This window comes from Haloprofundus salinisoli (assembly GCF_020097815.1).
Taxonomy (GTDB): Archaea; Halobacteriota; Halobacteria; order Halobacteriales; family Haloferacaceae; genus Haloprofundus; species Haloprofundus salinisoli.
The window spans coordinates 173015-229035 of the sequence record NZ_CP083664.1 but is presented as its reverse complement, the minus strand read 5'-3'; the positions used below and the strand labels follow the sequence as shown (position 1 = coordinate 229035).

Here is a 56021-nt window from a genome sequence, read left to right as displayed (position 1 = left end):
GGTGGCTCCGCGGTTACGTATCCTCAGTACCTCCGCGAGCGCGGCTACGTCGGCACTGTCGACGTCGCCGGCGGCGGCGCACACGTCAGCCTCCCCACCTGGCAGCGCTCGCTCGACCAGCGCTACCGGCTCGCGGCCGGCCGCTGTCCGAAATGCGAGGCGCTCACGTTCCCGCCGGAGGGCGCGTGCGGAACCTGCCACCGCCGCGTCGAGTTCGAACGCGTCGAACTCTCTCGAACCGGTCTCGTCCGTGCGGTCACCGCTATCGGCTACGGCGGCGCGCCGCCGGAGTTCGCCGAACAGCAGCGACGCGACGGGGCGTACGACGTCGCGCTCGTCGAACTCGAACACGGGGGCGAGTCGGTCACGCTGCCGGCGCAACTGACGGACGTCGACTCCGGAACGGTCGGGGTCGGCGACGAGGTTCGGGCGGTCGTCCGGAAACTGTACGAGCAGGAGGGCGTGCCGCGGTACGGCGCGAAGTTCGCACCTATCGAGGAGTGACCTTCTTGCGAGGGTGTCGGTCCGTCGTCCGAATTCACCGGAGTTCGCGTTACGATTCGACCGCGTAGACGACACGTTCCTCGCCCATCCGCTCGATGCGTCCAGTCGACGCCAACGTCGAGAGGTGTGCGGCCGCCTCACCGGCGCCCATCTTCACGTGGATTCCCTGCATCTCGCCAAACAGGTGGGTGGCAACCTGCCACGGGGTGAGCGGACCGTGTTCCTCGACGCAGTCGTACATCCGCTCCGTCCGCGTCTCGTGATGTGATAGAATCTCGTCGATGCGCGAGACGAGCGATAGTAGGGACCCGTGGCCCGGGTACGCCGTCTCCGGTAGATTCGACGTCTTGGCGTGCTCTCGGAGTCGAATTAACGTCTCTCGGTACGTCTGAAGCGCGTCGTCGACGCGGGTGTCGCTGCCGTCGACGTTCGGAGTGTAGGTGGGCAACACCGCGTCACCGACGAACAGCGAATCGCCGCTGCCTTCCTCACCGTTTGCGACGAATGCGGCGTGACCGAGCGTGTGTCCGGGCGTGTGAACCGTTTCGACCCCCGCGACGGCGTCGCCGTCGGTGAGTGCTTCCACCGGATACTCTTCGGGCATCGGAGACGGTCTATCTCCTTCGACTACCGCGTCGACGGTTTCCTCGGGGACGCCCCATTCGGTCAGTCGCCGCGCGTCTCGCCTCACTCGATTCGCTCTCGCCGTCGCGTAGTCTGCGACGAACGGTGCATCGTCCTCGTGCATGTAGAGCGTCGCGCCGCTCGCCTCACAGAGTCGTGGTGCGAGTCCGGCGTGGTCGGCGTGCCAGTGGGTGACGAGAACGGACGACACGTCCGCGAGTTCGAGGCCGGCCTCACCGATGCCGGAGACGAGACGGTCCCACGCCCCGTCGGCCGGCGGGCCCGGGTCGATGAGAACGCCGCGGTCCGGGAGGACGTAGGCGCTGTTCGTTCCCTCTGGACTTCCTTCGCTTACCTCGATTCGGCGGGTTCGACTCACGTTCGCTCGGCTACGTCCGGTCGGATAAAATGAGTGCCGCACGGACCTCGCGTCCCGTTCGCCGCAGGCACGGAGTCTCCTTCCGGTTCACGCAGAACTAACTGCCAAGAACGCTACCGGTCCCGCATGTCGTTCCGTTCGCTGCGGACGCTCCCCCGAGAGGCGCTCGTCGTCTTGAGTCTGGTGAGCGGGTCGCACGTCATCAACCATATGTATCTCGTGCTCTTTCCGCCGATTCTCGGCGTGTTGGCGACGGAGTTCGACGTGACGCTTGCGACGCTCGGGTTCGCGATGGGTGCGCAAGCGTTCGTCAACACCGTCTTTCAGCTGCCGTTCGGCTATCTCTCGGACACGTACGACCGTACGCTCACGCTGAGTCTCTGTCTCGTTCTCGGCAGTCTCGGGGCGTTCGTTCTCGCGGCCGCACCGACGTTCGAGTGGCTCTTGGTCGGACAAATTCTGCTCGGCGTCGGCGTCGCCGGCCACCATCCCGCACATTACCCGCTTCTCGCGGATGCGACGACGAAGACGAATCGCGGTCGAGTGTTCAGCGTCCACGGATTCGCGGGCAACGTCGGCTTCGCCGCCCCGCCGGTGGTCATCGTCGCGCTCACCTCGATTACGGGCCTGAGTTGGCGGCACGCGTTCGCCGTCATCGGGGGCGTCGGACTGCTGTACGCAATTCTCGCGGTGTTCGTCCTACTTCGATACGTTCCCCGGACCGTCCGTCGCCCGAACGTAGTAAACGATTCAGTCGCAGGGGGAGACGCGACGTCGACGGAGACGCCGTCGCTGGCAGACAGACTGCGTTCGGGGGTCGTCGCGTTGCTCGACTCGCCGAAGATCCTCGCACTCGGACTGTTGGCGCTCGTCGCCTCGACGGCGATGTGGGGAATCACGTCGTTCGTCGTCACGTTGCTCGAGCAGGGATACGGCGTGGAATCGTCGACGGCGAGTCTCACCCTCTCGGTGATGTTCGGCGTCGGAGCAGTGTTCATGCTCGTCGGCGGCGACCTCTCGGACCGCTTTGCGCCCGCTCCGCTCATCCTGGGTAGCTACGTCCTCGTCGCCGCGTTCGTCGTGCTGCTCGCGTCGTTCGTCCTCCCGCCGTCCGCCGCCGTCGTCGCCGCTGTGGTCGGCGGGAGCGTCGGGAGTCTGAGCACACCTGCCCGCGACAAACTGGCGGACGTCCTCTCGGCACGGGCGGACCTCGGGCGGAACTTCGCCGTCGTCACTGTTGGCATCATGGTCGGCAGCACCGTCGCACCGCCGCTTTTCGGCGTCCTCATCGAAGTGTTCGGTTTCCGAGTCGCGTTCGCATCCATCGCCGTCGTCGCGCTCGGCGTCGCTGCGGTCGCCGGCGGCATCGTCGTCAGATGGGGCGACGGCTACAGCCTCAGTGAACCTGCGACTGCGGGAGATTGACGGATTTGAAGGGGAATGGCGGGGTGTGCTCGCGGTGTCTGGAATCGACTACGACTGCGCGAACGCCTCCGAGACGAAGTTGCCGAACGTTGACGTTCCGCGAATTCGCACAGTTTGTAGGGCTGCAAGGTATAGTATCGCGACTGTCGAAGTCAGCAGACGTGAATCCACTTCCCCCTTGACACCAGATTGGGCGAGATCAGGTACACTTCGACAGTCAACTAACGGATAAATTACGGATATCATGAGAGTACTGCTTGTCATTACCGGACCGGCGGTATCTCTCCGAATCGACCGACGGCGAGTGGTCGACTGAAGCTCCGTCATTTATCAATTTCAATAATTGTATGCGAAACACGACTTTACGAGCAACTTTACGTAGGACTCTGGTTCGGTAGCCTATGAACGACCTCAGCGGCTTTCAACGCGACCTGCTGTGGGTAATCGCAGGCAAAGAACAACCGTCGGGCCAAGAAGTGAAAACTGAGTTAGAAGAGTACGTCGAGGGTGAGATCAACCACGGCCGACTGTACCCGAATCTCGACACGCTCGTGAACAAATCGTACGTCGATAAGGGTCCGATAGACCGCCGAACCAACTACTACGCGATAACCGAGAAGGGACGCGAGAGCCTTCGGACGCGACGAGACTGGGAGAACCAGTACGTCTCGCTGGAGTGACGGGCCCGTTCGGAGTTTTTGATAACTCATAGCGTTGTTCTCTCGGCCTCCGACTCCATTTCTCGACGCGACGACCGGTCAGAGAGTCGACTCTGGCGTAGTTACCGCCCCTCAGTGAGGGTTTGATTCGTAGGTCGGGCCGACAGCTACTGAGAGCGTCCGCGGTTTGGAGTAGAGGACAAGCTGTTCGTGATTGCTCACTTCACCGTCGAGACTGAACACGATTGTCTCGCTCGTCCGTCCCTCGACGGTCAGTTGACTCGCGCGGAGGTGGACGACGTGTTCCGTTCCTTTGCCGAACACACGATGGGCAGCGGCCTCGGCGAGAACGTTCTGCGGCGGCATCTCCTCGACGATGACGACGTCGAACAGTCCGTCCTCGCTGTTCGCCTGCCCGCCTTCTTTGGCGAACTGTCGGACGTTGCCGACGAGCGCACAGAGCGCTTCCCCGCTCCACGTCGTCTCCTCGCCCTGCGAGATCGCTTCGACCTCTAACTGCAGGCTCTCGAACTCCATCGACTTCTTGATACCCGTGTAGAGAAACGCGAGCGATCCGAGACGTTCTTTCAGCTCGGTGTTCGTCGCTGTACTGGCTTCGGCGGTCAGTCCGGCGACCGCCGAGACGATAAACGGTTCCTCGCCCGCCATCCCGAGGTCGATTCGCCGCTTCTCGCCGTTTTCGAGGAGATTGAACCCCGATTCCATATCTTCGACGCCGACGTTTCGCGCGAAGATGTTGGCGGTCCCGACGGGAACGATACCGATAGTCACGTCATCGAGCGCGTCGGCTTCGAACAGTCCCGTGACGACTTCGTGAAGGGTTCCATCTCCTCCGGCGACGGCGAGTCGACGAACGTCGTCCTCGACGGCCGCGCGTGCAAGCGTCGTCGCGTCTCCCGGTCCAGTGGTCTCGACGACGTCGTATCCGTACTCGTCGGCCAGCGCGTGAACTGTCTCTATGTGCTCGCCCCCGCCGCTCGTCGGGTTCATGACGACACGCCGGTGTCCGTTCGCGCCGACGAGCCGTGAGGAGTCGTCTCGCGTCCGTGCTGGTCGGGAACCCTCGTCGTTCACGTGCACCATTCGTCGCCCGAGGTGAAAACGGTGTTCCGTCTCCCGTCGTCAACGACACAGACCGATGAGAGGCGAATCTGGAGACCAAACCTTGTCTGTGTGACAGCTCTTTAAACGATGTCAGTGTCGACAGTGGAACTCGTCGGATGATGTCATTCGCGCGTTAGACTCTCCTCTCGCCAGATTTGGTTCAGCTGTCTGAGTATCCGATGTGCTGTAATGTAAGAATATTGATTGTTATGGCGGTCGTTACGCTATCATGGTATCTACTACCATTACACCACGACAGACTCGTCCGTCGACGTCCCCGATGTCACGCCGGACGTTCCTTCGGGCCTCTGGGGGTCTCTTGGCGCTCGGTACACTCGGCGGGACGTCGATAGCATCCGTCACAGCCCAGAACGCCAGCCAGGTGTTCGTCGGGACGCAGTCCACCGACATCGACACCATCGACCCGCTCTCCGGGCAGTCGCTCGGAATCCAGTCGTTCCAGCACTCGGCGACGTTCATAGCCTCTGCACCCGTCTCCGACGGCGTCTCCGTCGAAACGAACCCGTTCAACCTCGTCGCCGGGGCCGACGACAAGAGCGCTCCGGGGGCCGTCGACGTCTGGTCTGCGGCCGTCTCGGAAGTCCCGTTCGACCCGACGATTCCGAACCCGAATCCCGGTCCGCTCTTGTTGCAGTACTGGGAGATTCAGGGTAACCAGCAACTGACCGAGTTCTCCGGAACGCTCGTCAACTCCCATCGCGACAAGGCCGTCGTGCCGAATCTCGTCAACGCACCGACGGTGGTCGCACCGGGAATTCCGCCGCTTCCGTTCCCGAAGGCCATCGCCGAAGGGGCGGTGCTGCAAGGCATCACGGACGGTACATCGGTGACGATGGTCGTTCAGGGGACGACCGTCGACCAGGCGAATCCGTTCATCTCGCGCATCGACGCGACCAGAGTTCAGTAGGCTCTCGTCGCCGATGAACAGCAGTCCGGCGACGACGAGCAGTCCGGTCGCAAGGAGGGCCGCGAAGACGAACAGACTCCACGAGCATATCCGCTCACATACTATTTTCGACGACCGGGCTACACCCTCACGTGCACGCTTAGGAAGCGTTATGAGTGCTGTTCGTCGAAGCCCGCACATGGTCTCGAACGCTTTTTTGGACTCCGACACGGGGATGACGCGCCGCCGAGTTCTCGCGCTCGCGGCGGTAACCGGCGGTGCGTCGTTCGCGGGGTGTCTCGACGAGACGTCGTCGACTCCGGGCGGTGGTGACGGGACGAACGAATCCGTCGGTTCCACCGGTTCCGACGACTCCGAGGGCTCCGATTCGACCGCCGGCGGCGACGCCGCCGATTCGAAGGCCACGGTCGACGAGTGGATGAGTGACGGACGCAACTACGACGGCATCGTCGACGAAACGGGGACCGACCGCGTCACTGTCAGAGTGGGTGCTGACTCCGCGAACGGACCGTACGCCTACGACCCGGCGGCGGTTCGCGTCTCTCCGGGAACGACCGTCGTCTGGGAGTGGGTCGCCGCCAGCGGCGCGCACAATGTCGTCGAACAGGACGGAGCGTTCGAGAGTCAACTGTACTCTACCGGCGACGCGACGTTCGAGTACACCGCCGACGAACCGGGAACGTATCTGTACTACTGTACACCACATCGCGAACTGGGGATGAAAGGTGCCGTCGTCGTCGAGTCGTAACCCTCATAGCGACTGTTCCGGAGTCGACCAATCACTCTCGTCTGGCAGTGACGACGAGCCCGACGCCTACCAGTTCGGGCACCGCCGCCACGATCCGGATGTGCTGTCGAGGATGAACCAACTTCCATCGACGCTGCGCACCAGCGCGTTGCTGATTGCTGCCGCGATTACGAACAGTATCGCCCCGACGCCCGCGCGTCGCTCCTTCGGATTCTCGCTCGGTGTTTGCAATGAGAGTCGCCGAGAGACCGCTCGCTACCGAAGAACCGACTCTCCGTGGACGCGGTCGATTCGGTCGGCCAACGCTCGCGCCACCGGTCGGTCGGCGTCGGGCGCGGTGTCGTTTCGCGCGTGGAACCGACATCTGAACCGGAGTTTCTCCAGTTCGAAGGCGGTGAACGCGAACGTCCCCGCTTCGACCTTCTCGGCGAGGGCGATTTCGACGACCGGCTTCGGAAGTTCCGTGTCATCGCCGCTTGCGACGTCAATATACTCGGTGAGGACGTGGTGGACCACCCACTGCTCTTCGAGGCTCAGTTCGAGTTCGACCGTTGGCGCGTCGTTGGTTATTGAGGGCATCGTTTCGTTCTGTTACGGTAACTGGTTAGCGGTCCTACTACCTAAATCTTTGCTAACGTATGTCATGGGTGGATGACTCACTCGATTCAGACGCAGACACCCGAAAAGGATACGCGGAATCGGTCAGAAGGTTTGCTCGTCGCCCTCGTCGCGCATGGCCGGATCCTTTTGATCGGTCACCGCCTGGTTGAACAGTCCTTCCTCCATCTGGGGGTCGTCGTCCTCGACGGTGTCGTACGTGGAGATACCCATCGAGAGCAACTCCTCCATGGCTTTCTGGCGAGTCAGGAACTCCCCCTGTTCGACGAGCAGATCGATACGGTCGGAGAGATCGTCCGGCAGCGTCAGTTCGACTCTGGACATACGAGGACGATAAGAGGGTTCGAGCATAAAGGTGGCACGCTATCGTTCTGATTTTTTGTTATTCATAAAATATTTCATTACAATCCTGATAACAAGTTTGCCGAGCCACTCTCAGCTCCCGTGGTCTGTCGACACCGTGCAGTAGAATCTCTCACACGGGCCAAGTTGATAACCGACCACTGCGAGCAACGGATAGGAACCATGCCGATAGAGTTGACCGGGGAGTACACCACTGCCCGCGTGATGGTCGACGACGAGAGTCTCGTCGAGGACGGCTGTTTGGAGCAGATACAGACGCTCGTCGATCACCCGGCGTTCACCGAACCAGTGCGCGTGATGCCGGACACCCACTGGGGGGCGGGTGCACCGATCGGATTCACGATGCCGTTGGGCGAGCGAGTCGTCCCGAACATCGTCGGCGTCGACATCGGATGCGGGATGTGTGCGACGAACCTCGGCGACGACCTCCCGCTGTCGGACGCCGAACGCGAGCGGCGCGTCCGCGACGCCGTCCCGATGGGACAGGACGTCCACGACTACGACGACGCGCCGCACCTCGTCGATGAGTTCCCGTTCGAGCGGACGAACGAGCGCTTCGAGCGGTTCGACGCCGCCTACCGCGAGCAGTTCGGCGAGCCGATCGACCCCATCGAGTTCGAGTTCGACGGCTACGACGGGGAGTACTTCAAGTCTCTCTGCCGGCGCGTGCTCGCGGGCCGCCGCCCGTCGATGGGCCACATCATCCAGAGCGCGGGAACGCTCGGCGGCGGCAACCACTTCGTCGAGTTCGCTCACACGCGCGACTCGGGTGAGTACTGGCTCGTCATCCACAGCGGCTCTCGGTACCTCGGACTGGCGGTCGCGCAGTACTGGCAGCGTCGAGCCTCCGAGTATCGCGCCGCCGACGTCATCCGCGAGTCCATCGCCGAGGGCGACGAGCGCTTCCTGAAGTTCGACCCGGAGACGGTGAGCGACGCAGACCTCTTCGAGTGGGTTACCGGCGGGAAAGGAGAGTCGTTCATCCGCAAAGACCGCGTCCGCGAGGCGTTCGACGGGAAGGACATCGAGCACGCGTTCGACAGACTCGCCGGCATCCGACCATCGACCGACGGGGACCGCCCGCAGTCCGACCTCGACTGGCTGGAAGGGAGAGAGGCCCACGGCTACTTCGTCGACATGCTGTTCGCCCAGCAGTACGCCCGGTGGAACCGCGACCGGATGAGCGACGCCGTCTGCGAGGCGCTCGGCGTCGACGCCGTCGACCGCTTCCAGTCGACGCACAACTTCATCGACTTCCGCGACCTGACGATCCGAAAGGGAGCGACCCCGGCGCGGGAGGGGCAGCGACTGGTCGTCCCGTTCAACATGGCCGACGGGTCGATACTCGCCCGCGGGAAAGGCAACGAGGCGTACCACTCGACGGCTCCACACGGCGCGGGCCGGGTGATGAGTCGGACCGCCGCCTTCGAGACGCTCTCGCTCGACGAGTTCGACGAGGCGATGGACGGCATCTACTCGGAGTCGGTCGTCGAGTCGGTACTCGACGAAGCGCCGATGGCGTACAAATCCGCCGATGCCATCGCAGCGGCGCTGGAACCGACGGCCGAAATCGTCGAGCGACTAGACGTCGTGCATAATCTCAAAGCGAAGTAGTCGAGTTCACGACGTTGACTGTGGTCGTTTCGCCTCGACCGGACGATTCCGGCAGGCCCGACAGCCGAACAATAAGTTCACGTACCCCGTCATTCCCCTCACCTCTCCTCTTCGGTCCGCCGACCGCGAACTACCCGGCGAACTCTCGGTTTCCGCGAGTCGCCACAGGAGCCTCACCGCCGAGCGACAATCCGCGGTCGGCCCTTCTCCGGTGACCACTGGTCGACCCATCACGGGCGATTGGACCACCACCGCCTTGGGCATCTCTCAGGAGCGTTAGTCCCGGTCGCCTTTCGCCCCTCCTTTCCACCCTCGCCACTCTCTCTTTCTTTCGTCATCGGCGTCTCGTCGGGTGAACGGCTTTACCCGTCGGTTCTGTCCACACCCCTATGCCCGACAGACGCCACTACAGTTTCGAGGGAGTCGAACCGGAGATCCACGAAGACGCCGACGTGAGCCGCGAGTCGACGCTCGTCGGCGACGTGGTCGTCGACGCCGACGCCAGCGTCTGGCCCGGCGTCGTCCTCCGCGGCGACATCGGACCGGTCAGAATCGGCCGCGAATCACACATCGGCGACAACGCCGTCGTCCACGCGTCGACGGTCGGCGACCGGGTGATGGTCGGCCACGGCGCGGTCATCAACGAGGCGACGGTCGAAGAAGGGTCGCTCGTCGGATTCAACTCGACGGTGAACACCGGCGTCCGCGTCGGCGCGGGGAGCGTCGTCGCCGCGGGTGCGGTGATACCCGAACAGTACGACATCCCCGCCGAGTCGTTCATCCGTGGCGTCCCGGCCCGCGTCACGCCGCTCTCCGAAGAGCAGATCAGCGCCGAGGAGATTTTCTCCACGTACTCTTCCGGCGAGTACGGTAACTTGGTCGACAGACACGACGAACTGTTCGACGAGTAGCGACCGCTGGCCTTCGCGTCCCGACGAATGCGAGGTGAACGAAGATCCATCGCAGGTGTAGCTGTGTATCGACACGTCTCTAACAGTCGCGACGTAAGAGATGTTTCACGGTCGACTTATACCGAGCAGGCCCTCCTTCGAGCTATGGACGGCGGAATCCACGCACAGACCGCAGTGAGCGGTGTCGAAGGGTGTCCCGCCGCGTCTATGAGCGAGAACTTCGAGATCGAGTCCGTCGTCGTCGACCGACGGACGGAGTCCCGAGGCGGTGCCGTCGTGGGCGACGTCACCGTCGACCGGACGGCCGCCGAGGAAGGAACGCTCGAGGACGTAGAGCGGGTGTTCGCCGACGAGACACGGTCGGTGTATCGGTTCGTGAATCGGGCTGGCGACTGTCCCTGCGGTCGCATCCCCGACCACGATTGTCCCGTTCGGGAAGTTCGCGCCGACTCGGGGTCGCTCTCTCTGTCGTTTATCGCGCCAAACGTGCGGACGCTACAGTCGATAGTCACCGACCTTCAGGCCTGCTGCGACACGGTGCGAGTACAACGGCTGACGCAGTCGACCCCGACTGCTCGACGGCGACTCCTGTTCGTGAATCGTCAGGCGTTCACCGACCACCAGTACGAAGTGCTGCAAACGGTCCACGAGATGGGGTACTTCGCCCGTCCGAAACGAGCGGACTCGGCGGCGGTCGCGTCGGAACTGGGAATTTCAGTGGCGACGTTCAGCGAGCATCTCGCCGTCACCCAAGAGAAACTCCTCGACCAGTTGCTGACTACTCACTAAAACGTAGCGCACACCGTGCGGCTCAATCTTGCGGATTAAATAAAAACCCGAGTGTCTTAGCGGGAATCCATATCCGTCCGTCGGACGAAGTGACGACCACTCGATGTCCGAATCCATGTACCGAAGAATCGGTGGGAAAGACGCCGTCGAAGACGTTGTGGACGACCTCTACGACCGTGTACTTGCGGACGATCGACTCGTCGAGTTCTTCGAGGGAATGGAGATGGAACGGCTCCGGGCCCACCAAATCCAGTTCATCAGTTCGGTCGCCGGTGGGCCGGTCGAATACACCGGCGACAACATGCACGAAACGCACGCCCACCTCGACATCGACGAGGCGGAGTTCGACGCCGTCGGCGTCCATCTCGAACGAGCATTGCGCGAAAACGGCGTCGGTGACGACGATATCGAGCGTATCATGGACGAAGTCGTCGCGCTGAAGGACCCGATAGTCGGACGACTCTGACCGTACCGACTGACCGAAGACGCCGAAAATCCTCACCGATTTTTCTCGAATCCGCGTTCCGCGGCGGCGTGTCTCGCCCCCCTCGACATCGGATAGCAAGGGTTTTGTCGACCCGTACATCACCTGCGAATACTACCAATGAATACTCCGATGAACACGTACCTGGTCACGCAGGCGAACTTCTCTGCGGGACGGTCTAGCGAGACGGTGGTCCGCAAAGCAATCGAGGGCGGCGTTGACGTCGTCCAACTGCGGGAGAAACAGACGAGCGCGCGGGAACGGTACCGGCTCGCGCGGGTGCTGCGCAACCTGACGGCCGAAGTGGGAATCCCGTTCGTCGTCAACGACCGCGTCGACATCGCCGTCGCCGCCGACGCCGACGGTGTCCACCTCGGCGACGACGACCTCCCCGTCTCGGCCGCACGGGCACAGCTCGGCGAGAATGCGCTCGTCGGCCGGTCGGTGTCGACCGTCGCAGAGGCGCGGCGAGCGGTCGAAGCGGGGGCGGATTATCTCGGCGTCGGTGCCGTGTTCTCCACGTCTTCGAAAGACGTCTCCGAGGAGGAGTCGAACATCGGCGTCGAGACCGTCGCGGCCATCGCGGACGCCGTTGACGTTCCGTTCGTCGCAATCGGCGGCATCACGGCGGAAAATGCGAGCGACGTCGTCGAAGCCGGTGCGGACGGGGTCGCGGTGATCTCCGAGATAACCGGCGCGTCGGACCCGGCGACGGCGACGCGCCGACTCGCTTCGGCCGTCGAAGCCGGGAGGCAGGCACGATGACCGACGGGTCCCGCTTCGACGTAGCCGAGGCGCTCTCGGCCGTCGAAGCAGACGCACCGCTCATCAACGCGTTGACGAACGAGGTCACGGTCAACGACGTTGCGAACGTTACGCTCCACTGGGGCGGCCTGCCGGTCATGTCCGACGACACGCGGGAGGTCGCCGACATGGTGGCGATCGCCGACGGCTGTCTGTTGAACATGGGAACCGTGAGCGAACGCGGCGAGACGGCGATGCTGACCGCCGGTCGCGCCGCCAACGACGAGGACGTCCCGGTCGTCGTCGACCCCGTCGGTGTCGGTGCGACGCCGACGCGTTCGGCGGTCGCAGACCGTCTCGTCACCGAGCTTGACGTCACGGTCGTCAACGGCAATCACGCCGAAATCACCGCGCTCGCCGGCGAAGACGCAGAGGTGAGAGGCGTCGAGTCGGTCGGCGAGTACGCCGACATCGCGGAGACGGCAATCGCGTGCGCCCGGCGCACCGAGGCGGTCGTCGTCGCCTCGGGCGAAAGGGACGTCGTCGCCGACGCCGAGCGGGCGTACGAAGTCGAGGTCGGAGACCCGATGATGGGCACCGTCGTCGGCACCGGCTGTATGCTCGGCGCGACGCTGGCGGTGTTCGCCGCCGCGATAGCGGACCCGCTCCGAGCGGCGCTCGCGGGAACCGCGGCGTACGGGCTCGCGGGTGAACGGGCAGCTGCAGGGGAGTACGGCGAGTACGAAGGACCGGCAAGTTACAAGATCGCGTTCCTCGATTCGGTCGCCGGGATGGCTGACGACGCCGAATTCGACCCGTCGGACCGCGTTCGGGAGGCGACGACCTGATGGGGGTCGTCGTCACAGGCGGCACCGGCGGCATCGGAAGCGCCGTCGTGGAGACGCTCACGGAGGAGGACGTCGTGTTCTCCTATCTGACCGACGGCGAGGCTGCCGACGCGCTCGTGGACGACGCGCCGGAAGGCTCGGAGCGAAGCGCGTTCCACATGAACGTCACCGACGCCGATTCGGTCGCGTCGTTCTTCGACGCAGCGACCAACCGACTCGACGATATCGACGCCGTCGTCCACACCGTCGGCGTCGTCGACCCGGCGACGATAGAGGACTCGACGGACGCACAGTGGTCTCGCGTCGTCGAGACGAACCTGGTCGGGTCGTACCGCGTCGCACAGGCGGCGGTTCCGCATCTGCGTGTCTCCGCGGGGTCGCTCGTCTTTCTCTCCAGCATCGGCGGCACCGCCGGGACCGTCGACACGAGTTACGCGGCGAGCAAATCGGGACTTCACGGTCTCGTTCGCGCGTTAGCGAGGGAACTGGGTTCCGACGGAGTTCGAGTGAACGCCATCGCTCCCGGCCCGGTCGACACGTCGATGAACGACGTCATCGTCGACTACCTGGAGTCGACCGACTTCCTGGGCCACGAGAACCTCGACACCCACCACCCCGACTACGCGTGCTCGCCCGAGGAGATCGCGCGCGCCGTTCGCTATCTCCTCGACAGTTCCTTCGCGCAGGGCGAGATTCTCAACGTCAACGGAGGGATGCAGTTTCGATGACGTCCACGGAACCCGTCCCGGAGTCACCGACGAAGCGACCGTACGCGCTGACTATCGCCTCCAGCGACTCCGGCGGCGGCGCGGGGATACAGGCCGACCTGAAGACGATGACCCGACTGGGCGTGTACGGGGGGTCCGTCGTCGTCGCGGTTACCGCACAGCACACCCGCGGCGTCGACTCGACGTACGTTCTTCCCGACGAAGAGATTCGTGCGCAGTTCGAGGCGGTCGCAGGCGACTTCGACGTCGGAGCGATCAAACTGGGGATGCTCGCGACGGCGTCGGCGGTGGAAACTGTCGACGACTGCCTTCGTGCGTACGACAGCCCGGTCGTTCTCGACCCAGTGATGGTCGCCACTTCGGGTGACCAACTCCTCGAAGACGACGCCGTCGACGCGTACACCCGCCTGTTCGAGCGAGCGACGCTTCTCACGCCGAACGCCGACGAAGTAGCGCGTCTTACCGGCGTGTATCCGGACGACGAGCGGTCGAGAGCGGAGGCCGCCGAGACGCTGTTCGGCTGGGGTGCCGACGCTGTCCTGTTCAAAGGTGGCCACGTCGATACCGGTGCGGGCACCGTTCGAGATACGCTCGCCACTCCCAACCGGGTCGTCGAGTTCACGAATCCACGCATACGGACCGAACGAACGCACGGGTCCGGATGTACGCTCTCGAGTGCGATCGCGTCTCGGCTCGCGCACGGAGACGAGTTGTCGACGGCCGTCGAACGAGGTATCGCGTTCACCCACGCCGCGATCGCCCGCCCCGCCGACGTCGGGAGCGGACCCGGAAGCGTCGACCACCTCGTCGATTCCACCCATTGGGACTGAAACTCCCGCTGACTCGTTCGCGGTGGGGTGGCATCGTTCGTAAAGTCTAACGATTGACAATATCTAAAGCGGTGCCGGTAGTACGTCAACGTGGTTGTCGGTGCTGTCTCTTACGAGCGGTGGGGGACAGGCGAGGTGGGAGTCGTCTGTCGCGCCGACAACCACGCCGGTAGGGGACCGGCTTGCCCGTCTCTGGGGACGACGGCCGCGGTGACCGCGGCCACCGCGTCCCGTCGTTTACTCGGGTTCGGCGGCGAAACGTAGTCGGACTGCCGAACGAAAATGCTCGAAAGACATTTGTATCGGATGCCTAATTCTGAGGTGTTGGGAACACTCCCTCGATACGCACTCTCTCACTGACACACCACACAACCCGCGTTGCGGAGGTTCCCACACTTCTTACCGACCGACGTGCTCCGGTAGCGGCCGCCACGTCCTCAATCCAGGAGTTCGAAGTACCGATGCAGCGCGGTGTAGCGGTTCCGAAGCCGGATTCCGGCGATTCCGAGGTTCCGATGATTCCGACAGTGCTCTCGATTTGACCCGCCTTCGGACAATTCTACCTCCCCGGACCGGCGTATCGGCGTCCCGTGATGCGAATACTCTTGAATCGAGACGCCCAAACGACGAGAGAATGGTCCACGCGAACGACGACACCGGAACGGTAGTACTCGTCGGGACGGTTCACGTCACCGAAGAGAGCGGCGAGAACGTTCGTCGAGCGATCGAGCGACACGATCCCGACGTCGTCACCGTCGAACTCTGTTCGATGCGCCTGCGGCACCTGTACGCGCCGAACACGACGAGACAGAAACTCCGCAACCTCGCCGAGAGCTACCGCTCGCTCTCGCGTTCGGGATTCGCGCTCAACGTGCTGTTCAAACTCTCCCAGCAGTCGTACAACGACGACACCGGCGTCGACAGAGACGACCGCGATATGTTCGCTGCTATCGATGCCGCCGAGTCGTCGGGACGACGAATCGCGGCTATCGACCGGCCTATCGAAGAGACGCTCGACGAACTCGCGGCGGTGACTCGCTCCGGTGTAAACGACGCCTACGCGTCGACGAGACGCCGACTCGACCAAGCCTTCGAGGGCGAGTGGGGCGAGTTGGCTTCGGGGATCCTCGTCAACGGGACCGAACCGGCTACTGGTCTGGCGCACCTGCTCGGACTCCACTTCTGGTACGGCACGCTGACCGCGGACGGCCCGGCGGCAAAGGCGGCCGTCATGGAACGCCTCTCGCCGAAGCAGGTGGCGTCGTTCCAAGAGGCCCTCGAACGCATCGCCCCCGAGTTCGTCCGCGTGATGATCCGAGAACGCGACGCGTACATGGCCCGCCGTCTCGAATATCTGCGTCAGCAGGGCGACGACGTGGTGGCCGTGGTCGGAAAAGCACACGTCGAGGGAATCCGTCGACACTTCGAAGACGGGACCTTTGCTGCCGACGCCGAGAAACCGCCGTTCGTCAGTTTACGGTGTCCGGGCGACGATGGGTGATCGTTCGCTGAAGACCGAGCAACCGAAGACAGGGGTCGAAGAGGATGATATCCTCCATAGCGACGAAATTCGATGGGTGCAGAACGCGGAGGACGATAGACCGTCGATCTGTCCTCCGGGCGTCGAACCTGAGCGTTTTCTGCCGGGGTTCGGCGGAGAATGACAGAAGAAGGTCTCTCTTTGAATGCTTCGAGTTCCTGAACGATTTTGGCGTAGAGGTTCGCAGCACAGTACCAGACCTCCTCGCCACTCTTCTGAAGGCTTAATTGGATAATCTTCAGCTATGAGGAGAAAGTCACCAGTTTCTAACTCCTCAACTTGCTATGCAGGTGCGGAAAGGGAACGTAGTTCTGCACGGGATTGAACGCGTTACTTCTCGTACTCACGTGTGTACAATGTGGGCCTCTGAGCTGAGAACGAAGGTAGTACCGCCCTGCTCAGAACGGGTACTCTCGCTCCTCGCGCTGAATCGAGACCCACTTCGTCTCGGTCACCTCGTGGAGGATGGTGTCGCTGTTGTACCCACCCATGCCCGACGCCGCGGTACCGCTGAAGGGGACGTGCGCCTCGTCGTTGATCGGTTGGTCGTTGATGTGGACGTGGCCGGTCTCCATGCGGTCGGCGATGTCCATGGCGGTGCCGACATCGCCGGCGTGGACAGCCCCCGAGAGACCGTGTTCGGTGTCGTTGGCGACCTCGACTGCCTCGTCGACGTCCGAGACGGAGATGACTGGCGCGATGGGCCCGAAGTGCTCGTTGCAGGCGGCGGCCATGTCGTTGGTCACGTCGGATAGCACTGTCGGCGCAACGACCAGCGAGTCGTCCACGCCGTCGACTTCGACCGTCTCGCCGCCGGTTTCGAGCGTCGCGCCCGCCTCGACCGTCTCGTCGACGTAGCCGAGCATCTCCTCGCGCTGGGACTCGTCGATGATGGGTCCGACGACCGTCTCGGCGTCGTGGGCGCTGCCCGCCGTGAGTCCCTCGGCGCGCTCGGTGAGCCGTTCGACGTACTCGTCGTAGATGTCCTCGTGGACGACGTGGCGGTTGATGGAGATACAGACCTGTCCCTGGTGGACGAAACTTCCGAAGGCCGCGCTGTCGACGGCGGCGTCGAGGTCGGCGTCGGCGGTGACGACGTGGGCGTTGTTGCCGCCGAGCTCCATCGCCTGGATGGCGAGGTTCTCGGCGGCGGTGGCGGCGACCTGTCGACCGACCGCGGTCGACCCGGTGAACGCGACCACGTCGCTCTCGGGGTGGCCGGCCACTCGGTCGCCGATGTCCGAACCGCGTCCGGTGACGACGTTCAAGACGCCCTCGGGCAGTCCCGCCTCCTCGAACAGTTTGGCGATGAGGAGTCCGCCGGTGACCGGCGTGTTCGTCGCCGGTTTCAGCACGACGGCGTTGCCGGTCGCGATGGCGGGGGCGACCGCTCGAATCGAGAGGTTCAGCGGGAAGTTCCACGGCGAGATAGCGGTCACGACGCCTTTCGGGATGCGTCGGACGATGTTCTCCTTGCCGGGGATGTTGGAGTCGGCGTGCTGGCCCTTCATCCGGTTCGGGAGCGTCGCCGCCTCGCTCACGTGGTCACGAGTGATCTGCAGCGACGTCTGACCCATAATCTCGGTCCCGCCGGCTTCAGTCGCGAGGAGTTCGACGATTTCCTCCTCGTGCTCGTCGAGGGCCCCGAGTACCTTCTGGACGACCTGTTGGCGTCGCGCCGGTGGCTGGTCGGCCCACTCCTCTTGGGCTTCGGCCGCGGCCTCGTAGGCGGCGTTCACGTCGGACTCGACGCCCGCAGGCACCTCCCACACGGTCTCGCGGGTGGATGGGTCTTCGACGTCGATGGTCTCGCCGCCCTCGGAGTCGACCCATTCGCCGTCGATGTAGAGTGCGTTCCAGTCGGCCCTCGTCGAGATTTCGGTGACCATGTCTCTCCGTACGTTCCTAACGGATAAGTCGCCCGAGCAAGCAGCGAGATGTTCGCGTAGCGACAGAGCTAACCCAGACGGCCGATGACATCGACGTTACCGGGTGACACCGTTGCCGTCGAATCACTATATACTGTGACCACGTACGACTCTCCGTGGCTGGCAACGAGCGAGTATGACACTGCGTCGGCGAAGACCAGTGGTCGGCGAATCGGTAGCCCGTTCCCATTCTCCCCGGACTGCATTCCCAGTCGACTCGCTCGATACCACGACGCGGATAACAAACGCGAACTCCCACCTATGGCACAATCGACACGAAACGCGAGTAACTTTGGCGATCTGACACCCAGCGCAAAGTTAGTTCACATGGTACTGCAGCAGGAATCCCCGCTCACACAGGGCGAACTCATAGACCGGACGGAACTGTCCCCTCGGACGGTCCGAAACGCCCTGAATCGACTGGAGTCTGCGAAGTTAGTGAACAAAGATATCTGTCTCGAAGACGCGCGAAAGCGGGTCTACTCGCTGCAGAGCCCTAACTGACGCAACGGCGGTACTCGAACTGAAGCGACCGGACTGTCGTGTCACCGAACTACTGGTAGTACGCTTCGCGCTCGACGACGGTCGCAAAGCCGACGTTCTCAGTCACCTTTTCGATTTCGACGGTTACGCGTTCGTTCACCTCGGTGTCGGGGACGATGACGACGTACCCGCGTTCGACGCGGGCGATGCCGTCGCCCTGTTCGCCGAGTCCTTCGATATCGACCGTTCGCTGCTCGCCGACTTCGACCGGCGGCGACGGCGACTGAGAGTCGGTCTGACTACCGGTACGGTTCGACGACTCGGCGGTGTCTCGAGTCGCGGCGTAGTCGGTGTCGGCGTTCGTTCCGAGAACCGCCACTCGATACGTCTCGCCGACGGTCACGTCACCCAGTTCGATCTCCTGGTCGGGAAGTTCGATGACGTACGATCCGTTCCGCTCCTCCACCGTTGCAGTGCACAGACACAATAAATTTCCAGAGACGTCCATTTTTTGCTCGTTTCTGCCCGTACGAGTACCTCCATTGTTAATATACTGATTATGCACCCTGACACTGACTTCGCGGTACAGTCGATATCGCGTCGGTCGTGTTTGCACTTCGAGATCGTATTCGGAGGGAGTAGACGACGCGGGGACGCACCGTCTCGCTCCGAGCGAGGGGATTTATACTCGCCATTCCCTAGCGGTAGCCGTGGCATCCCCGTTCGATGTTTTAGAGGTCGACCCGGATGCGGACGACGACGAAATCGAGCGTGCGTACCGCCGACGGGTGAAAGAGGCCCATCCCGACCACGGTGGCTCTGCGAGGGAGTTCCAGCTGGTCTACACCGCCTACCGGCAGGTGATGGCGGGCAACACCGACGCCGAACTCGAAGTCGCGTCGACGAACCAATCCGACGAGAGTGAAACGGTCGCCGGGACGGAGTCGGCGGACGGCCCCTCCACGTCCGACCCCGAGGCGGCGGAACCCGAAGAGACGGGGTCGAAAGTCGAGTTTCTCAACTACGAGACGCTCGCAGACCACGGGTGGCAGATCGACGACGACAATCTCTTCGAGAAAGCCTCGGAGGCCGACCTCGACCCGGAGGACCACGGCCGGTTCTTCGTCGGTCCCCGTGAGAACCTTCTCGAAGCCGCCGAGAACCGCGGCTTCTCGTGGCCGTACTCCTGTCGAGGCGGCGCGTGTGCGAACTGCGCTATCGCCGTCGTCGACGGCGCAGTCGAGATGCCGTCGAACCACATTCTGCCGCCGTCGATGACCGACAACGGCATCCAACTCTCCTGTATCAGCAGCCCCGTCACCGACGAGATGAAAGTCGTCTACAACGTCAAGAGCCTCCCCGGCCTCGACGAACTTCGTCTGCCTTCGGACCCGTTCGACAACGCGCAGTTGAACGATTGAGTTTTTCCTCCGGCATCGGCTGGTCTACGTACCGCGCGCAGAACTCCTCGAAGCGGTACTTCGGGTGCGTCGCTCGATAGCTCCGCGCCCGAGTGACGGGACCGTCCGGTCTCGAAAGCGGAGCGTCACCGACGCCGTCGACGACGTTGCGGAACGTGTGTTGGACCCTCGGCGGACCGGTATACCTCTCGCCCCCAGAAACTCGGGTTTATTTGCTCGTTTGAGGGGTACGTGAAGACGATGGTCGACGGAACCCGAATCGCCAGCGTCGAAGACGTTCCCTCTCCGGGGTCGTACCTGTTCACCGCCGAAGACGCGTTCACCAACGAACGCGAAGTGATCCTCGTCCACTGCGAGCGAGACCCCGGTATCGAGGCGTGGATAAACAACTGCACGCATGAGAATCAGCGACTCGACCGAGGGTCGGGCGCTGCGATGCGTAACAGCGAGATAGTCTGTCCGAAACACGGGTCGATGTTCGACACCTGTTCGGGGGCCTGCGACAACGGCGAGGCCGCGGGAACGACGCTCCCGGGAGTCGAAATCGCCATCGTAGACGGCGAAGTGTTTCTCACCGACGACAACTACAGCTACCTCCACGACGGCGGTATCGAGGACGACGAGGGCCCCGACTCGACGTCTCACATCGGATTCTAAACGGCGGTGTCACCGAACGGTGGATCCGGTGAAACGTTGGATAGTCCGCGAGTGTGTGACCAGCGACGGTCATCAAGATACCAGTTGGAAACCCCGCCAGACGATATTTGAGTTGTACTGCATGGGCATCGACGTGGAAACGATACGGCAGGTCGTCTACGAGAATCCGCGGCGCGTACTCGGCGAGGCGTAAGCGGACACTCGCCGTCAACGAAGCGGATGCTCGACGACACACCGTCTTTTAGGCCAACCAAAACTCCGGAACTGTTATTAATGTTTAGGCAAGCCTAAATTCATGAGACGGAACACGGAGGCTCATCGCAGCCCGACCCGCCGCGAATACGTCAAGTACGGCGGTACGGTACTCTTCGGTGGACTCCTCGCGGGGTGTACTGGAGACTCCACATCCGACGCCGAACCGGCGAACGCCGAGAATCAGACACAGACTGCAGGGACGGAACCGGCGGCCACGACCGCCGAAGGCGGTTCGTATACGGTGTCGATGTCGCCGGTCGGCGAAGTCACGTTCGAGTCGCCGCCCGAAACGGTGTTCACTCGGCTCACTCATCACGCGGACATGGCCTTCGCACTCGGCCGTGGCGACGGGGTCACCGCGATGCACGCGCCCGACTACTACGATGCGCTCTGGAACCAGTTCGTCGAGCGACTGCCCGGCGTCTCTCTCGATTGGTCGGGGCTGTACTCCTCGTGGGAGCCGACGAAAGAGAAACTGTACGAACTCGACAACGACGTACATCTCGCCGATCCTGCGTCAGTGTTCCAGCTCGGGAGCTGGAGCATGGCCGACATAGAAGAGATTCGCGATACCATCTCGCCGTGGTTCGGGAACTCGCTGAGCGACCGCCATCAGGACCCACCCACGGAGTGGGCCGACAGGTACCAGTACTACGGACTGTGGGAACAGTTCGAGAAGGTCGCGCAGGCGTTCAAGGAGGAAGCTCGGTTTCGAGCGCTCGACTCGGTTCGCCAAGAGATGTTGAACACGTTTGCGGACGGACTCCCGGCAGCGTCGGAGCGGCCGACGGTCGTAATGGTCGGTGCGAGCGACCTCGAACAGGATATCTACGCGTACACGCTGGACAATCCCGGATTTCTAACCGCCCACACGCGGCCGCTCGGTCCCCACGACGCGTTCGACGGCACCGTCGAATCCGGCTCGACAGTCGACTTCGAGACGCTGCTGGAAGCCGACCCGGATGTGATGCTGTTCCTCGGCGGAATGCAGCCGGGGACGAGTATGCCCGACCTCCGGTCGACGCTCGAATCACACCCCGTCGGGTCCGAAATCACGGCTGTGAAAAACGGCCGTCTCCACCCTCAAGGAGCGCGCTATCAGGGCCCTATCCTAAATCTATTCCAGCTCGAGATGACGGCCAAACAGCTGTATCCGGAGCAGTTCGGTACCTGGCCGACCTACGAAGACGGTCCGTACCCTGAAATCCCCGAAGACGAGCAGTTGTTCGACCGCCAGCGAGTCGCGGACGTTATCAACGGAAACGTCGGCGATGAGTGACACTGAGACGTCGGCGGTCCAGTCCGACGACTGCGACTACGACGTCGTCGTCGTCGGTGGCGGCCCGGCGGGCTGTTCGGCGGGCGTCTTCACCGCTCGCTACGGCCTCGACACGCTCGTGTTCGACCGCGGTCGGTCCTCCTTACAGCGGTGCGCACACCTGGAGAACTATCTCGGGTTTCCCGCGGGCATCGGTATCGAGACGCTGTACAGCCTGATGCACGACCACGTCGAAGAAGCCGGGTGCACGCTCGTTTCTGACCTCGTGGAGTCGGTGACTCGGAGAGACGCCGGCGAAGGGTTCGTCGTCGACCCGCAGGAAGGCAACGCCGTCACCGCGAGACGAGTCGTCGCTGCGACGCGGTACGACGGCTCGTATCTTCGACCACTCGACGACGGCATGTTCGTCGAGAGCGAGCACGGCGGCGAGCCCGACGAGGAGTTCGACCGCTCGTACGCCGACGCCGACGGGTCGACGCCAGTCGCGGGTCTGTACGTCACCTCTCCGTCCGAAGAGTCGGACCGACAGGCGATTATCGCCGCCGGTCGCGGTGCCCGCGTCGCACTGACGTTAATCGAGGACCTCCGGCGTGAGCGCGGTTACTTCGGCGACGTCGCAAAACCGTACGATTGGGTCCGTCGGACCGCCGAACTCACCGACGAGTGGGCCGACCCCGAGCGATGGCGCGAGTATCTGGACGCACAGCGACCCGACGAGCACGACGTCGACGCGTCGCGCTGGACCGAGTTACGCGAAGCCGAAATCGAGCGTCGGCTCGATGCGTACGTCTCCGACGAAACGATTGATACGCGGGACGAACGAAGTCAACGTCGACTTCTCGACCACGTCGACGACGAGTTGATTCTGGAACGCGCCCGCGAACTCGACGCGTCCTAACCGGTTCGTCGCCGGACCGACGCTGCCAGAGCACTGCATCGCTACATCGACCGTCGGAAAGGGCCCGTCGAGAAGCATCCACACCGTACGTTCTTTTGTCTTGGTGATTTCGGAGTACGTATGAATCGACGGATACTCGCCGGCCTCTGTCTGTTCGTCGCCGGTGTCGTCGGCTACATCGTCGGCATCTACGTGACGTACCCGGGTCGTGCGTTCTCTCTCACCGCGGTCATGATAGGTATCGCACTTCTCGCAACCGGACGGGCGTCGACCGGGGCAGAGCACACATGAGTCTGCACGCGATGGTGTACACGGCAGACGGCGTCGAGCGCTACGACGATATCGACTCGGCGCTCTCGGCGACCGGCGAGACGTGGGTTCACGCCGACGGCCTCGAGTCGAGCGAGATACAGGCGCTCAAAGATCGCTTCGGCATCCACCAGCTCGCCGTTGAGGACGTTTTACGCGAGCAGACACGGCCGAAAGTCGCAGAGTACGACACTCACTCGTTCGTCTTACTGAAGACAGCACAACTCAGCCAGCGCGACGACATCCAGTTCCACAAAGAGGTCAGAACCCAGCCCGTCGGGTTCTTCATCGGCCAGGAGTGGTTGGTGACGATGTCGACGTCCGACATCGACGTCGTCGACCTCTCGGCGACGCAGTGGACGAGGAACGGTCGTCGGTTCGCGGACAGGGGGACGGACTTTCTCGCCTACCGAATCGTGGACGCGATCGTCGAGCAGTACTACGGCGTGCTCGACGAGATCGAAGACGACATCGAAGCGGTCGAAGAGCGCGTGTTGGAGACGCCCGACCCGCAGATGCTGGGGGTGTTGAACGACGTCCGCCGCGACCTCCTCGCGTTTCGGAAAGTCACCTGGCCCGCCCGCGAAGCGCTCTCGTCGCTCTCTCGGGGAGACATCCCGGAAGTCGCCGAACGGAACGAGAAGTACTTCCGGGACGTCCACGACCAACTCATCCAGGTGGTCGACCTCATCGAGACCTACCGCGACCTCACGAGCGGCTCCAGAGACATCTATCTCAACGCCGTCTCGCAGTCGACGAACGAGGTGATGCGGACGCTCACCGTCGTCGCCACGATCTTCATCCCGCTCACGTTCGTCGTCGGCGTCTACGGGATGAACTTCGCCGACACGCCGTACGCGATGCCGGAGCTCTACTGGACGTACGGCTATCCGGCGACGATGCTCGGAATGGGGCTCCTCGCCGGCATCATGCTCGTCCACTTCCGTCGCCACGGATGGATCTGAGACGCGAGTACGCTGTCATCGACCCCTAACTCTTCGTAGTCGGCGGTCGTCTGTACGCGTATGTCGGTCACAGCTGCACTCGACGATATCGACGACGTGGTGACGGAGACGTTCGACCTACAGACGCGCCGACAAGCGAAGCAGAAGGAGGGTTCGCGGCGAAACGTCTACGAACGGTCGCTGCGCGAGATGCGGCAGGTGGCGGGCACCGGCGAGATGCGGCAGTTGCAGTCGTGGATCGGCGAGTACATCGCGGAGAAAGAGCGGTTCCCGACGAGTCGAGAAGTCAGAAAGGAGGGGGCGAGGATCTGTCGGGAGAACGGCAGCGAGATTCCGACCGGATCGTGGCTCGGGGCGTAGGGTCGACGAAACCTCGCCCGCCTCGGGCGACGGTTATCGCCCCTTTTCCGCATTTTCGATCGCCCGAAGTCCGCCGCCACAGTTGCCGCACCGATACGAGTCGACCTCGTCGACGAGTTTCGACCGTCGGTATCGGGCGAGCTCGGTTCCGCAGGCGTCACAGCGTATCCACCAGTTCGGTTCGGCGAATCGCTCGCAGTGGACGTGCGTGTCGAGTTCGTCAGCGAGTTCCCGAAATCGGTCGCCGTGGGAGCCGTCGCCCGCTTCGTTGAGTAGATGGACGTGGATGAGTTCGTGGCGAATCGTCTCGGCGGTCGCCTCCCACCCGTGCGTCTCGAAGAACTCCCACGTCAGTGAGACGGACTTCGGTACTCCGTCGCGGTAGGTGACCGCACCCGCTCGCCGCTTCGCCCGCTTGCTCACCGTCCACTCCAGGTCACTGACCGAGGCTGTGAGCCCGTAGTGCTCGACGACTTCGCGGGCGTACAGCTTCGAGACGGCGAGAAACTCCGTTACCGACGCCGTTGCGTCTATCGCGTAGTAGGAGGTATCGATGGCGTCCATCTTGTGCGGGAGTCGACCGTGAGCGACTGGGTCGCCGTCGGCGACGTTCGGCCGTAGCTCGGACTCATCGGATAAATCGTTTGTCTACCGCGTTCGCCGCGCTGACCGACGCTGGCCTCGTCCGAAAGCGAAAGGTCGTCGCTGGCGAAAGTACCGGGCGACTACTCAGCTAACAGTGCTCTCTATAGCAATCTTAGCAAGCGTTATTTTAGCAGTTGTTCGAACATCGGTATGAGCGACGCCTCGGTACGGTTCGGGTTTGTGTGCGTGCAGAACGCCGGTCGAAGTCAGATGTCGGCCGCCTTCGCGGAGCGAGAACGGCGACGACGCAACCTCGAAAAACGCGTCGAAATCCTCACCGGCGGGACGATGCCGGCCGACGAGGTCCACCCGGAAGTCGTCGAGGCGATGCAGGAACTGGATATCGACCTGTCGAGTCGCGTCCCTCAGGAAGTCTCCGACGAGGAACTCAACGAGTGCGACGTTGTCGCCACGATGGGCTGTTCGACGCTCGAACTCGACGCAGACGTCGAAGTTCGAGACTGGGATCTCGATGACCCGCACGGTCAGGACGTCGAACGCGTCCGCGAGATTCGAGACGAAATCGAAGACAGAGTCACCGCGCTCTTCGACGAGTACTTCCCGAACGAATCGACGACCGACGATTGAAGCCGGACACTCGTCAGTGAACTACGACTGAAGTCGTGGGCTTGTCAGTGGACCACCTTCTGCCGTCGAATCGACGAAGGCGTTAAAATCGCCGTTCAGATTTAGCGTCCCGACGTTAGCGTACACTGACAGGGTGCACCTCCACTCGAGGACGGACTCCGTCGCGCCGGTCGTCGAGCCGTTCGGAGGACTCACCCGGACTGTCGACCCCGCCGCACACCCTCCGGAGAGCTAAGACGAAGACGACCGTACGGTACCGATATGACGTTTGATGCCGAGCGGGTGTCGACGGTGACGTTCGACTCGTACAGCACGCTGGTAGACGTCGACGCCGCCGAGCAGGCGTTGGCCGAACGGGTCGACGACCCGGAACCGGTATCGAAACTCTGGCGGTCGCGATCGCTCGAATACACGTTCGTCGCTAACCAGACCGACGCCTACCAGCCGTTCTACGAGATGAACAGGGATGCTCTGCAGTACGCGCTCGACGCCTACGACGCCGACATCGGCACCGACGAGCGCGACGAAATTCTCGCGGTGTACCACGAACTGGATGTGTTCGACGACGTCAGAGACGGTATCGAACGGCTGCGCGACGGCGGCTACGACTGCTACGTCGTCTCGAACGGCAACCCGGAGATGCTCGATTCGATGGTCGCCCACGCCGGCATCGGCGACCTCCTGGAAGACACCATCAGTGCCGACGAGATACGGACGTTCAAACCCGCCGCCGACCTGTACAGACACGCCGCGGGCCGGGCTGGAACGCCGATCGACGAGATCGTCCACGTGACCGCCGGCTGGTTCGACGTCATGGGGGCGAAACACGCCGGGATGCAGAGCGCCTGGGTCGACCGCAAGGGGTCGCCGTGGGAGACGTTCGGCGGAGAACCCGATCTCACTATCGAGACGTTCTTCGAGTTGGCAGACGCACTCGACGTCTGAGCGGTCGAATCCAGTCGTTGCGCCTACGATGAACCGGAGCTTGGAGGGGTAACTCCCTGCTCGTTCGTATCTGTACCCAAGAGAGTAGCGTGCGTGGACTATTGTCACGCTTTTTCTCCTGTCACTGCGTGTCAAACATATGTTCACTCGGCGCATCTCTACCGTCTTCGTCGTCGTACTTCTCGTCGTACTGTCGGGTTGCGTTGGTGGTCAGACGGTTGCGCCCTCGGAACCGCGAACCGAATCGGCGTCCGAGGCGGCCGCCGCGTCACAGTCTATCGCCGCGTCGACGGCGAACGGGACGTTGGAGGTCCACTACATCAACGTCGGACAGTCCACGAGTACGCTCGTCGTCACGCCGGAAAACGAGACGATGCTCATCGACTCGGGTGACTGGCGCGACGACGGTCGCTACGTGCTCGCCTATCTCCAATCGCAGAACGTCACCCGGATAGACCACCTCGTCACCTCCCACGCCGACGCCGACCACATCGGTGGACACGCGACCGTCATCGAGTACTACGAAACGCAAGCCGACGGCGTCGGCGCCGTCTACGACCCGGGTATCGCGTCGAGTTCGCGGACGTACGAAGCGTATCTCGACGCGGTTGAGCAGTACGACGTTCCCCTCTACCGGGTCGTCTCGAACGACACGCTCCCGGTCGCGGGAGCGAACGTCTCCGTGCTCGGACCGCCCTCAGAGCCGCTCGCCGGTGGAGAACGAAACGAGAACAGCATCGTCCTGATGGTGACTCACGGCGAACAGCGCTTCCTGTTCACCGCCGACGCCGAATCCGCCGGTGAGGGGTATCTCGTCGAGACGTACGGCGAACAACTCAACGCGACCGTCCTCCAGGCGGGACACCACGGCAGCAGCTCCAGCACGGGCGACGCGCTCCTCAACGCGAGTTCGCCGCAGGTTGCGGTCGTCTCGAGCGCCTACGAGTCGCAGTACGGGCACCCGCACGAAGAGACGCTCGCACGTCTCGGCGAGCGTTCGATTTCGACCTACTGGACCGCCGTCCACGGACACACCGTTCTCACGAGTGACGGGCGTAATCTGACGGTTGCGACGCAGCGAAACGCGACGACGTCGGCGACGGAGTTGCGCACCGCGCCTCCGCTCGAACCCGGAACCAGCGATCCGGTCGTCGAGCGGGTGACGCTCACGGGCGGCGTCTCGGCCACGCCGATGCCGGTGGCGACCGACGGCGGAGTGAGCACGCCGACGGCGGACGAACCCTCGTCTGACGGGTCCAGTTCGTCCGGCGAGACCGAAGAGACGACCGGCGCTTCCGATTCCACCGCGGAGACGGAGACGACTACAGACACCGACGGAGAAACGACTGCCGAGCTGTCTCTCGTGACGGTCCGAGCGGACGCTCCCGGTAACGACCACCAGAACACGAACGGAGAGTATCTAGTTTTCGAGAACACGGGTGACGAACCGCTCGACGTCACGGGATGGACCGTCGAGGACGACGCCGGTCACACGTACACGTTCCCAGCGGGGTTCACGCTCGCTCCCAATGCTCAAGTGACGTTGTACACGGGTGAGGGGTCCAACACCGACTCCGAACTGTACTGGGGGTCCGGCAGCGCCGTCTGGAACAACGGCGGCGATACGATACGCGTAAGCGACGACGCCGGGACGGTAGTATTAGAGGAGCGTTACTGATGGACGAATCCACACTACTCGTCGTCGACCGCTTCGAGGGGGACGACGCCGTACTGTTGGTCGAAGAAGACGGCGAACTCGTCGACGAACTCGTGTTACCGACGGCGATGCTGCCGACTGACGGCCAACATCAGGATGCGATTTTCTCGCTCGGGCGTCCGGACGATACGCGCGTCGAACTCCGGTACGACGCAGAGATGACCGGCGAACGACGCCAATCTGCACAGAACCGTTTCGACCAACTCTCCCAACGTCTGCCCGAGGAAGACCCTGACGGAGACTCCGACGAATTCTGAATGGGCGAGAGCGGAATCGGTGGCAGGACCGAATTGCGCGAATCGTTACCGTAGAACTTCCGGAAACGGAAACCTTGAGGCTTCCTACGGAAAACCAGAACCTGTGTCTCGTGCTCGTCTCTTCGGCTCTCTGTGTGGCCTCGTCTTTCTGCTCAACCTCGCCAGAATCGTCTTCGCACCGCTATTGGACGTATTTATCGCCGAATTTTCGATTGGAGAGGGGACCGCCGGGCTCATCGTCACGCTCGCGTGGGTCGGAAGCGCGTCGCTCCGACTGCCGACCGGGTGGCTGTTGACCAAAGTTCCGAGACATCACATCGTCGTCGTCTCCGGCGTCATTCTCGCGCTGTCGTCGGCGTTCGCGGCTACCGCGACGACGATTCCGCATCTCATGGTCGGCGCGTTTCTGATGGGCATCGCCTCCGGCGTGTACTTCGTCTCGGCGAACCCGCTGTTGAGCGAACTGTATCCGCAGCGGGTCGGCCGCGTCATCGGCATCCACGGCGTAGCGAGTCAGATTGCGGCGGTGATAGCCGCCCCGCTGGTCGCGCTCACGTTGCTCGTCGACTGGCGACTCTCGCTGTGGGCGATCGCCGCCGGCGCGGCGGTGGTGACCGCCTACACGTGGATTGCCGCGAGTCGCATCGACATGCCGACGGCGGGGCAGGCGGACCGTGACTTCATCGCCGGCGCGCTCTCGGAGTGGCGTATCATCGTCACGTCGCTGGCAATCGTCGGTGCGGCGGTGTTCGTCTGGCAAGGGCTGTTCAACTTCTACGAGTTGTACATGCAGGCGAAGGGCCTCTCGGACGGGGCGGCGGGAGCGATGTTGGCTATCGTGTTCGCCGCGGGCGTACCGGCGTTCTTCGTCGGAGGCGACCTTGCCGACCGATTGCCGCAGATTCCGTATCTGCTCGGCGTCGTCGGTGTGTTCGCCGCCTGCGTGTACCTGTTGACGATAGTGGAGGGACTGCTGGTCGTGGGCGTCGTCACGTGTCTCCTCGGATTCGTCGCTCACGCCGTGTTCCCGGCGGTGGACACGTATCTCCTCGACACGCTTCCGGACTCCACGCGGGGGAGTGCCTACGCCGTGTTCAGTTCGGTGTGGATGCTGACGCAAGCGCTCGGCTCGTCCGCGGTCGGGACGCTAATCGAGCGAGGCTACACCTACGATACGGTGTTTGCGAACGCCGCAGTCGCACTCGGGCTCAGTATCCTCGTTCTCGTAGTGTTCGAGCGCGCAGGTCGGCTCCCGAGCTAATCTCTCTCGGCGATTCTCGAAGAATCGATTTCGGTCGGTGCGACGCTGACAGGCGGAGTCGCCGGTCAGCGCTGTGAGTCCCGGAGGATGAACGGACCGATGGCGAGTGTCCGCTTTGCGATTGTCGCGATGCGGGCGATGTACGAGATGAGCAGGAGGAACGGCATCGACGTGATGGCAAACGCGGCCGACGTCCACCAGATGAGGTTCGGAACGCCCAGCGTTCCGCCGGGGAGCGCGTTTCCGCCCAGATACGTCGTAGTGAATCCGGCGACGATGAGCGCCGGCACCGAGAGATAGAGGATGTTCTGCGAGAGGCTGATGAGTTCCCACTCGAAGTACAGCGTCTTGATGTGTTCGCGAGCGGGACCGAACATCGTCAACGAGGTCTTCAGTTCGTCGAGAATCGACATCGTCTCCGGCGAGAGCGTGTCGACGTAGTCGTCTGCGAGACGCTCGACCTGGAATATTTTCCAGGCGTAGTTGTAGTCCAGCGCCGCCGAAACGACAGTGTAGGTGCCAAACGTGCGGCCTTCGAGTTTGTCTGCTGCGGCGTCGGCGTTGCCGATGAGGCTGTTCGTGAACTCGTCGACTTCCTCGCGGAGTTCGTCGTTGTCGGTACCGGAGACCGATTTGCGGAGTTGCTCGGCGTACGCTTTGCTCTGGAGGACGAGCGCGCGAAGGAACGCCGACGGGTCCGCGGGCGTTGGCGAACCGATTATCTCTTCGGTGTACTCGCGGAAGTCCATCGTGTCGCTCATGCGCCTCCGCTGGTCACCGAGCGGGCCGTTCTCTTGGGAGATGACGATCTGCGTGATCGTCAATACCAGCGTGACGCCGGTGATGATGGCGCTTATCATCGTCGAGAACAGCGTCTCAAGGGTGTCCTGGTTCTGTACGTCCGTGAGGAAGTGCCGATAGAACTGCGTCCCGCCGAAGACGAAGACACTGAAGATCAACATGGCGAGCAAGCCCGTGACGACGAGGCGGGAACCCTCGAGCACCACCCACATCTTGATTTTCGTCTCGCCGCTGCGCTGTCGCATCGTGTTCGCGGTGCTGATGTCTTCACCGACGGTGAGGTTGAAGTTCGGGTCTTCCTCCTGCGTGTCGATGTTGTCTGAGGTGTCGTCGCTCATCGAGACGATACCCGCAGAACGTTCGAGTCAGCTATCACATATCCCGATACGCTCGTCTGGACGTCCTCTCGGAGGAGCGAGGGGGGGTTCGGCTTCGGGGGAGTCGGTATCGAATCCCACGACCGATGGTCGAAGGAGGGTCGACAGCCGACAACCGAACGGCGCTTGGCTGTTTGGTTCATCTGTAGATACCGTATCGACAGCGTCCCTCCACTTGAGTTTGCGTCCAAAAGGTTCACGTCGGCCGGAGATTTTGTACCTGCCGACTCACTGTGGGCCACCGGAGCCACTGCTGTAATAACGATTCCTGAACTACTCGTAGGTATGGAGTATTCAACAGTGTGGCGACGACGGCTCGCACTTCTCAGTTTGGCGCTTCTCGTCTGTAGTGGCTGTCTCACCGTCTCACCCACGGTGAGTCCGCAGTCGAGCGATCCGACCGTCTTCGCAAACGTCTCGACGACCGACCACTGGGGAACGTCGTCGATAGACGCATCGGTGACGTTGACTCCCACGGCGACGACAGAACGCGGCGTCACGAAAGTGGGGGTGATCTCCGAGAGCGGCGAGTCGTTCTACACGACGACGGTCGACACCGGACAGACGGACGTCTCGGTGGTACTGCCGACCAACCAGACGGCACAGATTTACGCCGTCAACACCGTCAACGGAACTGTCGTCGCCCGACAGAACGTGACTGTCGGCGGGTCGACGTATCCGTGACGGCCCGGTCCGGCGTGACTCGATACATCGGCCATCGCCTCCGTTCGAGGTGAGGCCCATCTTTAGGAGCGTCTGCGTTCTATCCATCACACATGAGCCGAGACACCGCCCGCTTCGAGTACGAGAGTCTTCGAGTTCCGCGTGAGGCGACGAAGAAGGAGTCCGCCGATCCAAAGGAAGATTTGAACGAGTACGCGGCCGATGGTTGGCGACTCGTCGAGACGATCGAATACGTCGGCGGCGGTACGAAGTTCCTCATTCTCGAACGGCCCATTCAATGAACACGTCTAGTGTACTCGATGGATGAACACACTGAACATTACATGGCCATCGAGTTACCGATAGCGAATCCTCGATTTTCCAACGGCTATTGCCGCTCGTGAACCGTCACGAGGATATCTTCTTTCGGACGCGAAGTCACCGTGGGGATGACCTCGATAGTCCGACTGGAAACGAGTTCGAGGTGGAACTGTTGGTACATCATCGCCAGTATCAAGCGGGCTTCCAGCATCGCAAATCGGTCACCGATACAGCGCCGCGGCCCGGCGGCGAAGGGGAAGTACGCCAGTCGTGGTAACGATCGCTCGAACTCGCCGGTCCACCGTTCCGGGTCGAACGCGAGCGGGTCGTCGTACCACCGGGCGTCGCGGTGGACGACCCACTGGTTCAGCATGATCTTCGATTGCGGCGGGACGCGGTAGCCGCCGAGGACGTCGGTGTCGACGGACTCGCGAACGATGCGAGGCACCGGCGGGTACAGCCGCATTGACTCTTTGATTATCTGTTCGGTGTAGGTCAGCTCCGGCAGGTCGGCCATCGTCGGCCGCTCACCGCCGAGTACGCGGTCGAGTTCCGCGACCAGTTTCGCCTCGGTCTGGGGGTGCTGCGAGAGCAAGAACGCGGTGTAGGTCATCGAAACGGCAGTCGTCTCGTGACCGGCGGTGAGAAGCGTAATCGCCTCGTCTCGGATCTGTTTCTCCGCGAGCGGCTCTCCGTCTTCGTCGCGCGCCGCGAGAAGCATCGAGATGACGTCGTGTTCACCGGGAGTTCGCTTCTTTTGCCGAATGATATCGTCGACGACACGGTCGAGCGTGTCGCGGGCGTTCGCCATCCGCCGACGCGAGGGAAGCGGTACGTCCTCCGGAAGCAGTACGTTCGGCAGGCTAGCCGTCGCGGGCAGGAACGCCTCGATCGCCGCTTCGATTTCGTCGACGTACTCGTCTATGTCGACGCCGAACAGCGCCTTCGTGACGATTCGGAGGGTGAGTTCCATCATCTCCTCGTGAATGGAGTACGCCTCTCCGTCCGTCCACCCGTCGAGCATCTTCCCGGTGAGGTCGGTCATCATCTCCGAGTAGACCTGAATCCGATCGGGGTGAAACGACGGTTGGACCAGGCGGCGGTTCCGTCGCCACGTCTCGCCTTCGCTGTTCAAGATTCCGTTGCCCGTCAGCGGCCCCAGAATCTTCTGGAACTCGTCGCCCTTCTCGTAGTTCTGGTTGTTGTGGACGAGAACGCGTTCGATATCGTCGGGATGGTTGAGTTGGTAGACGTGACCGGTCGGGTCCTCCCAGTGGACGACGTCACCGTACTCACGTGCCATCCGTTCGCTGAACGTCAGCCCACCGCGAATCGAGGCGATGGCAGACCCGACGACCGGGAACCCGTCGGGGCCAGGGGGGTGTTCGCCGGTCGCGGGTTGTGAGTTGGAGGTCATTGATCGTCTCTCTGCGCGTGACCCTCTTCGGTCTTTTTCAACTAGCACCGAGTCTGGGGAAGTTTACTTCTGGAGACGGGCGAGACTCAGCCGAGTACCCAAACGAGAGCCCACGCGATACCGAGTGCGAGGCCTGCCCCGAGCAGGTTTGCGCCGGCGTTTCCGACCGCCCGGAGACGGTCACCCGTCTCCCAGAGTCGAACGGTCTGCACCGAGAACGACGAGAACGTCGTAAACGATCCGCAGACACCGGTCCCGAGCAGCAATAGCGCAGTCGAATCCGTGCCGAGGAACGTGGCGAAGCCGAGTAGAAAGGTACCGAGCACGTTCACGGTGAGCGTTCCCAGCGGAAACGACTCGGAGTCGACGGCTCGGCTGACGTACTGTCGAAGCAACGCACCGATGGCCCCGCCGGTGCCGACGAGATGGGCGGGGTCGACCTCCATCACCGCGACCACCGCCGGTCGACGGACCGAGCCATCTGTCGCCCGACGAGGACGCCGGAGAACCCGAGCGCGTAGTTGGCGACGACGTTCGCAACGAGCCACAGCGGCGGTGCCTGCGCGGACTGGAGCGCGAACGTGCTGTAGGTGGTGAACGAGGAGAGAAAGCCCGTCGAGACGACGACACGGGTCTCCTTCGCTAAGATACCCGAGTACAGCGTCTCGTACAGAATGAACCCGAGGACCGTACTCCCGACCACGTTGACGACGAGCGTTCCGAGCAGTCCCGGCAAAGCGAGGTCCGCGAAGTATCGAAGGTTCGACCCGGCGAACCCGCCGATTGCGACGAGTGTGAGCGATTCGAGCCGGACGAGCGGATGGCGAGTAGCCTCTGACATAGATGACGCTGACGAGAAGGAGTCATCAGCCGACGAGTTCGGCGGTTGGGTCAGGCAGACTCCATTGCCCGAGTTACGGCCACGAGTCGCGTTCGGGGCGATAAATAGCTGTTGGAGTGTCGGACCCGCCAGCGCGCATGGCGACGATTCGTATCCCCTATTCAGGTAAATCGCCGAGAACGGGTGACCAAGACACAGTCCGACGGTATGGATGTAGATAGACGGCTCGGTTGAAATCCGTAATTCGCGACAGAAATCGCGTACTGAATAGAAAGGGTGTGCTCAGCAGAGATTGCGCCAGAGTTTCCCCTGAGACGGTGAGAGAACAAAATGGTATTGTGCGATTCGGTAATGCCTACTGTTAAGGGCGTTCGATAAGGTTCCTTTTACAGTGAGTAACGAAGTCAGGTGCAGCAACCATCGGGAGGAGCGGGGCTCTGAGAGCGAGTTCGAAGGACGGCGTCAGAGCTTTGCGTCTCGTGACCCGAGCGAACTCCTCGATGACCATGACCACTCGACGGATCATTTCGCTCTCATCTACGAGAATCGCGACGACCAGTTCGCGTCCGCGATTCCATTCATCTGCCAGGGGCTCGATCAGGGCGAGCGCTGTCTGTACGTCGCCGATGACAACTCCAGAGAAGACGTCCTGACGGCGATGGGGGACCACGGCATCGACGTGGACGCCGCCCTCGAATCAGGCGCGCTCTCCGTCGTCACACCGGCGGACACGTACCGGCGGAACGGCGAATTCGATCGGACCACAATGCTGACGTTTTGGGAGGAGTCGCTCGAAGAGGCAAAAGACGAAAGCGGCTATACAGGACTCAGAGCGGCCGCCGAGATGACGTGGGCACTGGATGGGGAGACGAGCACCGACGATCTCGTCGAGTACGAGGCTATGCTCAACTCGCTCTATCGGGCCGAAGACTACGTCGTGATGTGTCAGTACAACCGAGAGCGGTTCCCGGCGTCCGTCATCCACGGCATTATCAAGACCCACCCGTACATCATCGCCGACAGTACCGTCTCGCAGAACTTCTATTACACACCACCCGAGAAGTTCTTCGGCTCCGAGAAGATGGAGACGAAGGTCGACCGTATGATGCAGACGCTGCAAGAGCGGACCGAGGTGAAGGCGAAGTCGAAGGAACGGCGAGAGTATCTCGAGCGAGTGGTCGAGAGCAGCCACGATGCCATTATCGTCGTCGACCCCGAGGCGGACGAGATTGTCGACGCGAATATGACCGCGACCGAGATGCTCGGCTACACGTATGACGAACTGCTGAATCTGAGTCCCGCCGACATACACCCCCACGAACTCGACAAGTTCCGAGAATTCGTCAGGGAAGTGTTCGAGGAGGATACAGGGTGGATAGCAGAGCTCACCTGTGAGACCAAAGAGGGTCACCAAATTCAAACCGAGATATCTGCGTCTCGAATGGAGCACAACGGTCATCCAGCCATGCTCGCGGTAGTCCGTGACGTTAGCGAGCGCAGAAAATGGGAACGAGTCCAACGGAGACTGTACGAGATCACGTCCGATCCCGATCAGACGTTCCCCGAAAAACTCCAGGCAATCCTTCAACTGGGCTGTGAGTGTTTCAGCCTGGACGTGGGCGGGGTGGCCAAAGTCGACCCGGAGACCGACCTGTTGGAAGTCGAGTACGTTAGCGGCGACCACGACCACCTCGTCCCCGGGGCGCGGACCGACCTCTCAGAGACCTACTGCCGGGTTCCCATTGATGCTCACTCGGAAGAGACTGAAGCCGACCCGGTTTCAGTCACCGACCCCATCCACGACGGATTCGCCGACAAGCTCTGCTATGAGCAGTTCGGTGTTCGGACGTACTTCGGTTCGCACCTCGAATTCGAGGAGGATCTTGACCGAACGTTTTGGTTCGTCTCGAATACCCCGCGCGAAGCCGGATTTTCGAAGACTGAACGCGTGTTCCACCGCCTGATGGGCCAGTGGGTGAAGTACGAATTCGAACGCCGCAATCGTGAACAGGAGCTGCGCGAGCGTACTGAGCATCTCAATGCGCTCGTCGAGACCACACCCGAATGCATCAAGACCGTCGCCGCCGACGGTACTCTGCTCCAGATGAACCCCGCCGGACTGGACATGGTGGAAGCCGACTCAGACTCGGACGTGATCGGCAACTGCATCTACGATCTGATCGCCCCCGAACACCGCGAGATGTTCCGTGAGTTCAACGAGCGGATCTGTCAGGGTGAAAGCGGGACTCTGGAGTTCGACATCATCGGTCTAGAGGGCACGCGCCGACATATGGAAACGCATGCAGCTCCTCTGCAAAGCCCTAACGACTCTATCACCCATGTGGCGTTAACGCGCGATGTCACAGAGCAGATAGAGCGCGAACGCGAACTCGAACGGGCACTCGATATGCTCGAGAAGACCGAACGCATCGCAGATGTCGGCGGCTGGGAGATCAAGCCGGAGTCGATGGAGGTGTTCTGGACCGACTACCTCTTCGAGCTTCTGAGAGTGGACCTCGACGAGGAACCGCCACTGGACCGAGCCCTCGATATCTACTACGAGGACGACCGGCCAGTCGTTAGGACTGCTATCGAGGAGGCACTCGACTCGGGAGATCCTTTCGATGTCGAAGCCCGATTCCAAACGCCCAGCGGCGAGCTGCGCTGGCTTCGGATTCAAGGGGTACCCGAGACCACTGATGGCGATGTCGTGTCGCTCCGTGGGGCCGCCCAGGACATCACCGAACGCAATCGGCGCGAACAGCGATTAGAAGAGGTGATCGACAGGCTCGAAGAGACGAACGAGCGCCTGGAACAGTTCGCCTACGCTGCCTCTCACGACCTTCAAGAGCCTCTGCGGATGGTCTCAGCGTACCTCCAATTGATCGAACAGCGGTACGAGGACGTGCTCGACGAGGAGGGCGAAGAGTTCCTCGAGTTCGCAGTAGACGGCGCCGATCGAATGCGCAGTATGATCGAGGGACTGCTCGCCTACTCACGGGTCGAGACGAATGGCGACCCGCTCGAACCCCTCGACCTCAACGCGGTATTCGACGAAGTGTTGTTGGACCTCCAGTTGCAGATCGAAGAGCACAACGCCGAGATTACCGCCGACGACCTCCCCCGCGTCGAGGGTGACGCCAGTCAGCTCCGCCAGGTGTTCCAGAACTTGCTCGAGAACGCAATCACGTACAGCGGTGATGAACCGCCGCGGATCCACGTCTCGGCCGAACGCAACGGCCGCAGGTGGACCGTATCGGTTCGCGACGAGGGAATCGGTATCGATCCAGACGACCAAAACCGCATCTTCGATGTGTTCCAACGCCTTCACACACGTGGCGAATACGACGGGAGCGGCATCGGCCTGGCGCTGTGCGAGCGAATCGCCGAGCGCCACGGAGGCGAAATCTGGGCAGACTCCACTCCCGGTGAGGGGACGACGTTCTCGTTCACGCTTTCAGCCGCACGTTCCCACGATTCATGACTCAGTGGTGTTGAATGACACCGCTCTCGGTTTGAGCGGACGACAAAGTGTGCTACATATAGGGTTTGTACTCAGTATCGCTGTATTCAAAGCAGTCAATTCGAGCCGAGTTTGGTATTGTATTACCAGAAGAACGTTTTAAGATTCACTCGCATTGTCGAATACGAACAACTATTGACGTAGTCGTGAACCTCTTGCATAGTTGTCGACGCTCCGGAAGTAAGCCTTCGTCCCGGGAATCCATCAGATGGCTTTCACTCCTACGTCGGCAACTGTACCACACCGCGAGGGGTACTCCCCACTTTCCCCTTCCTTCCCTCGTTTCAGATAAAATCTAAAAGAAAACAGCGAGAGTTCCCTGGGTCACCTGACCCGCGGTTGTTTACCACCCCCTTCCCTGTGTCAGAGGACACCCAGGGCCGCCCTCGGCCGCTCTTCGTTCTAGCCCACGTCGGTCGTCTCTCTCGTGCTACGAACGTTGCCTCAACCCGAGTGACAGCTCGTTGCTCAGCGCTGTGAGTATATCACAGATACTCGGCGAACGCGGTGGCGAGTTTCTCCTCGGCGCGTCTGAGGTGGTGTTCGACCGTTCGACGGCCGACGCCCACCACGTCTGCGAGTTCGCTGGTCGTCGTTCCGCGGGGAATCTCGTAGTAACCGTGCTCGTACGCGGTGAGAAACACTTCTCGTTGCCGTTCAGAAAGGGCTGGAAGGAACGTGCTGGCCGAGAGGACTGGCGTCTCGGACCTGATCGACGTCAGTTCCTGCTTCGACTCGACCGTCACTTCGTGCGCTGCCGAGATGTCGCCGTACAACGCCGCGAGGTTCGAGGAGTCCAGCGCGAGCACGCGGACGATCTTCGCGCCGTGTTCGTACCGCAAAGGCGGCAGGAGAAGACACCCGTTTGCGGCGATGTGACGTTCGATATAGTCGTCTCGGTGCTCTTTCAGACACGCCTCCGTGATGATGGTCCGATCGTCACCGTTTTCGATCTGTTCTCGGACGCCGACCGTTGTCTCGACGCGTCCGACGACCTCGCTCTGCAGGTCACCTTCGACGTGAAGTAAGTCGCAGTGGTCGTTGCACCACAGTTCGATTCGAGTGTCGTTCCCCGCCGTTGCACTCGCGTAGGGACTGTCACTCCTGATTCGGAACACCGCCTTGTGCATCGTCTCGTACTAGCCCCCGTTATTTAAATCCCTTTCCGCATGGAGAGTCCAAACTATGGGTTCACTGGTCTATGGTATACGTACGCATGACTGACCAACGCTCCGAGACCGAATCAGCGCACGGAGTCGGGACCCCCTCATCGGAATGGCTCGAATATCGGGGCTCACCGACGGGAACGGAGATCGAGTGCGAAGGGTGGCGACAGGAGGCCGCCCTCCGGATGCTCAACAACAACCTCGACCCGGAAGTCGGAGAGAACCCCGAGAAGTTGGTGGTGTACGGCGGGACCGGCAGGGCGGCCCGAAGTTGGGACGCGTACGACAGCATCCTCTCGGAACTCCGAACGCTCGCCGACGACGAGACGCTGCTCGTCCAGTCCGGGAAACCAGTTGGACGGTTCACGACCCACGAGCGCGCACCTCGGGTGTTGATTGCGAACTCGAATCTCGTGGGCGCGTGGGACAACTGGGAGCACTTCCACGAACTCGAATCGAAAGGGCTCATCATGTACGGGCAGATGACCGCCGGGTCGTGGGCGTACATCGGAACCCAGGGCATCATCCAGGGAACGTTCGAGACGTTGGCCGAAACGGCACGTCAACACTTCCCCGACCGCGAAGGGCTCAGGGGGACGATCACGGTCACCGCCGGCCTCGGCGGTATGGGCGGAGCCCAGCCGTTGGCCGTGACGATGAACCACGGCGTCTGCATCGCCGCCGAAGTCGACGAGGACCGAATCGACCGGCGAATCGAGACGGAGTACTGTATGGAGAAGACGGCCGACCTCGACGAAGCCATCGAACTCGCCGAGGAAGCCGCGGAGAACGGAGAGCCGCTCTCTATCGCCGTGCACACGAACGCCGCCGATATGTTCGACGGACTGCTCGAACGCGAGTTCGTCCCGGATGTCGTCACCGACCAGACGAGCGCACACGACGAACTGGAAGGCTACTACCCGGCGGGGTACACCGTCGAAGAAGCCGACGCGCTGCGCGAGGAAAACCCAGAACGATACGTCGAGGAGAGTCTCGATACGATGCAACGGCACGTCGAAGGTATCCTCGCCATGCAGGAACGAGGGTCGGTGGCCTTCGAGTACGGCAACAACATCCGCGGACAGGTGCAGACACACCGCGGAATGGAGAACGCCTTCGACTTCCCGGGATTCGTCCCGGCGTACATCCGACCGCTGTTCTGCCGTGGGAAGGGGCCGTTCCGTTGGGTCGCTCTCTCCGGGGAGGAGGCGGACATCCATCGGACCGACCGAGCGGTGACGGAGCTCTTTCCCGAGAAGGAGCAGCTGCACCGCTGGATCGACCTCGCACAGGAGCAGGTGTCGTTTCAGGGTCTGCCGAGTCGCGTCTGTTGGCTCGGATACGAGACCGACGACGAGGGTCTCACCGAGCGTGCGCGGTTCGCCCTCCGTATCAACGAACTCGTAGCCGACGGCGAGATTACCGCGCCGGTCGTCGTCACGCGCGACCACCTCGACGCCGGCAGCGTCGCCAGCCCGAACCGCGAAACTGAGGCGATGCGAGACGGCTCCGACGCCGTCGCCGACTGGCCGATTCTCAACGCCTTGCTCAACTGCGCGGCCGGCGCCGATATCGTGAGCGTCCACGACGGCGGCGGCGTCGGCATCGGAAATTCGCTCCACGCCAACAACCACGTCGTCCTCGACGGCTCCGATCTCGCCGCCGAGAAAGCCGAGCGCGTCTTCACGACGGACCCCGGTATGGGTATCGTCCGCCACGTAGACGCCGGGTACGAGGACGCAGTGGAGGAAGCAGCGGCGTCGGGCGTTCACATCCCGATGCGGGAGGAGGAATGAGCACTCTCACCGAACCGGTCGACTGGACGGGAACGTCGTCGGACCCCATCGACGAACAGTTCGGCGATGTCGTCGAGAGTTCGAACCTCGCGAGCGCGGACGGATACGACATCGTCCTCGTCGGCGAACCGTACGACGGAGCGGTCATCTCCCGGCGCGGAGCCGCGGAGGGTCCGTCGGCTATCAGGGACGCGTTGGCAGCCGTGAAGACGCATCACTTCGATGTAGGCCCCGTCGATAGCATCGCTGACCTCGGCGATGTGGAGGTTCCTGCAGGGTCGGTCCCGGAAGTGCAAGACGCCATCCGAGAGGCCGTCGAGGCGGTTCATGAACTCGATGCGCTTCCCGTGTTTCTCGGCGGCGACAACTCGGTGACCGTCCCGAACGTCGCACCGTTGCTCGAAGCGGCGAGCATCGGAGTGCTCAACATCGATGCGCACCTCGACGTTCGAGAGGTCCGAAACGGGCCGACGAGCGGGACACCTTATCGCCAGTTACACGAGGCCGGGCTCGACGGCTACGCCTGTATCGGCGCTCGACACTTCGAGACGAGTACGGCCTACCACGACTACGTCCGCGAAAACGGTGGCACCGTCGTGACGGCAGAGGAAGTCGCGGCGGATTTAGTTGCGGCCGTCGACCGAGCGCTCTCGGGTCTCGATTCCGTCGATCGACTCTACTGCAGCGTCGATATAGATGTCCTCGATGCGACTTACTGCGGGTGTAGCGCCCCGACGCCCGGCGGTCTTACGCCGCGGGAGTTGTTCCAACTCGTCCGCCTCGTCGCCGCCGACGAGCGAATCGCGGGCTTCGAACTCGTCGAGTGCGCGCCATCACTCGACGCCGAGGGACGGACCGTCGACGCCGCTGCGCGGACGATTGCACACTTCCTGTCGGGGTGGTCTGCGTGACCGACCTCGTCGTCCACGATGCGGCGCAGGTTGTAACGCCGACCGACGGCAGCGAACTCGAGACGATTCGTGACGGTGCCGTGGCCATCGAAGACGGCGCGGTCGTCGCGGTCGGACCGACTGACGAAGTCGCCCGAGAACGTCCGCCAGAGAACGCGACGGCCGCTATCGACGCTTCCGGGAAGACGGTGTTGCCGGGCTTCGTCGACCCTCATACCCACGCGTCGTTCGCGGGCGACCGCGCCGACGAGTTCTCCGCGAAACTCAGAGGCGCAACCTACCAAGAAATCCTCGCTGAAGGGGGCGGCATCCTGCGAACTGTTCGAGCGGTGCGTGAAGCCACTCGGGACGGACTCGTGCAGAATCTCCTTCAGCAGCTCGATGTCATGCTCGCCTCCGGGACGACGACAGTCGAGGTGAAGTCCGGCTACGGACTCGACGTCGAGACGGAAGTGAAGATGCTCGAAGCCATCGCCGAAGCGAACGACCGTCACCCGATTGACGTGGTTGCGACGTTCATGGGTGCACACGCGGTTCCAGAGGACATGGAGGCCGACGCATACGTCGACCGAGTCGTCGAGGAGCAGTTACCCGCAATCGCGGAGCGCGGCCTCGCCGAGTTCTGCGACGTCTTCTGTGAGGCGGGCGTTTTCTCGGTCGAACAGTCCCGTCGCGTCCTCGAAGCGGGACGAGAACACGGGTTGAAGCCGAAGATTCACGCCGACGAATTCGAACGGCTCGGCGGCGCACAGTTGGCTGCCGAAATCGGAGCCACGAGTGCAGACCACCTCTTGCAGTCGACGACGGAGGATATCTCGGCGCTCGGCGAAGCGAACGTGACGCCCGTTCTCCTCCCGGGAACCGCGTTCTCCTTGGCGACTGACTACGCCGATGCGAGCGCATTCGAGGCGGCCGACATTCCGGTCGCAATTGCGACCGACTTTAACCCGAACTGCTACTCTCAGAGTATGGAGTTCGCAATCGAGCTCGCCTGCAACGGCATGCGGATGTCGCCCGCGTCGGCCATTCGCAGCGCGACGGCGACGGCCGCCGAGGCGCTGGACCGAACGGACGGTACGGGCACGCTTCAGGTAGATTCGCCCGGCGACCTGGTCGTCGCCGGCGTACCCGACTACGAGCACCTCCCGTACAATTTTGGCGTGCGGAACGTCGAGACGGTCGTCAAAGGTGGGGAGGTGGTCCACCGTGACTGACGGCCCGGTCATCGTCGACGGCGAATCGCTTACGCCGGAAGCCGTCGAACGCGTCGCCCAGGAGGGAGCGACCGTCCGTGTCCCCGACGAGGCACGCGAGCGCGTCCGCGAGTCACGCGAACGCATCGTCGACATCGTCGAGTCCGGTCAGGCCGTCTACGGTGTGAATACCGGATTCGGCGAGCTCGTCCAAGAACGCATTCCTGCAGACGACATCGAAACGCTCCAGCAGAACCTCGTCCGGAGTCACGCTGCCGGAGCTGGCCGCGAACTCGCCGAAGAGGAGGTCCGTGCGATGCTCGTCACTCGGCTCAACGCGCTCGTGAAGGGGTACAGCGGCGTCCGAGAACGAATCGTGGACGTCCTCGCCGGGATGTTGAACGAGGGTATCCATCCCGTCGTGAAGGCCAAGGGAAGTTTAGGTGCCAGCGGTGACCTCGCACCGCTGGCGCACCTCGCGCTCGTCGTCACCGGAGAGGGCGAAGCCACGGTAGATGGGGAACGCCTGCCCGGCGACGAGGCGCTGACGCGGAAGAATCTCGAACCGGTGACGCTTCGAGCAAAGGAGGGATTGGGACTCATCAACGGGACGCAACTGACCCTCGGGCTGGCCTCGCTCGTCGTCTGTGACGCCGAACGCGCGATGCGCGCGGCGGATATCGCCGGCGCGATGACCACGGAGGCGACGATGGGGACGACCGCAAGTTCACACTCGAGCATCCAGCGCGTTCGACCTCACCGAGGGCAGGCCGAGAGTGCCGAGAATATCCGTCGACTCACCCGCGACTCCGAAATCGTCGAGTCACATCGGAACTGCGACCGGGTACAGGACGCCTACTCGATTCGCTGTCTCCCGCAGGTTCACGGAGCGGTCCGAGATTCCATTCGACACCTTCGTGAGGCCGTCGAGACTGAGCTCAACAGCGCGACGGATAATCCGCTCGTGTTCGCCGCAGACGAAGCGGACGACCGAGCCAGCGGAACTGAGACGGCGGCCGTCCTCTCCGGTGGGAACTTCCACGGCCAACCACTGGCGCTGCGGCTGGATTACGTCACGAGCGGTCTCTCGGAACTGGCATCGATTGCTGAGCGGCGGATCGACCGGATGCTCAATCCCAACGTTCAGGAGGCGCATCTCCCCCCGTTCCTGACCGAACGGAGCGGGCTTCGCTCGGGCTATATGATCGCCCAGTACACGGCGGCCGACCTCGTGAGTACGATCCGATCACAGGGGCGTCCATCCACGGACAACATCCCCGTCAGCGGGAACCAGGAGGACCACGTCAGCATGAGCGCACAGAGCGCGTACGTCGCACGCGAGGCCGTCGAATCCGCGCTGTGCGTCGTCGGCATCGAACTGGCCTGTGCGGCGCAGGCGCTCGATTTCGTGGGCGAGCAGACCCCAGGAATCGGAACTGACGCGGCGTATCAGACGGTTCGAGAGCATCTCGAACATCTGGACGACGACCGTCCCATCCATCGGGATATGGAGGTAATGGTGGAGATTCTTCGCACCGATGCGTTACTCGAAAACGTAGAGGGGGCACTCGACGCGGCGCTAGCGTGAGAGGTTGATCACGGAAAATTTGAGGTGAAAGCCTCGCCCGTCAGCAGCGGGAGGATGTGGATATGTCCTCTTCCATAGCAATCACACTGTTCAGTGCGTAGATGGGAGTTCTGCGAGGGAGAACCAAAACTCCTCGACCGTTCTCGCCAGTGAAACGAACTTGAGCGGATCAACGGGCTTGATGAGATACGCGTTTGCGCAGTGGGCGTAGGCGTTGCTGATGTCCTCTTCGCTGGCCGAACTCGAGAGGATGATTACGGGAATCCGTCGCACGTCAGGGTCCTCTGCAATCTCTGTGAGGAGTTCGCCACCGTCCTTGTTCGGGAGATTCAGATCGAGCAGGATGAGGTCGGGGCGGGTGGCGTCGGCGTACGCGCCCCGTTGATCCAGGAAGTCCGTGGCCTCCTCCCCATCCCGCGTAACGTGGATTTGGCAATTGGTTTTGCATTCGCTAAATGCCTCCTGTGTGAGGCGGATATCTCCCGGATTATCTTCGACCAGCAGAATTTCAATTTTCTCACTCACCTACGAATCACCATCTACGTACTCCTTTGCATCGGGAACCGTGAAGGAGAAGGTCGACCCCTCACCGGGTTTTGAATCGACCCAAATGCGGCCGTCGTGAATATCGACGATCCGTTGGCAGAGTGCGAGACCGATGCCAGTGCCCGCAAACTCGTCAGTGGTATGGAGGCGGTTGAACACCCTGAAGATACCGTCGGTCTTGTCTGGATCAATCCCGATCCCGTTATCACGGACGGACAGCACCCACTCATCGTTCGGCTTCTCGGCGGTGACGTGAATACGCGGTGGTTCATCGCCGGCGTACGTGATGGCGTTATCGAGCAGGTTCTGGAACAGTGGGACCAGCTGTTGTTTGTCACCCATGACCGTCGGAAGTGAGTCCGAGGTGATCTCGGCGTCGTTCTCCTCGATGGCGATCTGGAGATTGCCCATGGCCTCACGGAGGACAACGGCACAGTCAACTGGTTCAAATTCGTCGCCGTCCCGGTCGAGCCGCGAGTATTTGAGGAGCGCGTCGATCATCTCGCGCATCCGATCGGCACCATCGACGGCGAACTCGATGTAGTCCTGTGCGTCGGCGTCGAGATCGTCCGTATAGCGGTGTTCGAGGAGTTGCAGATAGCTGGATACCATCCGCAGTGGTTCCTGAAGATCGTGGGAGGCGGCGTAGGCAAACCGCTTCAATTCGGTGTTCGACCGCTCCAATCGTTCGTTCGAGCGTTCCAGTTGGGCGTTGGTTTGTTCGAGTTCCTGCTCATACTCTTTGCGCTCGGTGATGTCTCTCGCCATCCCGATCCATTCGTCGATAATACCGTCCTCGTCAAGCATCGGGACCGCACGCCAGTACGTCCAACCCAGGCTCCCATCGACCTGCTCCACCTGAGATTCCAACTCAAAGATGCTCTTGGTCTGGATCGCTTCGTTGATGGCCTCCATAACTCGCTCCTGGTCGTCTGGATGAATGTATTTATCAAGCCAATCGTTGGTCGCTTCCTGCGTATCGGGGATGAACTCCTTGCCTTCGAGATAGTACATTTCACTCCAATCAGAGCTCATGCGATATACGACATCTGAACTCGCGGAGACCAACGCACGGAATCGCTCCTCGCTTTCGCGCACCGTTTCATACAGACGAGCGTTATCAATGGCTACGGCTGCTTGGGCAGCAATCCCGGTGATGATGTTTTCATCCTTCTCGGTGAATATACCCGGCTCCGAATGGCCGAAGAAAAGGCCGCCGTGTACTTCACCGGAGTTCGAAATTACAGGAACCGCCAGGTAACTGCATACGGGCAGATGGCCTTCGGGCATCCCCTTGTAGGGCGCGTTATTACCGTAGCGCGGATCTTTGGTGATGTCGTCCGAACGGACGACCCCCTCGCCGTGAAAGGTCGGACCGAAGACCTCCGTATTGCGCGGCATCGGGAAGTCCTCGAATGCCTCATCAGGAACTCCTGAGATGGTATAAAGCGTGTAGGATTCGCCCTGATCATCGATGACGTTATAGAAGAAGGCACCAAACTCCGCGTCGGTTATTTCCGTACCGGCGTCTGTAACCTCCTGCACCAGATTCTCGAGGTCGAGTTCGGCGGCCAGTGAGTTGCCTACCTCGTTGATTGTTTCGAGGGTGTGGGTATGTTCGCGCAGTGCCTCCGCGGCCTGCCTGCGTTCAAGTTCGTACTCTACCCACTGGCCCATCAGGCGGTGGAACGTGCGTTCCTCGTCCGAGAACTCACGGTCCCGTGGCTCAGTCGAGACGAAGAAGAGTATCCGGTCGACATCGCCGTCGACTTCGACGTGGGTCCTAAGGTAGGCTCTCCTGCCGAACTCCTCGTAGGCATTCGTGTCTTCGAACCCGCTGTCTACGGAGTCTGAGTCGCCAGCCGTCCGCTCACCGCCAGCAATTACTCGACAGTAGGACTCCGAAAGCTCGACTTGGGCTCCCGGAACGAGGTGTTCATGGTCTCCGCTCATGACTTCCACCTCGAAGCGGTCGGTCGCCGGGTCTACGCAGGCCATCCCGCCCAGTTCGAGGCCGAGCCGTTCGCACCCGAGGTCGAACAGTGCCTGAAGTTTCTCCTCGAACGTCCGGTCGGAACCGGCCACAATCTCGTACAACGTTCGCTGAGCCTGCTTGTGATTCTGGAGTTCCGTCTTCGCCTCAGTCAGATTACGCAGCGTCCCCATCATCCGGTCGACTTCGCGGGCCGATTTCTCGGGACCGAAGAATTCCTCGGGCGGTGTGTAGTAGACGTTGTGACTGACCCTGTTGCCGTGGATGATGTGGGGATGGGTGCTGATGACGTCGTGGATGATCTCCGGCGAGAATCGCGCGCAGTTGTACTGACAGAGCGCGATGCCGTCCACGTCATCGAAGAGGTAGTTGGCCTTGGCCTCGCACCTGATGAGATCCTCACCGTCGGGGTCCTCCTCCAAGACACTACTCATCTCGCCGGTCACCCGGAGCGCCTCGTACTCCTCGGTGGCCTCCTCGATGGCCTCGTCGAGGAACGCAATCGTATCGTCTGGGTCGAACGTCCCGTTCCGGAGGTAGCTGTCCTGGGCGGTGTGGATGGAGAATGCGCCCGATTCGAGTGCGGCGTCGACGTCAATGCCATCGGCCCGCATGGCCTCAAGGATCTCTTCTCTGGAGTTCTCATAGGTGATGTACAGGCACCGTTCGCCCCGTTCGAGCCCCTGGCGCATGAACGGGACGGCGGCTGCAAACTGCTCCTCTTGGGTCTCGTAGATGAGTGCGAAATGGTCGTTCGCGTGGGTATGATCGTCGAGGGGTTCGACCGGGCCGCGAAACTCCGAACTCTGACGCAGTGCTTCGAGTCCCCGCTCGATGTTCACTTTCCCTTGGTCCCTCGGCTCGTTCCTTTGACTCACTGCCACCCCTTACTCACAGGGAACGTTTAAGATTGGGCATTATCGTCGCAGGGGAGTGATACGTCCTCGTATTCCTCTCGTTTGAGTGACCGATCGGTAGATATACGCCCTGTATGTATACTGAGATCGGGGAGTCCACATGACCGAGAAGCGCTTTGTATTCAGCAGCCGATGGGTGAAGTGACAAATAATTGTTAAAATCTTGTGCGAAATACAGAGGAGGTATTCATCATCCTGCCATCTTTTATGTCATATTTGAAGAGTCGAATTAACAGATGAATCGAGACTGCGTATCTTTCGGCATCTCTGTCGCATCGAGATGGCGCTAACTGCCTCAATCTTCGTCAGTGTGAGTCGGGAAGCGGACTACAGAGAGCCAGAAATTCTCTAACGTCCGAATTACATCGATGAACTCGTCTGGGTCAACCGGCTTGGGGACGTATGCATTTGCCTGGTTGTTGTATGAAGTGATGATGTCCGTCTGTGCCTCAGACCCGGTCAATACGATGACGGGGATTTGCTCAAGCGATGAGTTGGATTTTATCTCTTTCAGCACCTCCTCCCCACTAAGCGTGGGGAGCTTCCAATCAAGGAGGATAAGGTCCGGGCGTGCAACGTCTGCATATTCGTTGCGCTGCTTGACGAAATCTAATGCTTCGTCTCCGTCGTTAACGATGTAGAGCGTATTGGCTATCGACGCGTCGTGGAATGCTTCTTCAAGGAGACGAACGTCACCCTGATTGTCTTCAACCAACAGGATAATGATATCCTCACCCGGTGGCAACCCTGAGCGCCCCATGCCGATGCTACCTAATTAGACTATGTAAGGTTTGTTATATACGCGGGTTAGCTTTCGTTATTTAGATTAATAAACACCATTCCGAACTACCACCAGACGATGATTAGCGTGTGACCGATACGCGCCTTGTATTCAGCATACCCGTAGAAACCTACCTATCCTCTGTCAGAATCGACGTGCTGACTACAGAGGGTGTATTGGTTTCATCTCATACCCCCTCATCGGTTTCGGTCCTGTTAACGTCCTACAGAAGACATTTACTACATCCAGTAACAGTGCAACTCGTGAAATCCTCCAGAATCAGCCAAGCGATAGTCGCCGCTGGTGGTGTATTCGTCGTTATTGGCTACCTTTCACCGTGGGCAGTCGTTGACCCTGATCACGAAGGCCCAGTCGCAGATATCATGTTCTGGCGTCAGAATACGGCGTTCGACCTGGATTATTTTCAGGCAGACGTACTCACATTGCTTCCACTAGTACTGACGGTCATGTTGATTGCTCAAGATCCGAGATCACGGGTTGCACACGCAACCGGGCTACTCAGTGGTCTCTTTTATGTCGGTCTGCCCATCTACTATCGAACGAATCTCGTTGAGCTACACCATGTGGCTACAGATTTTATCTACAGTGTACTGGTCGGTGGCGTGCTCATCCTCCTCGGCGTCGGTGTTACTGTGTCAAGAGTCGTAACACATGAAGCCCAGTGAGACATATGCGCCTTCTATTCAGCAGTCGGTGAGCGAATTCCTCACCTATTGTCAGTAACGGATGCGAGGTACAGAGAATGCATTCAGCAACGTAGTATCTACAAGCGGTGTAGCTCTCGGTGAATTCGTCATCGATTATCCTGCGACAATCGGATGAGACGAGAGCGATTTGTCTACCTCTGTCGCCGCCTACGAGATGAACTCCTTAATAATCCGCCCTTCAGCTCGATGGAGGACACCACTAGCCGCTGATTGATTGACCCCCAATGTTTCTGCAAGTTCAACTAGGGTACAGCCGCGAGGACTGTCGTAATAGCCCCGTTCAACAGCTTCAGTGATGACCTCCCGTTGACGCTCGGTCAGAACTCCGTTCGGGTCGTATGATTGGGTTAACGACAGTATCTCGTACGGAATGTGAGCCGCCGCTAACTCGGTAGTCAACTCCGACAACTGCTCCTGTGAGGTAGTTTGTTCACCGGATGCCCACCCGTCTCGGATGGTGATAGGAAATCTCGGAAGGACCCCCATCGAACGCCTTGCCTCATACGTTGACGGCATCGGGAACACCAACTGGACCAGTACCATCCCGCCGTCGGAATGGAGCACTTCGTACGAGCGCACCTCCGGTGCGTCGTCGAACCGGCGAACGATGGCGTCCCCATCCGATGTCGTTACTTCGATCAGTTCGAGCACGCCATCGTCTACGGGCTGGCTCGTCAGAATCTTGAACTCGGCGTCCGAGAAGTCGGTCGAGACATCAGCCAGCCAGTTGTCGTCGTCTGCCCCGATCTCGACCTTCAGGTGTGCACGGACCATACCACCGGAGTTGGCCGGCGAGTGGCTTAACAGACTTCCTAGTGGCTTAATAAGGTGAATATATTCACGGGGAAATCCGTAGTCTCAACAAGCGTAGTAGACCCATGGCTCTCGTCGGAGACAGGATGGAACGTGATGAATGAACGCCTGTCCGAACCGCGTAAGAGTAGTAGACTATGAGCACAATTGCAACGGCCATCCCTCTCGTGCAAGGGCTGCTCGGACTCATCATGCTGGCTGCGGGCATTGCGAAGCTAATCGGCATTGACCTGGTGGTAGAGGATTTCGACCGGTACGGCTATCCAGAGTGGTTCCGGTTCGTTACTGGTGGCATCGAGGCTTTTGGGGGTCTCGGCTTGCTCGTCGGTCTCGTGTTCACGCCGATTCTCGCTGTTCTCGGCGGACTGTTAATCGTCGCCACGATGGCCGGGGCCATCCTCACACATCTCTTCCGGGTTGACGACCCGCTCTGGAGATTTGTGGGGCCAGCGATCTATCTCACCACCGGACTTCTCGTGACGAGATTCCACCTGCTGTCGTTCTAGCCATCCAAGTACGAGCAGCAGTGCTTGCCCCGGTTGCGGTAGGGGTGGGAGTCGTAGGCACGATTCAAGCGGGATGGTCGGCCTCGATAACTAGGCGGGCGTAGATATCGGTGGGTTCGTTATGGCTTCGGATACAAGATACGCGCCTTCTATTCAGCACAGTCGCTAAAACCCATTCAAATGCTGTCACAAACGACGTGGTGAATACAGAGGTTGTAGTGGTCAGTAAGACCACCCACCGGCGATTCCTCCGCTGATATTGACTTTTAATACAGGGTCGAGACAAACGCTTCGCTGAAATCTGCCCAATTACTGTCTGTAGACATCTGCTGAATACAGAGGGTGTAGTCCGCAAACGGTCTTCGTTTGTTGTTTGGCCAGCGGTGAAATAGGCGATTGGTGCAGCGAAGAATCTGTTGTTGAACACGACAAGATATTTGTAGATTAGACTGAACTACATTTTATGCCTGAAGACGCCGCTGTAGACTCGTTTCGGTACGCTCTCAATCCCGAGTTGGTGAAGCTTTACGTGGTGACTGTACTGGGATGGTTCATTATTGAGTTCTCACGGGGAGGCTTCTTTATCATTCCAAATCCAGTACTGGAAACTCTTGTCTCATTAATAGCGGCTCTTTTTGGTCTTACGCTCCTCTTCGGAGGTTTTGTTGGCGTTGTTCATCGAGTGCTGTCTGACTCGATGCAGACCATGCGCTAACGGCACATTCGTGCTCTCTATTCAGCAGTCGGTAAGCGAAACCCTCGACTGCTGTCAGTAACGGAATGCGAGATACAGAGGATGTATCTCTCACTGAATCCTCGGTTTTTCCATCTCATCGGAGCTAAATTAACTGCGAGGTAGCGCGCGGGCAGTGAACAGTAGTTACTCCTGATTCTGAACTCGCGGGAGGGGGCCTAATCAGCCTTTGAGTTACGCTTAAATAGTGACCCTTTCCTCCTCGACCTCGCCGCTTGAACTAACAGTCAGAGTCACGCTCTCGTAATCCTCAACGTTTTCTCTATATACTTGTTCACCGTCGATAGATACGCTGATTTCGCAGGTCTCGGCGTCCTCCTCGCGGTCGAGTTGAGCCGATTCTCCTGATCGAATTGGGAACTCCTCGCCTCGACATTCGGCTTGTAGTACCACGTCGCCCGAAACGCCCAGCGCTACGAATACCTCTACGAGTTTCGTTCCTTTACACATCGACGGCCAACACTCAGGTGTCACGCCTTCGGGAGACAGTGTCTCGGTTTTCGGTGTTGTAGAGTTATTTCTCGTTGTACCACCGAAATCACCCTCAATACAGCCGGAGAGAGATATGGAAAGCGCCGAGATTGAGAGGAATTGGCGACGATTCATACTGTCCCGTACACGTAGATGTGTAAGTGTCTTCTGAGAATAGAGAACGTTATTAATTCAGACCCAGTAAGAGGGCATTACAAGGTATATTACTCGTGTTAAGCGATTCAAGTCACCCACCTCAAGGACCGAACCGAGATAACCGACTCGCGCCTTGTATTCAGCAGTCGGTGAGCGAACTCCTCAACGGCTGTCAGTACTGGATTGCAAGATACAGAGGGTGTGTCGGTCACTTCAGAAAGGGTGTGTCCGATTTTCAAGATACGTCTTCTCGCCGGTGGTAGAGGTTCTTATATCCAAAGAAGATGAGGAGAGTTCCCAATCCGACCAACGAACCCCCTCCGAGAATCGTTGCGAACGCGTGTAACGGTTTAACAACAAGACCCGGACCAGATGGGATGAATAGAGAAGAATAGACCGGAAGCAGAACGGGAGTGAGGATAACCGGGGCAAGGAAGAATGTTATCCCAACTAATCCGGCCCATAGATGGGGTAATGGGATGTTTTGATGTTTCGCGTTACGATATACGAGGAATCCTGCGAGAGCACCTACGCTAAGCGCAGTTAGAGGGACGAGTACATCCATCCCGGGAACCGACGGATGCATGACTTGATCTACAACTTGTCTGGTTGTAGGCTTTCTGATGAGATTCTCTCGCGACCGACTTGCGCTTTCTATTCAGCACAGCCTCGCCAAACTATCACCGACAGAGGGTTTCACGGAGTCACGGCAGGGTAAGAGCCTGGACCGTCTTTCAGTCGAAAAGGCGTTGCTTGGTGGGACCCACGGATTTGGTCGGTCCGACGAGTTGCAATATCGAACCTCGTATAAACGTCTTGTGCACAAACGCTGTCCCGGCAGTATGCTGTCCGCTCTATGGGCCGTCCACGCTCAGGTAAGGTATGGAGAAGGATACGACCGCCAAGCGTAACAGATCGAACCAGTTTGCGGAGTCGCCGCCGGAACAGCCATCAACTGACCGACGTCGACTCCTCGGTGTAGCGAGCAGGCTCGCACTTGTGGGTCTGCTTGCGGGCTGTACAAATGCCCCAAACGGCGGAGGTTCCGGGTCGAATGGAGAAAACGACCCGACGAGCGTCGACAGCTGGCTTTCGAATACTGGTAACTACGACGGCGTCGTGGACGCAACCGAATCGGCGTCGGTGACCGTCGAGGTCGGGGCCCGAGGGAACAACGGTGCCAACGCGTTCGCCCCAGCCGCGATTGAGATCTCTCCCGGAACGACGGTGACGTGGGAGTGGGTCGACGGCTATCACAACGTCGTCGCCACGGCGGGGCAGTTCGATAGCGGCGAGGCCGAACAGAACGCGGCCTTCGAACACACGTTCGAGGCGGCCGGGACGGTGTATTACTACTGCGAGCCGCATCGCTCGATAGACATGAAAGGCGCAATCATCGTCTCGGAAGACAACAGTGGGAGTTTACGATGACGGCCGGTGACTCGGAAACACGCGCACAGCGTACGGAAGCTCCCACGTGGTGGACCCCGCGACGGACGAGACTCGCCGGACTCTGCGGTCTCGTCGGTGGCGTCGGCGGCATCCTCAGCAGTTTCGGAGGACTGAGTCTCGTTGGGCCGTCGCTCGGCGAAACCGGTGCCGGAATCACATCCGGTATCATCATCGTCCTCTATCCTGTCTTCCATATTTTGTTCGCCGTCAGCCTACTTGCCGCCGCCGCGAGATACGGTCTCAGTGACGGTCGCCGCGGTCGCATCGTCGCCTGGTTGGGGGTCCTCTCGCTGTTCGGCGAAGCGGGCACCATCGTCGTCCTTCTGGGAGGCCAGTCCATGCTCGGCGGACTGCTAATCCCTATCGGAATTGTCCACGCCGCGATGTACATGGCGATACGACTCTTCGGCACCCTCTACGGAATCAGTCTCTGGCGCCACGGGAGGGCGAGCCGACTGACTGCAGGCCTGTTCATCGTCCTCTTTCCGGCGATATTCGTCCTTGCACCGCTCACCCAGGTCGGTTTCCCGGGCGTGTTAATCGGTGCACCACTCGATTTGGCGTTTATCACGCTCGGCTACGAGCTCTGGACGGCTGAGACGGATGCGGTCGGGAGCGAAACGTCGGTGACGGGGTGACTGGGTCACTGCTCAGTGGGTATCTCGATCTGCCGTTCGTCTATCGGTATGGTTGTCGGGAGAGAAGCTTCTGGATGCTGACGTCGTTAGACCGCCTCTTACCCATCTTTTGGGTCACCTGACGACGCCGCCGCTCAGTCGACCCGGTTCTCCAGGTCGGCGTCGCCTCCTTCCTCGTCGAGGCGGTCGAGGTTCGCGGCGAGGATGTCGGCGACGCGCTCGAAGTAGTGCGGCGTGTACCCGGAGACGTGGGCGGTGACGTACGCATTGCCGAGCGACCACAGCGGGTGATCGGCGGGTAGCGGCTCGGGGTCGGTCACGTCGAGGGCGGCCGCGCGGAGGTCGCTCTTCCTGAGGGCGGTCACGAGCGCGTCCGTCTCCACGACCGGACCGCGAGCGATGTTGATGACGACCGCGTTCGGCGGGAGCGCAGCGAGCGCGTCCGCGTCGACGAGCCCTCGCGTCGTCTCGGTCAACGGACACGCCAGCACCAGAAAGTCCGTCCCGACCAGCGCGTCAGCGAACTCGTCGAAGCCGTACACCTCGTCGGTCGGGCCGCCTTTCTCCGGCGTGTAGCGGACGCCGACGGTCTCCACGCCGAACCCCGACAGTCGCTCGACGACTGCACTTCCGATAGCGCCGAGTCCGACCACGCAGACGCGCGAGCCCTGCAACTCGCCGAACGCCTGGAAGTGACGCCACTCGCCGCGCTCGTCGCGTCGGAGTCCCTCGTCGAGTCGGCGGGTGATCGTGAGCATCCATCCGAGCACGTGTTCGGCGATGTTCGGTCCGTGGACGCCGGAGGCGTTCGTCACGGCAACGCCCCGTTCTCGGAACGCGTCCATGTCGAGCCGGTCGGTGCCCGCGGAGGTGCACGCGAACAGGCGCAGCTTCTCGGCGCGGTCGAGGAGATCGGATTCGAGGTCACCGCCGACGATTATCTCCGCATCCGACACGAGTTCGCGCTCGGCGCGCGCCGACTCCGCTAACGCGACGGTGCGGTCGTCGACGCGCTCTCGAATCGCCGCGGCGCACTCTTCGGCCGGAATACCGTGTGCCGTGTGGTTCAAAACCACGATATCTGCCATGAATGCCCATCGGAGTCGACCTACAAATGTCCGCGGGTCGGTCGGACGCCGTCCGAAGCCATCTCACCACGCCGCGTTGAGAACCGCCTCGGCGGCGTCGACGTCCACGTCGAGGTCGGATGGCGCCTCGTCGAGGACGCCGTTGACGGCGACGTACTCGGCGATCGCTCGAAGGTCATTGCGGTGGACGCCATCGAGCTCCCGGAGGCGCGTCGCCACGCCGAGGGCGTCTCGTACCTCGGTCACGGCGTCGACTACATCCGCCGCTACCTCCGCGTCGGAGCGACCTTCGACGGAGAGACCGAGTCCCTCCGCGAGGAGGCGTCGCCGCCCGTCGACGCGGTCGAAGAGGAACGCGAGCACGTGCGGCACCATCACCGCGTGGGCGACCCCCTGCTGGACCGGGTATCGGCGCGAGAGCGCCTGTCCGAACGCGTGGACGACGTTGATTCGACTCTCGTACTGGACGAGGACCATCCCGACAACCGCGCGGTCGACCGCAGTCGGGTCGTCTCCGTCGAGTTCGGGGAGCCCGGAGGCGAGGTGACGCAGCCCGTGTGTCGCCGTCGCGTCGGTGACCGGCGACCCCCTACGGGCGTAGACTGTCTCCAGTCCCTTGTTGAACCCGTTCATCGCGGAGCCCGCGAGTGGACCGAGCGGCGTCGTCTCGAACAGGTTGGGATCCTCGAGCACCAACGTAGGCGGCACCGACCAGCTCGCGACGACGGGTTGGCCGGTGGGGGACGCCGACC

General features: G+C 61.4%; 58 protein-coding genes, 1 pseudogene and 1 riboswitch (2 of these 60 running past the window's edge). Of the genes and pseudogenes, 39 read left to right on the top strand and 20 right to left on the bottom strand.

What is annotated here, in order from left to right; genetic code table 11:
- Positions 1-504, top strand: the final stretch of a protein-coding gene (locus LAQ73_RS16805; RefSeq protein WP_224270847.1) for a zinc ribbon domain-containing protein. Its footprint begins 933 nt before the window's first position; 504 of the gene's 1437 nt are visible here — the last part of the coding sequence; its start codon lies beyond the left edge, outside the window; it ends in the stop codon at positions 502-504.
- Positions 505-553: 49 nt separating this feature from the next.
- Here the strand turns inward: LAQ73_RS16805 and LAQ73_RS16800 are convergent, their stop codons facing one another.
- The gene (locus LAQ73_RS16800) at positions 554-1507 is read right to left on the bottom strand and encodes an MBL fold metallo-hydrolase (protein WP_224270846.1); all 954 of its coding nucleotides are present in this window, start codon (positions 1505-1507) and stop codon (positions 554-556) included.
- Positions 1508-1633: 126 nt separating this feature from the next.
- Here LAQ73_RS16800 and LAQ73_RS16795 point away from each other — a divergent pair, with 126 nt between their 5' ends.
- A complete protein-coding gene (locus LAQ73_RS16795) occupies positions 1634-2932 on the top strand; it encodes an MFS transporter (protein WP_224270845.1) in 1299 nt (432 codons plus the stop codon).
- A gap of 401 nt (positions 2933-3333) precedes the next feature.
- The gene (locus LAQ73_RS16790) at positions 3334-3612 is read left to right on the top strand and encodes a PadR family transcriptional regulator (RefSeq protein ID WP_224270844.1); all 279 of its coding nucleotides are present in this window, start codon (positions 3334-3336) and stop codon (positions 3610-3612) included.
- A gap of 111 nt (positions 3613-3723) precedes the next feature.
- On the opposite strand, the gene LAQ73_RS16785 is transcribed toward LAQ73_RS16790, so the two are convergent.
- Entirely contained in the window at positions 3724-4695 is a 972-nt protein-coding gene (locus LAQ73_RS16785) for a diacylglycerol/lipid kinase family protein (protein ID WP_425601138.1), read from the bottom strand.
- 301 nt (positions 4696-4996) lie between these two features.
- On the opposite strand from LAQ73_RS16785, the gene LAQ73_RS16780 reads away from it, so the two are divergent.
- Together LAQ73_RS16780 and LAQ73_RS16775 are read left to right on the top strand one after the other, a co-directional pair.
- A complete protein-coding gene (locus LAQ73_RS16780; RefSeq protein WP_224270842.1) occupies positions 4997-5644 on the top strand; it encodes a hypothetical protein in 648 nt (215 codons plus the stop codon).
- 178 nt (positions 5645-5822) lie between these two features.
- The gene (locus tag LAQ73_RS16775) at positions 5823-6392 is read left to right on the top strand and encodes a halocyanin domain-containing protein (RefSeq protein ID WP_224270841.1); all 570 of its coding nucleotides are present in this window, start codon (positions 5823-5825) and stop codon (positions 6390-6392) included.
- Between the two features lie 255 nt (positions 6393-6647).
- Here LAQ73_RS16775 and LAQ73_RS16770 read toward each other — a convergent pair whose 3' ends face one another.
- Together LAQ73_RS16770 and LAQ73_RS16765 are read right to left on the bottom strand one after the other, a co-directional pair.
- Positions 6648-6971 carry a DUF7853 family protein gene (locus tag LAQ73_RS16770; RefSeq protein ID WP_224270840.1) on the bottom strand — a complete coding sequence of 108 codons (324 nt, stop codon included), beginning with the start codon at positions 6969-6971 and terminating at the stop codon, positions 6648-6650.
- A 123-nt stretch (positions 6972-7094) separates the two neighbouring features.
- A complete protein-coding gene (locus LAQ73_RS16765) occupies positions 7095-7334 on the bottom strand; it encodes a DUF7120 family protein (protein WP_224270839.1) in 240 nt (79 codons plus the stop codon).
- Positions 7335-7535: 201 nt separating this feature from the next.
- Here LAQ73_RS16765 and LAQ73_RS16760 point away from each other — a divergent pair, with 201 nt between their 5' ends.
- The 9 genes from LAQ73_RS16760 to LAQ73_RS16720 all read left to right on the top strand — a co-directional run bounded on the left by LAQ73_RS16760 (position 7536) and on the right by LAQ73_RS16720 (position 15822).
- Positions 7536-8987, top strand: coding sequence for an RtcB family protein (locus LAQ73_RS16760; RefSeq protein ID WP_224270838.1), 1452 nt, complete (start codon positions 7536-7538; stop codon positions 8985-8987).
- 389 nt (positions 8988-9376) lie between these two features.
- Complete coding sequence (locus tag LAQ73_RS16755; RefSeq protein ID WP_224270837.1) at positions 9377-9898, top strand: gamma carbonic anhydrase family protein; 522 nt, start codon at positions 9377-9379, stop codon at positions 9896-9898.
- Positions 9899-10042: 144 nt separating this feature from the next.
- Positions 10043-10687: a helix-turn-helix domain-containing protein gene (locus LAQ73_RS16750; RefSeq protein WP_224270836.1), complete on the top strand. Its 645-nt coding sequence runs from the start codon at positions 10043-10045 to the stop codon at positions 10685-10687.
- A gap of 103 nt (positions 10688-10790) precedes the next feature.
- A complete protein-coding gene (locus tag LAQ73_RS16745) occupies positions 10791-11153 on the top strand; it encodes a group I truncated hemoglobin (protein WP_224270835.1) in 363 nt (120 codons plus the stop codon).
- 150 nt (positions 11154-11303) lie between these two features.
- Positions 11304-11936, top strand: coding sequence for a thiamine phosphate synthase (gene thiE / locus LAQ73_RS16740; RefSeq protein ID WP_224270834.1), 633 nt, complete (start codon positions 11304-11306; stop codon positions 11934-11936).
- Complete coding sequence (gene thiM / locus LAQ73_RS16735; RefSeq protein WP_224270833.1) at positions 11933-12763, top strand: hydroxyethylthiazole kinase; 831 nt, start codon at positions 11933-11935, stop codon at positions 12761-12763. The genes thiE and thiM overlap by 4 nt, the downstream gene beginning before the upstream one ends.
- On the top strand, positions 12763-13491 hold the full coding sequence (locus tag LAQ73_RS16730) for an SDR family NAD(P)-dependent oxidoreductase (protein WP_224270832.1): 729 nt from the start codon (positions 12763-12765) through the stop codon (positions 13489-13491). Before thiM ends, LAQ73_RS16730 begins: the two co-directional genes overlap by 1 nt.
- A complete protein-coding gene (thiD, locus tag LAQ73_RS16725; RefSeq protein ID WP_224270831.1) occupies positions 13488-14321 on the top strand; it encodes a bifunctional hydroxymethylpyrimidine kinase/phosphomethylpyrimidine kinase in 834 nt (277 codons plus the stop codon). The genes LAQ73_RS16730 and thiD overlap by 4 nt, the downstream gene beginning before the upstream one ends.
- Positions 14322-14955: 634 nt before the next feature.
- Positions 14956-15822 (top strand): TraB domain-containing protein, encoded by an 867-nt coding sequence (locus LAQ73_RS16720; RefSeq protein WP_224270830.1) that lies wholly within the window; start codon positions 14956-14958, stop codon positions 15820-15822.
- Between the two features lie 437 nt (positions 15823-16259).
- Here LAQ73_RS16720 and LAQ73_RS16715 read toward each other — a convergent pair whose 3' ends face one another.
- On the bottom strand, positions 16260-17750 hold the full coding sequence (locus LAQ73_RS16715; protein ID WP_224270829.1) for an aldehyde dehydrogenase family protein: 1491 nt from the start codon (positions 17748-17750) through the stop codon (positions 16260-16262).
- Positions 17751-17834: 84 nt separating this feature from the next.
- Here LAQ73_RS16715 and LAQ73_RS17715 point away from each other — a divergent pair, with 84 nt between their 5' ends.
- Positions 17835-18293 carry a MarR family winged helix-turn-helix transcriptional regulator gene (locus LAQ73_RS17715; RefSeq protein WP_317988518.1) on the top strand — a complete coding sequence of 153 codons (459 nt, stop codon included), beginning with the start codon at positions 17835-17837 and terminating at the stop codon, positions 18291-18293.
- 49 nt (positions 18294-18342) lie between these two features.
- Here the strand turns inward: LAQ73_RS17715 and LAQ73_RS16705 are convergent, their stop codons facing one another.
- On the bottom strand, positions 18343-18780 hold the full coding sequence (locus LAQ73_RS16705) for a TRAM domain-containing protein (protein WP_224270827.1): 438 nt from the start codon (positions 18778-18780) through the stop codon (positions 18343-18345).
- Positions 18781-18982: 202 nt separating this feature from the next.
- Here LAQ73_RS16705 and fer point away from each other — a divergent pair, with 202 nt between their 5' ends.
- The 7 genes from fer to LAQ73_RS16670 all read left to right on the top strand — a co-directional run bounded on the left by fer (position 18983) and on the right by LAQ73_RS16670 (position 24416).
- A complete protein-coding gene (gene fer, locus LAQ73_RS16700) occupies positions 18983-19693 on the top strand; it encodes a ferredoxin Fer (protein WP_224270826.1) in 711 nt (236 codons plus the stop codon).
- Between the two features lie 240 nt (positions 19694-19933).
- Complete coding sequence (locus LAQ73_RS16695) at positions 19934-20350, top strand: Rieske (2Fe-2S) protein (RefSeq protein ID WP_224270825.1); 417 nt, start codon at positions 19934-19936, stop codon at positions 20348-20350.
- A 295-nt stretch (positions 20351-20645) separates the two neighbouring features.
- Positions 20646-21884: an ABC transporter substrate-binding protein gene (locus LAQ73_RS16690; RefSeq protein WP_224270824.1), complete on the top strand. Its 1239-nt coding sequence runs from the start codon at positions 20646-20648 to the stop codon at positions 21882-21884.
- A complete protein-coding gene (locus tag LAQ73_RS16685; protein ID WP_224270823.1) occupies positions 21877-22782 on the top strand; it encodes an FAD-dependent oxidoreductase in 906 nt (301 codons plus the stop codon). Before LAQ73_RS16690 ends, LAQ73_RS16685 begins: the two co-directional genes overlap by 8 nt.
- A gap of 120 nt (positions 22783-22902) precedes the next feature.
- A complete protein-coding gene (locus LAQ73_RS16680; protein WP_224270822.1) occupies positions 22903-23073 on the top strand; it encodes a hypothetical protein in 171 nt (56 codons plus the stop codon).
- Positions 23070-24056 (top strand): magnesium/cobalt transporter CorA, encoded by a 987-nt coding sequence (gene corA / locus LAQ73_RS16675; protein ID WP_224270821.1) that lies wholly within the window; start codon positions 23070-23072, stop codon positions 24054-24056. The genes LAQ73_RS16680 and corA overlap by 4 nt, the downstream gene beginning before the upstream one ends.
- A gap of 60 nt (positions 24057-24116) precedes the next feature.
- Positions 24117-24416, top strand: a complete 300-nt coding sequence (locus LAQ73_RS16670) for a hypothetical protein (protein ID WP_224270820.1) — start codon at positions 24117-24119, stop codon at positions 24414-24416.
- Positions 24417-24449: 33 nt separating this feature from the next.
- Here the strand turns inward: LAQ73_RS16670 and LAQ73_RS16665 are convergent, their stop codons facing one another.
- Positions 24450-24980 (bottom strand): SprT-like domain-containing protein, encoded by a 531-nt coding sequence (locus tag LAQ73_RS16665; RefSeq protein WP_224270819.1) that lies wholly within the window; start codon positions 24978-24980, stop codon positions 24450-24452.
- 231 nt (positions 24981-25211) lie between these two features.
- Between LAQ73_RS16665 and LAQ73_RS16660 the strand changes: the two genes are divergently transcribed.
- Positions 25212-25649 (top strand): arsenate-mycothiol transferase ArsC, encoded by a 438-nt coding sequence (locus tag LAQ73_RS16660; protein ID WP_224270818.1) that lies wholly within the window; start codon positions 25212-25214, stop codon positions 25647-25649.
- Between the two features lie 13 nt (positions 25650-25662).
- Here LAQ73_RS16660 and LAQ73_RS16655 read toward each other — a convergent pair.
- Positions 25663-25801 (bottom strand): annotated as a pseudogene (locus LAQ73_RS16655) (RNA-guided endonuclease InsQ/TnpB family protein); the annotation flags it as partial.
- Between the two features lie 109 nt (positions 25802-25910).
- Between LAQ73_RS16655 and LAQ73_RS16650 the strand changes: the two are divergent.
- The 4 genes from LAQ73_RS16650 to LAQ73_RS16635 all read left to right on the top strand — a co-directional run bounded on the left by LAQ73_RS16650 (position 25911) and on the right by LAQ73_RS16635 (position 29829).
- On the top strand, positions 25911-26594 hold the full coding sequence (locus LAQ73_RS16650; RefSeq protein WP_224270817.1) for a haloacid dehalogenase type II: 684 nt from the start codon (positions 25911-25913) through the stop codon (positions 26592-26594).
- Positions 26595-26733: 139 nt separating this feature from the next.
- The gene (locus LAQ73_RS16645; RefSeq protein WP_224270816.1) at positions 26734-28272 is read left to right on the top strand and encodes a lamin tail domain-containing protein; all 1539 of its coding nucleotides are present in this window, start codon (positions 26734-26736) and stop codon (positions 28270-28272) included.
- Positions 28272-28568 carry a DUF3006 domain-containing protein gene (locus LAQ73_RS16640; RefSeq protein ID WP_224270815.1) on the top strand — a complete coding sequence of 99 codons (297 nt, stop codon included), beginning with the start codon at positions 28272-28274 and terminating at the stop codon, positions 28566-28568. The genes LAQ73_RS16645 and LAQ73_RS16640 overlap by 1 nt, the downstream gene beginning before the upstream one ends.
- Before the next feature lie 103 nt (positions 28569-28671).
- Positions 28672-29829 carry an MFS transporter gene (locus LAQ73_RS16635; protein WP_224270814.1) on the top strand — a complete coding sequence of 386 codons (1158 nt, stop codon included), beginning with the start codon at positions 28672-28674 and terminating at the stop codon, positions 29827-29829.
- A gap of 65 nt (positions 29830-29894) precedes the next feature.
- Here LAQ73_RS16635 and LAQ73_RS16630 read toward each other — a convergent pair whose 3' ends face one another.
- On the bottom strand, positions 29895-30968 hold the full coding sequence (locus tag LAQ73_RS16630) for a DUF7972 family membrane protein (RefSeq protein WP_224270813.1): 1074 nt from the start codon (positions 30966-30968) through the stop codon (positions 29895-29897).
- Positions 30969-31292: 324 nt separating this feature from the next.
- Between LAQ73_RS16630 and LAQ73_RS16625 the strand changes: the two genes are divergently transcribed.
- Together LAQ73_RS16625 and LAQ73_RS16620 are read left to right on the top strand one after the other, a co-directional pair.
- A complete protein-coding gene (locus tag LAQ73_RS16625) occupies positions 31293-31691 on the top strand; it encodes a hypothetical protein (RefSeq protein WP_224270812.1) in 399 nt (132 codons plus the stop codon).
- Between the two features lie 92 nt (positions 31692-31783).
- Positions 31784-31972, top strand: a complete 189-nt coding sequence (locus tag LAQ73_RS16620; RefSeq protein ID WP_224270811.1) for a DUF4177 domain-containing protein — start codon at positions 31784-31786, stop codon at positions 31970-31972.
- Between the two features lie 86 nt (positions 31973-32058).
- On the opposite strand, the gene LAQ73_RS16615 is transcribed toward LAQ73_RS16620, so the two are convergent.
- The 3 genes from LAQ73_RS16615 to LAQ73_RS16605 all read right to left on the bottom strand — a co-directional run bounded on the left by LAQ73_RS16615 (position 32059) and on the right by LAQ73_RS16605 (position 34249).
- Positions 32059-33408 (bottom strand): cytochrome P450, encoded by a 1350-nt coding sequence (locus tag LAQ73_RS16615; RefSeq protein WP_224270810.1) that lies wholly within the window; start codon positions 33406-33408, stop codon positions 32059-32061.
- Positions 33409-33494: 86 nt separating this feature from the next.
- Positions 33495-33857: a fluoride efflux transporter CrcB gene (gene crcB / locus LAQ73_RS16610; RefSeq protein ID WP_224270809.1), complete on the bottom strand. Its 363-nt coding sequence runs from the start codon at positions 33855-33857 to the stop codon at positions 33495-33497.
- The gene (locus tag LAQ73_RS16605) at positions 33854-34249 is read right to left on the bottom strand and encodes a CrcB family protein (RefSeq protein WP_224270808.1); all 396 of its coding nucleotides are present in this window, start codon (positions 34247-34249) and stop codon (positions 33854-33856) included. The genes crcB and LAQ73_RS16605 overlap by 4 nt, the downstream gene beginning before the upstream one ends.
- A gap of 9 nt (positions 34250-34258) precedes the next feature.
- Positions 34259-34327, bottom strand: a riboswitch (Fluoride riboswitch).
- Between the two features lie 313 nt (positions 34328-34640).
- Between LAQ73_RS16605 and LAQ73_RS16600 the strand changes: the two genes are divergently transcribed.
- A complete protein-coding gene (locus LAQ73_RS16600; protein WP_224270807.1) occupies positions 34641-37733 on the top strand; it encodes an MEDS domain-containing protein in 3093 nt (1030 codons plus the stop codon).
- Positions 37734-38257: 524 nt separating this feature from the next.
- Here LAQ73_RS16600 and LAQ73_RS16595 read toward each other — a convergent pair.
- Positions 38258-38902, bottom strand: coding sequence for a helix-turn-helix domain-containing protein (locus LAQ73_RS16595; RefSeq protein WP_224270806.1), 645 nt, complete (start codon positions 38900-38902; stop codon positions 38258-38260).
- Between the two features lie 86 nt (positions 38903-38988).
- Here LAQ73_RS16595 and hutU point away from each other — a divergent pair, with 86 nt between their 5' ends.
- From hutU to hutH, 4 genes are read left to right on the top strand one after another with little or no spacing between them, the layout of a single operon-like run.
- Entirely contained in the window at positions 38989-40734 is a 1746-nt protein-coding gene (gene hutU / locus LAQ73_RS16590) for a urocanate hydratase (RefSeq protein ID WP_224270805.1), read from the top strand.
- Positions 40731-41645: a formimidoylglutamase gene (gene hutG, locus LAQ73_RS16585; protein WP_224270804.1), complete on the top strand. Its 915-nt coding sequence runs from the start codon at positions 40731-40733 to the stop codon at positions 41643-41645. Before hutU ends, hutG begins: the two co-directional genes overlap by 4 nt.
- On the top strand, positions 41642-42859 hold the full coding sequence (hutI, locus tag LAQ73_RS16580) for an imidazolonepropionase (protein WP_224270803.1): 1218 nt from the start codon (positions 41642-41644) through the stop codon (positions 42857-42859). Before hutG ends, hutI begins: the two co-directional genes overlap by 4 nt.
- On the top strand, positions 42852-44426 hold the full coding sequence (gene hutH, locus LAQ73_RS16575; protein WP_224270802.1) for a histidine ammonia-lyase: 1575 nt from the start codon (positions 42852-42854) through the stop codon (positions 44424-44426). Before hutI ends, hutH begins: the two co-directional genes overlap by 8 nt.
- 90 nt (positions 44427-44516) lie before the next feature.
- On the opposite strand, the gene LAQ73_RS16570 is transcribed toward hutH, so the two are convergent.
- From LAQ73_RS16570 to LAQ73_RS16560, 3 genes are all read right to left on the bottom strand, one after another.
- Positions 44517-44951 carry a response regulator gene (locus LAQ73_RS16570; protein WP_224270801.1) on the bottom strand — a complete coding sequence of 145 codons (435 nt, stop codon included), beginning with the start codon at positions 44949-44951 and terminating at the stop codon, positions 44517-44519.
- Positions 44952-47843, bottom strand: a complete 2892-nt coding sequence (locus tag LAQ73_RS16565; protein ID WP_224270800.1) for an MEDS domain-containing protein — start codon at positions 47841-47843, stop codon at positions 44952-44954.
- Positions 47844-48177: 334 nt separating this feature from the next.
- The gene (locus LAQ73_RS16560) at positions 48178-48642 is read right to left on the bottom strand and encodes a response regulator (RefSeq protein WP_224270799.1); all 465 of its coding nucleotides are present in this window, start codon (positions 48640-48642) and stop codon (positions 48178-48180) included.
- Positions 48643-48926: 284 nt separating this feature from the next.
- Here LAQ73_RS16560 and LAQ73_RS16555 point away from each other — a divergent pair, with 284 nt between their 5' ends.
- Positions 48927-49349 carry a hypothetical protein gene (locus tag LAQ73_RS16555; protein ID WP_224270798.1) on the top strand — a complete coding sequence of 141 codons (423 nt, stop codon included), beginning with the start codon at positions 48927-48929 and terminating at the stop codon, positions 49347-49349.
- 189 nt (positions 49350-49538) lie between these two features.
- Here the strand turns inward: LAQ73_RS16555 and LAQ73_RS16550 are convergent, their stop codons facing one another.
- Complete coding sequence (locus LAQ73_RS16550) at positions 49539-50165, bottom strand: helix-turn-helix domain-containing protein (protein ID WP_224270797.1); 627 nt, start codon at positions 50163-50165, stop codon at positions 49539-49541.
- A gap of 176 nt (positions 50166-50341) precedes the next feature.
- On the opposite strand from LAQ73_RS16550, the gene LAQ73_RS16545 reads away from it, so the two are divergent.
- Complete coding sequence (locus LAQ73_RS16545; protein ID WP_224270796.1) at positions 50342-50710, top strand: DoxX family protein; 369 nt, start codon at positions 50342-50344, stop codon at positions 50708-50710.
- A gap of 463 nt (positions 50711-51173) precedes the next feature.
- Positions 51174-51425 (top strand): hypothetical protein, encoded by a 252-nt coding sequence (locus LAQ73_RS16540; protein ID WP_224271096.1) that lies wholly within the window; start codon positions 51174-51176, stop codon positions 51423-51425.
- Between the two features lie 219 nt (positions 51426-51644).
- Here the strand turns inward: LAQ73_RS16540 and LAQ73_RS16535 are convergent, their stop codons facing one another.
- Complete coding sequence (locus tag LAQ73_RS16535; RefSeq protein WP_224271095.1) at positions 51645-52070, bottom strand: hypothetical protein; 426 nt, start codon at positions 52068-52070, stop codon at positions 51645-51647.
- 903 nt (positions 52071-52973) lie between these two features.
- Between LAQ73_RS16535 and LAQ73_RS16530 the strand changes: the two genes are divergently transcribed.
- Both LAQ73_RS16530 and LAQ73_RS16525 read left to right on the top strand, forming a co-directional pair.
- Positions 52974-53522, top strand: coding sequence for a halocyanin domain-containing protein (locus LAQ73_RS16530; RefSeq protein WP_224271094.1), 549 nt, complete (start codon positions 52974-52976; stop codon positions 53520-53522).
- Positions 53519-54181, top strand: coding sequence for a hypothetical protein (locus LAQ73_RS16525; RefSeq protein WP_224271093.1), 663 nt, complete (start codon positions 53519-53521; stop codon positions 54179-54181). The genes LAQ73_RS16530 and LAQ73_RS16525 overlap by 4 nt, the downstream gene beginning before the upstream one ends.
- A 134-nt stretch (positions 54182-54315) precedes the next feature.
- On the opposite strand, the gene LAQ73_RS16520 is transcribed toward LAQ73_RS16525, so the two are convergent.
- Positions 54316-55269, bottom strand: a complete 954-nt coding sequence (locus LAQ73_RS16520; protein WP_224271092.1) for a D-2-hydroxyacid dehydrogenase — start codon at positions 55267-55269, stop codon at positions 54316-54318.
- A gap of 63 nt (positions 55270-55332) precedes the next feature.
- Positions 55333-56021, bottom strand: the 3' portion of a protein-coding gene (locus tag LAQ73_RS16515) for an iron-containing alcohol dehydrogenase family protein (protein WP_224271091.1). Its footprint extends 502 nt past the window's final position; the window shows 689 of its 1191 coding nt (coding positions 503-1191); its start codon lies beyond the right edge, outside the window — the gene reads right to left on this strand; the stop codon is at positions 55333-55335.

Bases quoted from the DNA above. Each gene is read 5' to 3' on its own strand.
- LAQ73_RS16795 (WP_224270845.1), top strand. From the start codon at position 1,634: ATGTCGTTCCGTTCGCTGCGGACGCTCCCCCGAGAGGCGCTCGTCGTC.
- LAQ73_RS16790 (WP_224270844.1), top strand. From the start codon at position 3,334: ATGAACGACCTCAGCGGCTTTCAACGCGACCTGCTGTGGGTAATCGCA.
- LAQ73_RS16785 (WP_425601138.1), bottom strand. From the start codon at position 4,695: ATGGTGCACGTGAACGACGAGGGTTCCCGACCAGCACGGACGCGAGAC.
- LAQ73_RS16780 (WP_224270842.1), top strand. From the start codon at position 4,997: ATGTCACGCCGGACGTTCCTTCGGGCCTCTGGGGGTCTCTTGGCGCTC.
- LAQ73_RS16775 (WP_224270841.1), top strand. From the start codon at position 5,823: ATGGTCTCGAACGCTTTTTTGGACTCCGACACGGGGATGACGCGCCGC.
- LAQ73_RS16770 (WP_224270840.1), bottom strand. From the start codon at position 6,971: ATGCCCTCAATAACCAACGACGCGCCAACGGTCGAACTCGAACTGAGC.
- LAQ73_RS16765 (WP_224270839.1), bottom strand. From the start codon at position 7,334: ATGTCCAGAGTCGAACTGACGCTGCCGGACGATCTCTCCGACCGTATC.
- LAQ73_RS16760 (WP_224270838.1), top strand. From the start codon at position 7,536: ATGCCGATAGAGTTGACCGGGGAGTACACCACTGCCCGCGTGATGGTC.
- LAQ73_RS16755 (WP_224270837.1), top strand. From the start codon at position 9,377: ATGCCCGACAGACGCCACTACAGTTTCGAGGGAGTCGAACCGGAGATC.
- LAQ73_RS16750 (WP_224270836.1), top strand. From the start codon at position 10,043: ATGGACGGCGGAATCCACGCACAGACCGCAGTGAGCGGTGTCGAAGGG.
- LAQ73_RS16745 (WP_224270835.1), top strand. From the start codon at position 10,791: ATGTCCGAATCCATGTACCGAAGAATCGGTGGGAAAGACGCCGTCGAA.
- thiE (WP_224270834.1), top strand. From the start codon at position 11,304: ATGAACACGTACCTGGTCACGCAGGCGAACTTCTCTGCGGGACGGTCT.
- thiM (WP_224270833.1), top strand. From the start codon at position 11,933: ATGACCGACGGGTCCCGCTTCGACGTAGCCGAGGCGCTCTCGGCCGTC.
- LAQ73_RS16730 (WP_224270832.1), top strand. From the start codon at position 12,763: ATGGGGGTCGTCGTCACAGGCGGCACCGGCGGCATCGGAAGCGCCGTC.
- thiD (WP_224270831.1), top strand. From the start codon at position 13,488: ATGACGTCCACGGAACCCGTCCCGGAGTCACCGACGAAGCGACCGTAC.
- LAQ73_RS16720 (WP_224270830.1), top strand. From the start codon at position 14,956: ATGGTCCACGCGAACGACGACACCGGAACGGTAGTACTCGTCGGGACG.
- LAQ73_RS16715 (WP_224270829.1), bottom strand. From the start codon at position 17,750: ATGGTCACCGAAATCTCGACGAGGGCCGACTGGAACGCACTCTACATC.
- LAQ73_RS17715 (WP_317988518.1), top strand. From the start codon at position 17,835: ATGACATCGACGTTACCGGGTGACACCGTTGCCGTCGAATCACTATAT.
- LAQ73_RS16705 (WP_224270827.1), bottom strand. From the start codon at position 18,780: ATGGACGTCTCTGGAAATTTATTGTGTCTGTGCACTGCAACGGTGGAG.
- LAQ73_RS16695 (WP_224270825.1), top strand. From the start codon at position 19,934: ATGGTCGACGGAACCCGAATCGCCAGCGTCGAAGACGTTCCCTCTCCG.
- LAQ73_RS16690 (WP_224270824.1), top strand. From the start codon at position 20,646: ATGAGACGGAACACGGAGGCTCATCGCAGCCCGACCCGCCGCGAATAC.
- LAQ73_RS16685 (WP_224270823.1), top strand. From the start codon at position 21,877: ATGAGTGACACTGAGACGTCGGCGGTCCAGTCCGACGACTGCGACTAC.
- LAQ73_RS16680 (WP_224270822.1), top strand. From the start codon at position 22,903: ATGAATCGACGGATACTCGCCGGCCTCTGTCTGTTCGTCGCCGGTGTC.
- corA (WP_224270821.1), top strand. From the start codon at position 23,070: ATGAGTCTGCACGCGATGGTGTACACGGCAGACGGCGTCGAGCGCTAC.
- LAQ73_RS16670 (WP_224270820.1), top strand. From the start codon at position 24,117: ATGTCGGTCACAGCTGCACTCGACGATATCGACGACGTGGTGACGGAG.
- LAQ73_RS16665 (WP_224270819.1), bottom strand. From the start codon at position 24,980: ATGGACGCCATCGATACCTCCTACTACGCGATAGACGCAACGGCGTCG.
- LAQ73_RS16660 (WP_224270818.1), top strand. From the start codon at position 25,212: ATGAGCGACGCCTCGGTACGGTTCGGGTTTGTGTGCGTGCAGAACGCC.
- LAQ73_RS16650 (WP_224270817.1), top strand. From the start codon at position 25,911: ATGACGTTTGATGCCGAGCGGGTGTCGACGGTGACGTTCGACTCGTAC.
- LAQ73_RS16645 (WP_224270816.1), top strand. From the start codon at position 26,734: ATGTTCACTCGGCGCATCTCTACCGTCTTCGTCGTCGTACTTCTCGTC.
- LAQ73_RS16640 (WP_224270815.1), top strand. From the start codon at position 28,272: ATGGACGAATCCACACTACTCGTCGTCGACCGCTTCGAGGGGGACGAC.
- LAQ73_RS16630 (WP_224270813.1), bottom strand. From the start codon at position 30,968: ATGAGCGACGACACCTCAGACAACATCGACACGCAGGAGGAAGACCCG.
- LAQ73_RS16625 (WP_224270812.1), top strand. From the start codon at position 31,293: ATGGAGTATTCAACAGTGTGGCGACGACGGCTCGCACTTCTCAGTTTG.
- LAQ73_RS16620 (WP_224270811.1), top strand. From the start codon at position 31,784: ATGAGCCGAGACACCGCCCGCTTCGAGTACGAGAGTCTTCGAGTTCCG.
- LAQ73_RS16615 (WP_224270810.1), bottom strand. From the start codon at position 33,408: ATGACCTCCAACTCACAACCCGCGACCGGCGAACACCCCCCTGGCCCC.
- LAQ73_RS16605 (WP_224270808.1), bottom strand. From the start codon at position 34,249: ATGTCAGAGGCTACTCGCCATCCGCTCGTCCGGCTCGAATCGCTCACA.
- LAQ73_RS16595 (WP_224270806.1), bottom strand. From the start codon at position 38,902: ATGCACAAGGCGGTGTTCCGAATCAGGAGTGACAGTCCCTACGCGAGT.
- hutU (WP_224270805.1), top strand. From the start codon at position 38,989: ATGACTGACCAACGCTCCGAGACCGAATCAGCGCACGGAGTCGGGACC.
- hutG (WP_224270804.1), top strand. From the start codon at position 40,731: ATGAGCACTCTCACCGAACCGGTCGACTGGACGGGAACGTCGTCGGAC.
- LAQ73_RS16560 (WP_224270799.1), bottom strand. From the start codon at position 48,642: ATGGGGCGCTCAGGGTTGCCACCGGGTGAGGATATCATTATCCTGTTG.
- LAQ73_RS16550 (WP_224270797.1), bottom strand. From the start codon at position 50,165: ATGGTCCGTGCACACCTGAAGGTCGAGATCGGGGCAGACGACGACAAC.
- LAQ73_RS16545 (WP_224270796.1), top strand. From the start codon at position 50,342: ATGAGCACAATTGCAACGGCCATCCCTCTCGTGCAAGGGCTGCTCGGA.
- LAQ73_RS16540 (WP_224271096.1), top strand. From the start codon at position 51,174: ATGCCTGAAGACGCCGCTGTAGACTCGTTTCGGTACGCTCTCAATCCC.
- LAQ73_RS16535 (WP_224271095.1), bottom strand. From the start codon at position 52,070: ATGAATCGTCGCCAATTCCTCTCAATCTCGGCGCTTTCCATATCTCTC.
- LAQ73_RS16530 (WP_224271094.1), top strand. From the start codon at position 52,974: ATGGAGAAGGATACGACCGCCAAGCGTAACAGATCGAACCAGTTTGCG.
- LAQ73_RS16525 (WP_224271093.1), top strand. From the start codon at position 53,519: ATGACGGCCGGTGACTCGGAAACACGCGCACAGCGTACGGAAGCTCCC.
- LAQ73_RS16520 (WP_224271092.1), bottom strand. From the start codon at position 55,269: ATGGCAGATATCGTGGTTTTGAACCACACGGCACACGGTATTCCGGCC.